The organism is Streptomyces sp. NPDC007346, from assembly GCF_040703535.1.
In the GTDB taxonomy this organism is placed as follows: Bacteria; Actinomycetota; Actinomycetes; order Streptomycetales; family Streptomycetaceae; genus Streptomyces.
Genome location: NZ_JBEYKR010000001.1, coordinates 173014 through 217567, shown reverse-complemented (window position 1 = coordinate 217567; position 44554 = coordinate 173014). Strand labels below are relative to the sequence as shown.

Below are 44554 nucleotides of genomic sequence, written 5' to 3'. Positions count from 1 at the left end.
TAGGGGTCCAACCTTCGCGGGGTCCCCCGCTTCCTCACTGTGGAGCTAAGGAGAATTGAACTCCTGACCTCCTGCATGCCATGCAGGCGCTCTACCAACTGAGCTATAGCCCCTTGCTGTCCGCCGCCCGGTTTCCCTTGGCGACATCGAGAACATTACACGGTCCCCCCGGTGCTTCACCAAATCGTTTCCGGTGCGTGCGCATATGCCCGAATCATCCCGCAGGTTGAACCGTCAGGCGCAGGTCAGAGGGTCAGGCCGTGGCGAAGGAGTAGAACCGCTTGAGGGTGCAGTGCTCCTCCAGGAGCCGCCCGTAGATCGGCTCCCCCTCCAGCTCCCGGTAGGTCTCGATGGGGTCGCCTTTTATGATCAGCGCCCGCGCGCATTCCTCGCACCAGTACTGGTATTCCGGGTTGATCGGGTCCATGTCCCTGACAATGGGCGTACCGCTGCCGCACCAGTCGCACTTACGCCTGTGTGCACCCATCAGTCAGCTCCAGCTGTGGCCGCAGGCCGTGCACACGTAGGAGACCCCTCCGTTGTCGCCCAGGACTTGGGCCACGTGGGACGAACCGCAGGACGGACAGCCGAGCCGGGATCGATCTTCGGACGTTACGGGGCCGGGGGACGAGGTGGCGACAAGGGGCAGGTCGGGGACGCGTTCGCGACTCGCAGGCATCGCGCTCCCTCCCGATCGGTCCGTCGCCCCCTCCGGCGCTCCGATTCTGCCATGACCCCGCAAGGGGGTCAGCCCGCTTCACGCCCCTATGCAGAGGATCCCGCCCCCAGACGGGGACGGGATCCTGATTGTGGAGCTAAGGAGAATTGAACTCCTGACCTCCTGCATGCCATGCAGGCGCTCTACCAACTGAGCTATAGCCCCGCTGTTCGCTCTGTTTCCCTGCGTTTCCGCGCTGCGAACAAGAAGAACTTTAGCCTGTGACCTGCCGGAAAGTGAAATCCGGCCGCGGCCGCCCGGGGAGGGCCCGCGGGAGGGCCCGCGAACAGCGCCCCGGAGGCTCCGATCCGCAGGCGTACCGGACCCGCGCGAGGCCCTAGACGTCGTCGCCGAGCACCGGCTCCGGCAGCGTGCCGGCGTTGTGCTCCAGCAGGCGCCAGCCGCGCGCGCCCTCGCCCAGGACGGACCAGCAGCAGTTGGTCAGCCCACCGAGCCCTTCCCAGTGGTGCGCCTCCAGGCCGAGGAGACGGCCGATCGTCGTCCTGATCGTGCCGCCGTGGCTGACCACGACGAGCGTGCCGTCGGCCGGCAGCTTCTCGGCATGCTCCAGGACGACCGGGGCGGCCCGGTCGGCGACCTCGGTCTCCAGCTCGCCGCCGCCCCTGCGCACCGGCTCGCCGCGCTTCCACGCCGTGTACTGCTCGCCGTACCGCTCGACGATCTCCTCGTGCGTCAGGCCCTGCCAGGCGCCCGCGTACGTCTCACGGAGTGCGGCGTCATGGGCCACGGTGAGGCCGGTGACGGCCGCGAGCTCGGCGGCCGTGGCCACCGCCCGCCGGAGGTCGGAGGCTACGACGGCGTCGGGCTTCAGCGAGGCGAGCAGCCGGGCGGCCCTGCGGGCCTGCCCGACGCCCTCCTCGGTCAGCTCGATGTCCGTGGAGCCCTGGAAGCGCCGCTCCAGGTTCCACGCGGTCTGGCCGTGACGCCAGAGGACGATCCTGCGGCCCCTGCCGCTGCGGCTGCCGTTCAGCTCTGGTCACCTTCCGTGCCGCCGTTGAGCTGTGCGTGCTCCTCGGCCTTGCCGCGGGTCTTGATCGCGTCCTCGGGGAGGGCGATCTCCGGGCAGTCCTTCCACAGGCGCTCCAGCGCGTAGAAGACGCGCTCCTCGCTGTGCTGGACGTGGATGACGATGTCGACGTAGTCGAGGAGGATCCAGCGGGCGTCGCGGTCGCCCTCACGGCGCACCGGCTTGGCGCCGAGCTCCTTCTGGAGCCGCTCCTCGATCTCGTCGACGATCGACTTGACCTGGCGGTCGTTGGGGGCCGAGGCCAGCAGGAAGGCATCGGTGATCGACAGCACATCGCTGACGTCGTAGGCGATGATGTCGTGCGCGAGCCGGTCGGCGGCCGCCTGGGCGGCGGCGTTGATGAGCTCGATGGAGCGGTCCGTGGCGGTCACATGCAGGCTTTCGTCGGCGGTCGGATGCAACCTCTAGGGTCTCACGGACCGCCGACAACCCCTCCCGCCGACGATTACTTGACCTCGTAGTCCTGGCCGAGCACGGCGGACACGTCCGCGTTGGCGGCCGGCTCGCCCTTCTTCACAGCGCCCTCGGGCAGCCCCAGGGTCTTGGCGACCTCCGTGGCCTTCTCCTTGTCCTCGGCACTCCGGTAGATCACGACGGACTCGGCCTCGCCCTCGGCCTTGCCGCTGTCCACGAAGGCGTAGCCGCCGTTGACCAGCGTGATCCGGGCGGACTCCCCGGCCTTGGTGTTCCCGGTGGCGTTGCGGACGGCAACCCGGAGGGGCGCGCCCTCCTCGGGAGCCTTCACCGTGCCGCCGAGGATGTCCTTGACGACGCTGCGGGTGGCCGCGTCGGTGAGGGTGCCGTCGTCCTGGACCGGCAGCATCGTCGTCTTGTAGTCACCGATCTTGGCCCGCGAGGCCAGCTTGGCCAGCGAGGCCCCCAGGTCCTTCTCCGGCAGCGACGGGTCCAGGACCTGCGCCAGCGTCTCCACGGTGACGGTCGCGGCCTTGGGGTCCTCCGAGATCTTGCGCAGCACCGCGCGCATGACCTCCCCGAACCGCGTCAGCTGCTTGGCCTCGGCCTCCCCGGGCGCGAGATAGGTGGCGTACGCGACGGCCATCGGGCCGCTGAGCGTCTGCGCCTCCCCCTTCTTCACCAGGGGCTCGGCGCCCTTCTTGGCGTCGGGCACATCGATGTCGGTGTCCATCTCGATGTTGCCGACCTGCTCGACGAGGATCTCCAGGTACGGGGTGTCCAGCCGCCAGGTGCCGCTGATCCTGGTGCCCAGGAGCGTTTCGATCGACTCCCGGGTGCCGGTCCTGCCGTCGTCGTCGACGGACTTGCCGAGCGTGGTGGTGGCTCCGTCGTCACCGGCGACGGCGAGGGTGTTCGGCAGCAGGACGGTGGTGCCCTGCTTGGTGGTGGCGTTGTCGACGAGCAGGGCCGTCGACGTGCCGCCCTTCTTGGTGTTGTGCAGGTGCACGACGATCACGTCACGCTGCTGCGCACCGGCCGCGACGGCCTTCTTCTCCTCCGAGCCGGAGAGGCCGGGGATCATGTCGGCGGACCAGAGGTAGCCGGCCCCGCCGACGACCACGAGCACGGCGACGACGATCAGGGCGATCATCCGGTTGCGGCCCTTGCGCCGCGCCTCCTCGCGCCGCTCGCTGCGGCTCTCGGTGAACTTCAGCCAGTCGATGACGTCCTCGGAGTCCTCGTCGGGCTCCTCGATGAACGAGAACTGCTCGGTGCGGTAGTCCGGGGCCGGACCGCGCTGCCCGGGGACGGCTCGGTCCGCGTCGGCCTCCGGCTCGGGGGCCTGCTCGCGCGTGGGCTGTGAGGCCGGCGGCGGGGCCTGCTCGGGTGCGGGGGCGGCGGACTGCTGCGGGATGTTCCACTGCTGGCCGGTGTCGACGGCGGCGGACTGCTGCCCGGTGGCGTAGCCGTAGTCGGTGTAGCCCCCGTAGCCGTACTGCCCGCCCTGGCCGTACCCCTGGTCTCCCTGGCCGTACCCCTGGTCGGTGCCCCGGCCGCCCTGGTCCGGCTGGGGGGACTGCCCCGCGTAGGGGTCGTAGGGCTGGGCCTGGGGCTGCTGGGACTGGCCGTACGGGTCGTATCCGTATCCCGCGTCCGGGGCCTGGCTCTGCCCCTGGCCCTGGTCCTGGCCCTGCTGGGCGTACGGGTCGTACTGCTGCTGCCCCTGCTGCTGGTACACCGGCTGCCCGTACTCGTCGTAGCCGATGACCTGCGGCTGCTGGTAGTACGGGTCGTGGTCGTACGGGTTCTGTCGGTCGTTCACCGGTGCCCCTCTCCGTGGCTCAGTCGCCGCGGTACAGCTGGCGCTTGTCGATGTAGCGGACCACACCGTCCGGTACCAGGTACCAGACCGGCTCCCCCTGCGCGACCCTCTCACGGCAGTCCGTGGACGAGATCGCCAGCGCGGGCACCTCCACGAGGGAGACGCCGCCCTCGGGAAGTCCGTCGTCCGTGAGCACGTGACCCGGCCGGGTCACACCGATGAAGTGGGAGAGCGAGAACAGCTCCTCCGCGTCACGCCAGGTGAGGATCTGGGAGAGCGCGTCGGCGCCGGTGATGAAGAAGAGGTCCGCGTCGCCGTGGACCTCGCGCAGGTCCCGCAGCGTATCGATGGTGTACGTCGGTCCGCCACGGTCGATGTCACTGCGGCTGACCGAGAACTGCGGGTTGGACGCGGTGGCGATGACCGTCATCAGATAGCGGTCCTCGGCCGGGGAGACCTTCTTGTGGCTCTTCTGCCACGGCTGCCCGGTCGGGACGAACACGACCTCGTCGAGGTGGAACTGGGCGGCCACTTCACTGGCCGCCACCAGGTGTCCATGGTGAATCGGGTCAAACGTCCCGCCCATGACGCCGATTCGGCGCTTGCCGGGGCCGGTAGGCACTTCCTGCTCTCCCATGCGTGCAGAGCCTACTGGCACAGCTGTACGCCTCCGCCTCAGCGGTCGCGGTTGAAGCGCGTGGTGACCCAGAGCAGGAACATCAGCGCGAGGAAGGCTCCGGCGCCGACGACGTAGGGGTTGAGGCTTTCGTGGTTGCCGCCGTGGCCACCCTCGGAGGCGAGAGTGACCAGCTCGTGTGCGGTGCTCGTGAGGCTCATCTTCAGCAGGACCTATCGATCGTGAATCGGAAGGAAGACGTCGGGCACATCGTATGCGGGGCCTTCGGGCACGCTCACGCCGACTCAGTCGTTGTCATCTTTGTTGCGGTAACCACGCAGCAGGAACCAGGCCAGCAGCACCGCTCCGACGATCGAGGCCAGCAGCACGATCCGGAGGGTGGCCCCCGGTCCCTGTTCCTCGGCGACGGCGGCGAGCAGTACGGCGGTGTGCGGCATTTCGGGCGCTCCTCACAGTTGTCCACAGCCCCCGCACACCGTAGCGCCAGCGCATACGCTGGCATTTGTCCGGGGGACGAGCAACGTCTCGTACGAACAGGGGGCCATCCATGACCGACATCAGTCACGAGAACGTGCCGAGCAGGGCGCGCAGGCGGTTCCCCGGGATCTCCTCCCGGGCCTACGAGCACCCGGCGGACCGCTCGGCCCTGGTGGCCCTGCGCAGGCTCACCGGTTTCGACACCGTGTTCAAGGCGCTCAGCGGGCTGCTCCCGGAGCGGAGCCTGCGGCTGCTCTTCCTCTCCGACTCCGTCCGGGTGAGCGAGGCGCAGTTCGCCCATCTCAACGACATGCTGCGCGACGCGTGTTACATCCTGGACCTGGAGAAGGTCCCGCCGATGTACGTCAAGCAGGACCCGCAGCCCAACGCCATGTGTATCGGGCTGGACGAGCCGATCGTCGTGGTCACCACCGGCCTGGTCGAGCTGCTCGACGAGGAGGAGATGCGGGCGGTGGTGGGCCACGAGGTGGGCCACGCGCTCTCCGGCCACTCGGTGTACCGGACGATACTGCTCTTCCTGACCAACCTGGCCGTGAAGGTCGCCTGGATCCCGCTGGGCAACGTGGCGATCATGGCGATAGTGACGGCGCTGCGCGAGTGGTTCCGCAAGTCGGAGCTCTCCGCCGACCGGGCCGGGCTGCTCGTGGGCCAGGACATCCAGGCCTCGATGCGCGGTCTGATGAAGATCGCCGGTGGCAACCACCTCCACGAGATGAACGTGGACGCCTTCCTCGCCCAGGCCGACGAGTACGAGAAGGCCGGGGACCTGCGGGACTCGGTCCTCAAGATCCTCAATGTGCTGCCCCGGACGCACCCCTTCACCACGGTGAGGGCCGCCGAGCTGAAGAAGTGGTCGGAGACCCGCGACTACCAGCGGATCATGGACGGCCACTACCCCCGGCGCGACGAGGACAAGGACACCTCGGTGACGGACTCGTTCCGGGAGTCGGCCTCGCACTACGCCGACACGGTGCGCACGAGCAAGGACCCGCTGATGAAGCTGGTCGGTGACATCGCCGGAGGCGCCGGGGACCTGGGCGGCAAACTGCGCGACAAGTTCACCGGAGGCGCCGGCGCCGCCAAGGGCGGTGCGGGCGGTTCCGCTACGGGTGAGGGCGGAACTCCCGGAGGGAGTGAGGGGCCTGAGGAGGGGCCCCGGAAGGGGTAGCGGCGGCCGGCGGCGCCAGGGTCCCGCAGAGCGCCGCCGCGGGCCGGCCCGGGGCGTACGGGTCGGTGGCGGCGGGGCCCCGGTCGTCGGCCCGCTCCCCCGCCAGGAGCGGGCGCAGCGTCCCCGCCGCACCGGCCGAGCAGGACTGCGGCCCGGCCTGTACGTGGGCGGTGCGCAGCTCCAGCCGGTGCAGCCGCAGGTCCTCCCGGTCGAAGCGGAAGTTCAGCTCGCGCCGGACGGTGAAGAGGGACGCGCCGTCCTCCTTCCGGGGGTCTTCCGCCGGGCGCAGGGCGTAGGTGAAGGTGTGGTCCGAGACGACCTCCAGGGTGCCCGCGCCGTCCTCCGCGTACGAGAGGGTGCCCTGGACCCGGACCCGCGGGTCCGCCAGCTCCACCTGCGCCGGGTCGAAGCGCACCAGCCAGCCGGTGGCGGCGTGGAGCCCGTCGTCGGCGGGGTTGCTCATGGACCGTTCGAACTGGCCCCGCTGGTCCGGGTCGAGAAGCTGTTCGACGGGCCGGCGGACCTGGCCGATGAGGACGTCCGGGTTGAGCGAGGACTCCACCAGGTAGTCCTTGACGATGGCGAGTGCGGTGGTGATCTGGCTGTCCGAGAAGTTCTGCGTGCGTCGGACGGAGGGGAAGTTGATGCCCTCCGCGCCGGTCCGGAAGCCGGAGAGCGGGGCGGCGCCGTAGAGCCGCTCGGGTGATCCGGCGGGTACGGCTCCGCGCGGGGCGAGGGGCACCACGGTGGTCCGCAGCGGTTCGGCCCGTCGGGTGACGGGCTGCGGATAGGGAGTGCGGAAGCCGACGTAGACGGCCGTGGTGAAGGCCAGGGCGATGAGCACGACCAGCACGATGGCGGCCCTGGAGCCGTGGCCGGCCGGGGCCGCAGGCTCCGGCAGCGCCCGCACGGCGCGGGCGTGCTCGCCCATCCGCTCCTGGGCCGAGAACTCCTGCATGCGGGCACTGCGGATGAACGATTCGTCGAAGACAAGTGAGCGGTACTCGTCCTCGCCGCCCTCGGGGTTCTCGGGCGGGCCGTTCGGCGGCTCTGAGCGGCCTGTCATGTCTTCTCTCCCGATCTCCGCACCACGGGTCCGCTCGGTGCGCGACGGTCTGCTTCGGCCGTCGGGCGTCCGGCAGTGAGAAGCCCCCCGGGGAGCGAGGGGTCACATCTTCAGAGTAGATCGATCGGCGCGTACGTAAACGCGGGGAGCGGCGGGAAGTGGTGGCCGCGGCCGCCGCCGTACGGGTGACGTGCGGGCCGGTCCGGCCGTGCGAGGCGGGGCGCCGGGCGGCTCAGGGAACGTGGGGCGCGGCGGAGACGGCCGGGCGGGGGTCCTCCACGGCGGCCGGCGGAAGCGCCCCGGGCTGGTCCACGCCGCTGGTCGCGGGGGGCGGGGCCGGGTCCTGGCGGTTGGCCGAGGTCCCCCGGTAGACGGCGGAGAAGGCGAGGGCGACCATCCCGACGCCCATCACCAGGGCCAGCAGCCAGGCGACCGGGCGGTGCCAGCGGGCGGCGCCCCGGTAGCCGCCCTGCCCGTAGGCGCCCGGTCGGGCGTCGTCGCCATCGGGGTCGTAGTCAAGGTCCTGAGGGTCCTGGCGGGCCCTGGAGCGCCCGTAGGAGCCGTACTCTCCGTCCGTGGGTCGGCGGTTGCGGCGGGTCCGGGCGGCGTCCGCCTGCGCGCGGGCCTCCGCGGCGGCGAGCAGACGCTCCACGGCGGTGGGTTCATGGACGACGGCGGCCCGGACGAAGTCCTCGTCGAACACCACGGAGGCGAAGTCCTTGTCCGCGCCCCCGCGGTCGTCGTCGGGCTCCCAGCCGTCCGGGAACGGCTTGCCCCCCACGTCGTCCGGCACGGATTCAGCGTAGCCGTGCCGGGACCTTTTGCGCAGGTGTTCCGGAAAGTCGCCCGGCGGGCGGCCAGGGGACCATGCGGCCGGTCCTCAACCGCGCGCGTCCACCGGGGCATACCGTCCCGTACGCCGGGCCGGTGATCCGGCCCGGCCTGCGCTCCGACCGGGCCGGTGATCCGCCGGGGCTGCTCGCCCGTACGCCGCCCCGGCCCGGCCCGGCGTACGGGCGAGGCGCGGCTACCGGGTGTGGCCGTCGCCGGTGACGATGTACTTCGTCGAGGTCAGCTCCGGCAGTCCCATCGGTCCGCGGGCGTGCAGCTTCTGGGTGGAGATGCCGATCTCGGCGCCGAAGCCGAACTGTCCGCCGTCCGTGAAGCGGGTGGAGGCGTTCACGGCGACCGTGGTCGAGTCCACCAGCTGGGTGAAGCGGCGGGCGGCCGCCTGCGAGGTGGTCACGATCGCCTCGGTGTGGCCGGAGGACCAGAGGCGGATGTGGGCCACCGCCGCGTCCAGGGAGTCCACGACCGCGGCGGCGATGTCGTACGACAGGTACTCGGTCTCCCAGTCCTCCGTCGTCGCCGCGACCACGGTGGCCTTGGTGGACTCGGCGTGGGCGAGGACCTGCTCGTCGCCGTGCACGGTCACCCCGGCCTCGGCCAGCGCGTCCAGGGCGAGCGGCAGGAAGGCGTCGGCGACGTCCTTGTGGACGAGCAGGGTCTCGGCGGCGTTGCAGACGCTGGGGCGCTGGGCCTTGGAGTTGATCAGGATGTCGACGGCCATGGACAGGTCCGTCTGCGCGTCGACGTACACATGGCAGTTGCCGGTGCCGGTCTCGATGACCGGGACCGTGGACTCCTCGACGACCGTGCGGATCAGGGAGGCCCCGCCGCGCGGGATGAGGACGTCGACCAGGCCGCGGGCCCGCATCAGCTCCCGTACGGAGTCACGGCTCTCGCCCGGGACGAGCTGCACCGCGTCGGCGGGGAGGCCCGAGCCGCCGACCGCGTCGCGCAGGACCCGGACCAGGGCGGTGTTGGAGGCGTAGGCTGAGGAGGAGCCGCGCAGCAGGACCGCGTTGCCGGACTTCAGGCAGAGGGCGGCGGCGTCCACGGTGACGTTGGGGCGGGCCTCGTAGATGATGCCGACCACGCCGAGGGGGACGCGGACCTGGCGCAGGTCGATGCCGTTGGGCAGCGTGGAGCCGCGCACCACCTCGCCGACCGGGTCGGGCAGGGCGGCCACGTCCCGTACGTCGGCGGCGATGGCGCGGATGCGCTCCGGGGTGAGGGTGAGGCGGTCGATGATGCCCTCGCTCGTGCCGGCCTCGCGGGCTCGCTCGACGTCCTGCGCGTTGGCCTCGACGATCTCGGCGGTCCGCACTTCGAGGGCGTCCGCGATGGCCAGCAGCGCGTCGTCCTTGGCGGCGCGGGGAAGTGGCGCGAGGTCTGCGGCGGCGGCACGGGCCCGGTAGGCGGTCTGCGTGACCGGGGACATGTTGTCGTAGGGCGAGAGCGTGGTCATGCCCGCAGGGTAATGCGCGCTCCGCGGGCCCACGGCACGTATCCCGTGATGCGAGACGGCCGACCCGAGGGGCGGACGCCCCCTGGATCGGCCGTGGAACAGCCCTGGCCCCGACGTCAGTAGGGGTGCACACCGACGGGGGCGGCGGGCGGCGGCCCGTAGCCCTCGGCGATGCGCTGGTGGTACGTCTCGCGGTCGATGACCTCGAGGCCGACGATCTTCCACGGCGGCAGCTGGGCGCTGGAGCGGTGCTCGCCCCACAGCCGCAGCGCGACCGCGGCCGCGTCGTGCAGGTCGCGGGCCTCTTCCCAGTAGCGGATCTCCGCGTGGTCGTCGGCGTAGCGGCTGGTCAGCAGGAAGGGATGGTCGTGGGCGAGCTGTTCCAGGCCGCGTCTGACCTCCTCCAGCGGGGTCTCGGTCCCCGAGACGCTGAGGGTGATGTGCCAGAGCTTCGACTGCGGGTGGTCCTCCCGCCGCTCCGTCACCGGCTCCTGGTCGGCGGCGCCTCCCTGTGGCGGGTTCCGGTCGAAATCAGCCCCCGCTCCGACACTCGTCAGGGCGCGGCTGCCCGTGCCTCGGGGCGACGCCCCCGGGCGCGCTCGTCTCACCGGCGGCCTCCTGTGATGTGTTGCTGTGCGAACCCCTGATTCCCCGCTACAAAGTGGACCAGCCCACGGCCTGGTGTGGGGCGGTTTTGGTAAAGGTCCCTGCCCGATGGCCGGACTTTCCGCCGTTTCAGGGGGTGAGACGGGGCGCGAGAATGACCAGATCGTCCCTGTGTACGACCTCGCGCTCGTACGCGGGGCCCAGTTCACGGGCGAGATCGCGGGTGGACCGGCCGAGCAACTGGGGGATCTCCTTCGCGTCGAAGTTGACCAGTCCACGGGCGACCGGGGTGCCGCGCAGGTCGCGCAGCTCGACCGGGTCGCCGGCGCTGAACTCGCCCTCGACGGCGGAGATCCCGGCGGGCAGCAGCGAGGTGCGGCGCTCCACCACGGCCCGTACGGCGCCGTCGTCCAGGGTGAGCGCGCCCCGCGGGGTGGAGGCGTGGGCGAGCCACAGGAGCCGGTCGGCGGAGCGGCGGCCGGTGCGGTGGAAGTACGTACCGGTGTCGCGGCCGGCCAGGGCGTCGGCGGCCCGGCTGGCGGAGGTGAGGACGACGGGGACGCCGGCGGCGGTGGCGATGCGGGCGGCCTCGACCTTGGTGACCATGCCGCCGGTGCCCACGCCCGCCTTCCCGGCGCTGCCGATGGTGACGCCCGCCAGGTCGCCCTCGCCGGTGACCTCGGCGATCCGCACGGCGCCGGGGGTGCCGGGCGGGCCGTCGTAGAGGCCGTCCACGTCGGAGAGGAGGACCAGCAGGTCGGCGTGGACGAGGTGGGCGACCAGGGCGGCGAGCCGGTCGTTGTCGCCGAAGCGGATCTCGTCGGTGGCGACGGTGTCGTTCTCGTTGACGACGGGGACGGCGCCCATCTCCAGGAGCTGGTCCAGGGTGCTGTAGGCGTTGCGGTAGTGGGCGCGGCGGCTGGTGTCGTCGGCGGTGAGGAGCACCTGGCCGACGCGGACGCCGTAGCGGGCGAACGAGGCGGTGTAGCGGGCCACCAGGAGGCCCTGGCCGACGCTGGCGGCGGCCTGCTGGCGGGCGAGGTCCTTGGGCCTGCGGACCAGGCCGAGCGGGGCGAGCCCGGCGGCGATGGCACCGCTGGAGACGAGGACGACCTCGCGGTGGCCGCCGTCCCTGACCTTGGCCAGGACGTCGACGAGGGCGTCGACCCGGTCGGCGTCGAGGCCTCCGGAAGCCGTGGTGAGCGAGGAGGAGCCGACCTTGACGACGATCCTGCGGGCGTCGGTCACGTCCGGCCTCCGCCCGGCGCCACCCTCGTCAACAGGTGTGCGGCGTACGCCTTCGAATTCGTTTGCCCCTGACACGTACGCCGTCCCCATCATGTCGTCCTCATCGGCGCCCACAATGTACGCGAGGTGGCCCGATCGGCTCCTCCGAGGACCGAGGAACGGACTGTTGACGCAATCTTCGCCAGGCGTTCACCAGGCTACGCTTTACGCGTGACTGACGCATTGGCCAGGAAAAGGCGCATTCTTCTCCGATCGGGCAAAAGTCCTTTCGATGCGGACTCCCTCGAACGGTCGCTCCACAGAGACGTCTTCGCGACGAACGCGGGAAACCTGATCTTCAGCGACGCCGCGCACAAGATCCTGACGACCCCGCAGACGGAAGTGGTCTCCAACGGGATCCGGGCGGTCGCGTCCGAGGCGGAGCGCATCAACGAGGAGTACGACGTCTTCGTCGTGCCCCTGGCCAACGCCTTCCGCCCGACGTTCGAGCGGGCGTTGACGCGGATGACGCAGCTGATCAAGAGGTTACGGATCCCCGTGGTCGTCCTGGGCGTCGGGGCCCAGGCCGATCTCAGGTACGACGCGACGCGGCTGAAGCCGATGGAGCCGACGGTCAGGCAGTTCGTCACGGCGGTCCTCGACCGCAGCGTATCCATCGGTGTGCGGGGCGAGTTCACGGAGCAGTACCTCAAGGACATGGGGTTCCGGGACGTCGAGGTCATCGGCTGCCCCTCCATGTTCATGAACGGCGAGACGTTCACCCTCGACAAGCGGGTGGAGTCGCTCACCCCCGACTCCCGCGTCTCGGTGAACGGCTCGCACAGCGCCGTCCGCGCGCACGGGCTCGACGCCGTCATCCGCCGGGCCCACCGGCGCTATCCGCACCTCAGGTTCGTCGGACAGAACCTCCTCGAGGCCGAGCTGCTGCACTGGCGCGAGACCGCGCACCCCACGGGCGCCCAGACCTCGATGCCGACGCACCCGTCGCACCCGATGTACCGCGAGGACAAGGTCCGGCTCTATGTCGACCCGGCCACCTGGATCGGCGAGCTGCGGGAGTTCGACTTCTCCTTCGGCTCCCGCATCCACGGCAACATCGCGGCGCTGCTGGCCGGTGTCCCGAGCACCGTCCTGTGCAGCGACTCCCGGACCCTGGAGCTGTGCCGGTACTTCGGCATCCCGCACCGCAAGATCTCCGAGGTCCCCAGGACCGTCGACCCCGCCGAGCTGTACGAGGCGGCCGACTTCGGGGAGCTCGTCAACGGGCACAAGGAACGCTTCCTGCGCTTCACCGGGTTCATGGAGAAGAACGGCCTGGAGAACACGTTCACGCACGGCGACGGGGGTGCCGCGTTCGACGCGCGGCTGGCCGGCCTCACGCTCCCGCCCGCCGTGCGCCCGTGGATCGACAGCGACCCCGAGACCCTGAGCGGCCGCTTCAACTGGCTGCGAGGCCGTATGGAGGAGCTGTCCTCGGAGAACGACCAGCTGCGCGGGCAGCTCGCCAGGAAGACGCCCCCGGTCAGCATCAAGGTGCAGACGAGCCGGCGAGGAGCGACCTTGCCGTCGGCCTACCGGCGGGCCCGCCGCGTGGTGGCGCGCCCGGTCAGGAAACTGCTGCGCCCCGAGGAGTGAGACCCCGGGGGGTGACCAGGGGCCGAGGGCCCCGCCGGACACCCTCTAGGCCCGCCGTGGGACATGCAGGGCTTGCAGGGTGGACCGCGCCGTCCTGCGCGCCTTGTGCACCAGGCGTCGTACGAAGACCGCGGCGGTCTGGCGCTCCGGCACCGCGGTCCTCCCGCCGCCGATCCGTTCGGTCACGGTCAGCTCGTACACCGGGTCCGGCAGCCCCGCCCGGTCGCCGAGGTGCGGGTAGGCGAGGTGGAGCCGGCCCCTCAGCCCCTTGCGGACCACCTTGGGTCTCTTCCCGTCCTCCATGAACTCCAGGACGCTCAGGAGGATGTCGATCCGGCCCTGGGCCACGCAGGTCAGCCGGAGCCTCTCCTGGACCTTGAGGCGGCGGGCCAGCCCCGGCGTCCAGTGGGCCCGCATCAGCGGGGCCGCCAGTTCCATCTTCTTCTTCCGCACGGCCTCGCTCTGCCGCAGCAGGGAGGGGCCGAACTGCGGCAGCAGGGTGATGACGAAGGGCCGGACCATCAGGGCGTCGCGCCGCTCCCCCGGCGGGACGTGGGCGGCGATGAGCTCCATGAGCGCCCTGGCCGAGTCGAAGCGCGGCACGTAACCGCCGCTCTTGGTGACGTGTTTGCCGTCCTCCCGGCCCACCAGGTAGTAGCAGATGTGGTCGGCGACGACGGAGACGCCGTTGCCGCGCAGATACGCCTCCATCGTGAACAGGGCGTCCTCGCCCGTCCTCAGCTTCTCGTCGAAGCGCATGCCGAGCCGTACGAGGAGGTCGCGCCGGAACAGTTTCTGCGCGCTCAGCGTGAATTTGATGTTGGAGTCGTAGAGGTCGGCGCGCTCGACGGTCTCCTTCCACATCGACTTGGCGGCGGCGCGATCGACGCCGACGATCTTTCCGAGCACCACGTCCGTGCCCGCCCGGTCCCCCATGGCGACCATGCGCTCCAGAGCTTCCTCACCGAAATAGTCGTCGGCGTCGAGAAAGAAGACGTACCGGCCGCGGGCGAGTCCCAGGCCCACATTCCGCGGACCGCTGGGGCCGCCGGAATTGGCCTGCCGGAGCACACGCATGGGGATCGCCGTCCGGGCGGCGAATTCCTCCAGGTATTCGCCCGTGCCGTCGGTGGAACCGTCGTCGACCGCGACGATCTCCAGGCGTTCGGCGCCGATCGTCTGCGCGTCGACGGACTCCAGGCACCGGATCAGGTAGGGCATCGCTTCATACGCCCCGATGATCACACTGACGTCGGGCTCGTGGTTCGTCCTGGGCATGTCGGCCATGTGCACCTGTCGATTTGATCACGAAAGAAGATGAATTGCCCGACTCTGCACATTTTTGCATCGACATGCCGAACGACCCGTACATTTCCTTCCCCGGTGGGGAGATGTACGGGTCGCTGTGGGGGTTGCGTCTTTTTCGGACAGTCCGATCAGCGGTGCGCCTCAGTGCGCCGTCGTGGTCCCTTCCGCGACCGCGCTCTCCACCGCTGCCGCCGCCTCGCCCTCCAGGGCGGCCACCGCGTCCGGGTCCGCCGTCGCACCGGCCTCGGCCAGCGCCTCCGCCTCGCCCGTACCGACGCCGCTGGTGCCCGCCTCGCGGTCCGGGACGGCCACCGCCTGGTCCCCGATCCGCTGGGCGACACCGGCGTTGCGGGCCTCGGCCTTGGCCGCGAGCGCCCGTACGGCGGCGTTGAACTGCTCCATCGAGGTCGGCTCGTCCGGGCCCAGGAGGTACGTCTTCAGCTCCCGGCGCGCCCCGGCCAGCGCGTCGGCCGCCGGGTCCGCGACGGCGGCCAGCAGCTCGTCGAGCTCCTCGGCGCTGTTGGACAGGATGACCGCGGCCCGTACGGCGGTGTTCTGCCGCTTGAACTCCTCGGCGCCGAGCGCGGCGGAGTCGGTGACCGCGTACGGCTTGCCGCTCGCGATGAAGTCGGAGACCACGCTGGAGATGTCCGAGACCATGGCGTCGGACTCGTTGAAGCAGTCGTACAGCTTGGGCTGCGTGCCCGTCACCGTACGGTGCTCCCACCAGCCGAAGGAGCGCCAGTAGGCGTCGTTCCACGCGGCCCTCAGCTGCTCCGCCTCCGCCTCGCGGGCGGGGTCGGCCAGCGAGACCCGCGACTCCTCCGCCTCGTCCCCGCCCGAGCGGCCCACGACCGCGAGCTCCGTGAGGCGGGCGTTGATCCGTACCACCTCGGCCTTGGCGGCGCTCCGGTCGGCGGCCGTCCGCTCGGCCTCCTCCACCCAGCGGGGCTCGGCCGCGCGCTCCGCGGCCGCCTTCCCCAGCATGGCCCGGATGCGGCCGTCGACGGCCTTGGCCCTGCCGCTGCGGATGCCGGTGAAGGGGTGCGGCTTGTAGATGATCCGGACGGGGTCGGCGGCGGCGAGCAGCCGGCGCACGATGTTCTCGCCCGCCAGGAGCAGGGACGTGTTGCCGGGGTTGTCGTCCCAGCCCTCCCAGGTGGGGGCGTACAGCACGGTCGGGATGGGGTTCCTGACCGAGCCCGTCCAGCTCTCGACGGGCTCCAGCTGCGGGCGGCCGACCTCGACGATGTCCTCGTCGCGGACGCCCACGTCGGCCAGCGCGTAACGGTCGCGGCCCGCCCGGCCGGCCGTCCAGACCTCGTCGTAGACCTTGGAGTACGGGTTGACGCTGGCGAGCTTGTCGCTGTCGCCGTGGCCGATGAAGACGTGCTTCATGGTCGGTACGCGCAGGATGTGGATGTTCTTGCCGACGTTGGCCGGATACAGGCAGACCCGGACGGTGGAGAGGTCCAGGTTCATCAGGTGTGTGCCCGCCGGGACGCAGAGCACCGGGACGGAGGTCTCGGCCAGCTGCGGGACCAGGCCGCGCTCCCGCATGATGATCAGTGGCCGGCCCTCGACGCGGGCCATCGTGTCCAGCCACATGTTGCCCTGGTAGGCGGACTCGTTGGAGCCGGAGAAGTAGAGCACCACGGTCGGCTGGTACTCGCGCAGCCAGGTGTCGACGGCCTTGAGCACGGCGGGGGCCGGGGGCACCAGACGGCCGGGGCGCACGTACGGGACGAGCGCCGCGAGGTAGGCCAGGGCGAGCAGCAGGGTGAGCGCGGCGCCGGCGTAGCCGATGCCGTCCTGACCGGTCCGGGCGGCGATGAGGAGGCCGGCCATCGCCGGGATGTCGCAGTGCAGCATCTTCTCGGCCGAGCGGTCCAGCAGCGCGTCCGGCGGGGCGTCGGGGATGCGTACGGCGTTCAGGTCGACGTTGCGGGTGACGACCGGCATGGTGCGGCGCAGCCGGATCAGGGTCGTCAGGGCGCCGTGCGGGGCCTGTAGGCCGTACAGGAGCAGGAAGCAGGCGACCGCCGTGTAGAACGGCGGCTCCTCGGCGAGGTTCATCCGGGCCAGCAGCAGGACGAGCATCAGCTGGCGCAGCAGGAAGCGGATGGACAGTCCGGCCCGCACCTTGCCCAGCCGGTTGATCAGATAGCTCCCCCGCTGGTGCAGATACCCGTCCGCGGCATACGTGACAGCCGCGGCCGCCGCGAAGAGCCAGACGTGCGGAAGGAGCGCGGCGAGCATGACGCAGGGATACCCCAGCACCATCAACAGCGCTGCCGCCAGTTCTGACCTGCTGCCCACACGGGCCAGTCGAATGGCTTTCGAGATCACGAGGAACCTGCTCCAGGGGGTGCCGGTTTGATTCACGTACTGAGAGAAGGAGGAAAACCCGGTTTCACGCACACGGGCCTCTGATATCGCGTCACGCGATAACCGCTAAGCGGTAACAGAGGCCCGTCCACACACAATTGGCGAGGATTATTACACATCTCCCTGGCGGTCCAGCACGGAGGCGAGCGCCTGTTCGAATCCGGAGGACGCGGAGGCTTCGGCCGTCGGGTCCTGCTGCCGTACGTCGATGACGTGACCGGTCAGAGCGGAGAGCAGCACGTCCAGCGAGGTGCTCGCCACGGCCTCCGAGGAGAGCAGCGAGCCCTCCGGCTCCTGGCCGAACGCCTTGGTGCGCATGGGCGTCGCGGTCCGCTCCGGGTTGACGCAGTTGACCCGGATCCCCTCGGGCGCCCACTCGTCGGCGAGCGCCTGGGTCAGGTTGACCATCGCGGCCTTGGTGGAGGAATAGAGGCTGTACTCCGCGCGGCCTCGCGTGTAGCTGCTGGAGGTGTAGAGCAGCAGTTGGCCCCTGGTCTCGGCAAGGTACTTGTAGGAGGCGCGTGCGATCTGGACGGGGGCCAGGTAGTTGACGTTCAGGGCTTCCTGGATCGTCGCGTTGTCCGTCTCGGCCAGCTTGCCGATACGCAGGACGCCCGCGGTGTTGATGACGTAGTCGACGCGCCCGGTCTCCGCGTACGCCTTGGAGAGCGCTTCGTCGACGTGGGCCGGGTTCTCCACGTGCGTACCGGTGGTGGAACGGCCCAGCGCGTAGACGCTCGCACCGTAGCTCCCGGCCAGCGCCGCGATGTCGGCGCCGATCCCGTACGAGCCGCCGAAGACGACGAGGGTCCTGCCGGAGAGCAGCTCGCGGTAGGCGGCCTCGTCGGCCTGGCGCGGGGCGGCGGTGGAGGCGAGCTGGAAGAGCTTGTCGGTGATGAAGACGTCGACCGGCTGGGTGACCTTCATGTTGTACTCGTCGCCCGCGACCACATAGATCGGCACGTCGGGGAGGTACTTGAGGACCACCGAACAGTCGTCGGTCGCCTGGAAGTTGGGGTCCGTCGCCGCGATCCGGTACGCCTTGCGGATCGTGGAGAGCTTGAACGCCTGCGGGGTCTGGCCGCGGCGCAGCCGGGAGCGGTCGGGGACCTCGGTGATGAACTCCCCGTCCCCGCCGTGGGTGCGGGTCACGATGATCGTGTCCGCGGAGGGGATCGCGACGTCGACGGCCTGGTAGCGGTCGAGGGCGTCGACACAGTCCTTGATCACTCGCTGTGACAACAGCGGGCGCACCGCGTCGTGGAAGAGGACGTTGAGATCCTCGCCCTCGGCCAGGCCCTCGCCGAGGGCCGCGATGGCACGCTCGGTGGTCTCGTTGCGGGTGGTGCCGCCCTCGATGATCCGGGTGACCTTGGCCAGCCGGGCCCTGGCGACGATCTTCTCGACGTCGGGCACGAAGCCGGGTGCCATCAGCACGATGACGTCGTCGATGTCCTCGGCGTTCTCGAAGATGGTCAGCGTGTGCTCGATGACCGCCTTGCCGGCGACCTTCAGCAGTTGCTTGGGGATCGAGAGCCCCACGCGCTGCCCGGTGCCACCGGCGAGCACGACGGCTGTGGTCCGGGGCTTGGCTTCGTGCGGCACAGACACAGACGACCTACCTTGCTATGGCGGGGGAACAGTGCGATGTTCGCACTCTCCGTGACCGTCTCGCAAGGTGGACGTCGTCCACCGCTCGCCCTGCGGAAACGCGCGATTCACCCTTCGGCCGGGGCGGCCGGAGGGCGCGGGCCGGTGCGTGGGGTGGTGCGCGGGGCGAGCCCATCCGCGGAGGTGTTGCGTCATTCCGCGCCTTTGCGCCCCGGGCGCCGTGGGGCCGCCGGAACTGCCGGACGGCCCGGTTCCGCCCCCCGGGACCGCCGGACGACCCCGGCTCCGCCCCCGAGACCACCGGATGGCCCGGCTCCGCCCTCCGAGGCCGCCGGACGGCCCGGCCCCATCCGGAGCCGAGCCGTCCGGTCCCGTGACCGGTCCTGGTTCCGTAACCGGTCCTTGTTCCGTAACCGTCCTGGTCCGGATGTTCACCCGAAGGAGTCGCAACGCGCACCGCGGACCCGGTCAGGACCCGCCGGACACGCCTAGAACGGGTCGAACTCGTCGTACTCCTTCTCCGCGTCGTCACGCTCGGCGTCGCGGTCCCGGCGGCGCTGCGCAGCCGGGCGCGGCTCCTCCAGGCGGTGGTCCTCGCCACGGCGGCCCAGCATCTCGGCGCCGGCCGTCACGGTCGGCTCCCAGTCGAAGACGACCGCGTTCTCCTCGGGTCCGATCGCCACGCCGTCGCCGGCCCGTGCGCCCGCCTTCATCAGGGCGTCCTCGACGCCGAGGCGGTTGAGCCGGTCCGCGAGGTAGCCGACGGCCTCGTCGTTGTTGAAGTCGGTCTGGCGCACCCAGCGCTCGGGCTTCTCGCCGCGCACCCGGTAGATGCCCTCGTCGTCCAGGGTAACGGTGAAGCCCGCGTCGTCGACGGCCTTGGGGCGGATGACGATGCGGGTCGCCTCCTCCTTCGGCTTGGCGGCACGTGCCTCCGCGATGATCCCGCCGAGCGCGTAACTCAGCTCGTTGAGGCCCTTGTGCGCGATCGCGGAGACCTCGAAGACGCGGTAGCCGCGGGCCTCCAGGTCGGGGCGGATCATGTCGGCGAGGTCCTGGCCGTCGGGGATGTCGATCTTGTTCAGGGCGACGATGCGCGGCCGGTCGTCCAGGCCGCCGTAGAGCCGCAGCTCCTCCTCGATCATGTCGAGGTCGGAGACGGGGTCGCGGTCGGACTCCAGCGTCGCGGTGTCCAGCACGTGCACGAGCACCGAGCAGCGCTCGACGTGGCGCAGAAACTCCAGGCCGAGGCCCTTGCCCTGGCTGGCGCCGGGGATGAGGCCCGGGACGTCGGCGACGGTGTAGACGGTCGAGCCGGCGGTGACGACGCCGAGGTTGGGGACGAGCGTGGTGAAGGGGTAGTCCGCGATCTTCGGCTTGGCCGCGGAGAGCACCGAGATCAGCGAGGACTTGCCCGCGCTCGGGTACCCCACGAGGGCCACGTCGGCGACGGTCTTGAGCTCCAGGACGATGTCCCGGCTCTCCCCCGGCTCGCCGAGCAGCGCGAAACCGGGCGCCTTGCGGCGGGCGGAGGCCAGCGCCGCGTTGCCGAGGCCGCCGCGGCCGCCCTGGCCGGCGACGAAGGTGGTGCCCTGGCCGACGAGGTCGGCGAGCACGTTCCCCGCCTTGTCCAGGACCACGGTGCCGTCGGGCACGGGCAGGACCATGTCCTGGCCGTCCTTGCCGGAGCGGTTGTCGCCGGCGCCGGGCTGACCGTTGGTGGCCTTGCGGTGGGGGCTGTGGTGGTAGTCCAGCAGCGTGGTCACGGACTGCTCGACGACGAGGATGACATCGCCGCCCCGTCCGCCGTTGCCCCCGTCGGGGCCTCCCAGCGGCTTGAACTTCTCACGGTGTACGGAGGCGCAGCCGTGGCCTCCGTTACCCGCGGCGGCATGCAGCTCGACGCGGTCCACGAAGGTGGTCATGGTTGGTGCCTCCAGGTACTGCGGTCAATGCGGAATTGTCTCTGTCGTAACACGCCGAGGGCGGACCCGCTTCCCCGGTTGCCGGGAAAGCTGAGATCCGCCCTCGGAAGGTGCTGTGTGTCGTTCTGCGCGCGTCGAGGAGATCAGACGGCGAGCGGAACGATGTTCACGACCTTGCGGCCGCGGTGCGTGCCGAACTCCACCGCACCGGCGGTCAGCGCGAACAGCGTGTCGTCGCCGCCACGGCCGACGCCCGAGCCCGGGTGGAAGTGGGTGCCACGCTGGCGGACCAGGATCTCACCGGCGTTGACGGCCTGACCGCCGAAGCGCTTCACGCCGAGCCGCTGAGCATTGGAATCGCGCCCGTTCCGAGTGGACGATGCGCCCTTCTTGTGTGCCATGTGTTCTCAGTCCCTTACTTCGCAGCCGCGGGGATGCCGGTGACCTTGATCGCCGTGTACTGCTGGCGGTGACCCTGGCGACGGCGGTAGCCGGTCTTGTTCTTGTAGCGAAGGATGTCGATCTTCGCGCCCTTGTGGTGGTCCACGATCTCGGCCTGGACCTTGATCCCGGCCAGCACCCACGGGTCGCTGGTCACGGCGTCGCCGTCGACAACGAGCAGGGTCGAGAGCTCGACCGTGTCGCCAACCTTGGCAGTGGAAATCTTGTCAACCTCAACGATGTCGCCGACAGCTACCTTGTGCTGGCGACCACCGCTGCGCACGATGGCGTACACGCGGATCTCTCTCTCGCTCGGAACGGATCCCCTGATGCCAGCCGTTCGCACGGGCCGAGGCCCGCGCCGATCCGGAAGGATGAGCGGCCTCTCCTGGCGGACGGCGCGAACACCGACCGTTACCGGGAGGGATGTGCTCAGGGGTAGGTGTGTACGGAAAACACACCGAGGGTCAAGATTACGGGGCGGGGGTGTAGGGGTCAAACCGGGGTGGGCCCCTCCCGGCCGCGCCGGCTCCCCGGCTCCACCGCCCGTCCTATGCTTTCCTTCCGGGCCAGTCAAGCTCTCCGGAAGGCGCACGCCGTGAACCACAGGGTCCAGCCCACCGCGCAGGTCGACGAGAGCGCCGAGATCGGAGCGGGCTCCAGCGTCTGGGAGCTGGCGCAGATCCGTGAGGGCGCGAAGCTCGGCGAAGGCTGCGTCGTCGGCCGCGGCGCGTACGTCGGCGCCGGCGTACGCATCGGTGACAACGTCAAGATCCAGAACTACGCCCTCGTCTACGAGCCCGCCGAACTCGGCGACGGGGTCTTCGTCGGCCCGGCCGTGGTCCTCACCAACGACCGCAACCCGCGCTCGGTGGACCCCGACGGCAGGCAGAAGCGCGGCGGCGACTGGGAGGCCGTGGGCGTCCAGGTCGCCGAGGGCGCCTCGCTCGGTGCGCGGTCGGTCTGTGTCGCGCCGGTGCGGATCGGCCGGTGGGCCATGGTCGCGGCGGGTGCCGTGGTGACCGAGGACGTCCCGGACTTCGCCCTGGTCGTCGGCGTACCGGCCCGGCGGATCGGCTGGGTGGGCCACGGCGGCGTGCGCCTGGTGGCGCGCGAGGGCGAGCCGGGTGCGTGGGAGTGCCCGCGGAGCGGGACCGTGTACGAGGAGAAGGACGGGGCGCTCGGGGAGCGGGTCACGCCGACGCCCTGAAACCTCCGCGTACGGGACGGCCGCGGAGCGGGTCGCACCCACGTTCCGAGGGTTCCGCGTACGGGACGGCCGCGTCGGCCTCCGTCCCGTACGCCTTCCGTGGGCCTACAGGGTCAGTCCCCCAGCAGCAGCCGGTCGAACTCGGGGCTGATCACCGACCAGTCCCAGGTCGTCAGCGCGTGCTCCGCCGCGTCGGCCGTCGCCTCGCGCCACTTCTCCTCCGTCGCCGTCAGCGCGAGGACGCGGTCCGCGGCCTCCCTCGGGGAGCCGACCACCCAGTCGGCGGGGAAGAGCGTCCGGGCGCCGTGCTCCTTGCCCGCGAAGAACGGCCAGTCGCGGACCACCGGGAGAGCACCGCTGGCGGCGCCCTCGACCAGGCCGCAGTGGAAGCTCTCCCGCACCGAACTGCTGAGGATCACCCCGACCCCGGTGAGCGCGGCCGGTACGTCCTCCGTACGGCCCAGCAGCCGGACCGCCCCGGTGGGCTCCAGGCCGGCCAGGTCCCGCTGGAGCAGGTCGTCGTAGGCGCGGGCCGCCGCGCTCGCCTTGCGGTCCAGTCCGCCGCCGATCACGACCAGGCGGTAACGCTCGTCGTGCTCCCGCAGCAACCGCAGGACCTCAAGGGCCCAGCGCGGGTCCTTGGCCACGACGCCCGCCCCGATCAGCCCGAGGGTGAAGCGTGCGTCGCCGCCGCTCTTCTCCCGGCGGAACCGCCCCAGGTCCATGGCGTTGGCGATGACGTGCGGCGCCGGTGCGCCCGGCTCCCGCAGCCGCGGAAGGCAGTCGGCGACCAGATCGCGCAGGTGGTCCCCGACGAAGACCAGGTCGTCGACCCGGTCCAGGTCCACCAGGTGCGGCCAGAGCGTGAACGCCTCGTAGCTGTGCAGCCGTACGACGATCCGGGTGGTGCCCGGGTCCACCAGCGTGAACAGCGCGGCGGCGTTGGTGCACCAGTCGACGAAGACCGTGTCCGCCCAGTCCAGGTGCGGCCGGAGCACCTCCTCGGCCTGGTCGCCGAAGGCGGGCCGGCCGCCGAGCCTGTACTCCATCATCCGCTGGGCGCCCCGGGCCAGCGGTCGCAGCGTCTCGTCGTCCTTCATGTCCAGGAAGCGGATCTCGACGCCCGGGTGGTCGGCGTACCGCTCACGGATGGGGTGGAGGAAGTTGGTGTTGGAGTACGTCGTGACCAGCAGCCGCAACGGTCGTCCGGCCGGCACGGGTGCGGCGGGCGAGGTGCGGCCGCGCGGCGCGGTCATGGCCCGGAAGGCCGTGCTCGCGCGGAAGGGTGCCAGATAGCCCGCGGGGTCCGTGGCCAGCGGCGAGGTCAGCGCATCGAAGTGGACGGCCCGGGGGAAGGCGAGGGTGAGTGCCGAGGAGAGCGAGGCGGCCGCGCCCGTCGCGTCCCCCCGCGCATACCGGTGGTCGGCGACCGTGAGCGCCTCCTCGTACGCGGACCGGCGCAGCGCCGCGTCGTCGTGGCCGCGCGCCAGGTCCGCCCGAGCGGCCTCGGCGAGCAGCTCCGCGCGCAGCACCCGGCCGGCGGTGCGCCGGGCGGCGTCGTGCAGCACCATGGTGGCGCCCGCCCTGCGGCCCCCCTCGGCCATGCTCAGGCTGACGCGACGGGCCAGCTCGGCCCGCAAACGGTCCGGCACTCCGGGCGCGGCCACCACGCCGCGCCATGACCTGGCGCCGAGCGCGGTGCGCATGACGGCCGGGGAGGAGGCGCGGCGCAGCGCCCCGCCGGCCACGCGCCTGGCGGCCTGCCGGGTGGAACGGGCGGCGGCGACCGGGGACGGCACGGCCCGTGAGACGTCCCGCAGTGCGTGGCGCACCGGCCGCTCGCGGCGCTCCTCGACCGCCCTGAGCGCGGGCGCGACGCCGAAGACCGCGTGTGCCCTGCGGTTCCACCGGGCCAGCCGCCACACCGTGTAGACGGCTGTGGCGTCCAGCGCGACCAGGACGTGGGCCCGGCGCCCCCAGCCGCGCACCTGCCGGTCGCGTTCGGCCCAGGCCCAGGTCCGGCGCGGAGCGGAGAGCTGGGCCGCGCGCTTGACGAACGGCCGGCCGCGTTCGGCGGCCGCCTCCGTCAGGGAGCGCACTCCTGCCAGGCCGAGATCCGGGGCGATGTCGTCCGGGGCGAAGAGTCCCGCCAGTTCGACGGTGGCGCCCGCCGCCCGGAACTTCTCCAGCGACGCTTGGAGGACCGCGGGCTGCGGCGGTGTTCCGGCGATCAGAAGTACACGCGTCATACGGAGAGATCCTCCACCTCGTGGGTGCCCTGGGCCTTTGGTGTCGTCCCGGAGCCCTCATGTCCCTCAGGTGCCGGGGCGACCTGGTGGATGAGGCGGCGGACGGCGGGGCCCAGCTGGGCCGCTCGCGCGTATTGGGCCGCGTGGCGCCGGGCCGCCGCCCGGTCCTCCTCGCTCGCCTCGACGGCGAGCTTCGCGGCGGCGGAGCAGGCCGTGGCGAGCGCCTCCTCGTCGAAGCCGGGGGCTCCCGTCCACAGGGGGTGCCCGGTCATCACGGTGGTCGCGTCGTGTTCCACCGCGTGCGCGGACATGACCGGCAGGCCGGTCGCGGCGTATTCGTAGACCTTGCCGGACGTCATGTACTTCCCCCCCATGATCATGAGGAGCAGTACGTCCCAGCTCGCGAAGATCTCCGGCACCTCGGCCTTGGGTGCGGGCCCCCCGAAGCTCACCGCCTCACCGCGGGCCTGCGCCTGCCGGATCATCTCCATGTGGGCGTTGGCCTCGCGGACCGCTCCGGAGCCGATCTGGCCGCGGATCTCCAGCCGTGAGCGGGCGACGAGCGGGTCGCGCTCGCGGGCGATGCGCCAGCCGTCGAGGACGGACTTGAGGATGTGCGGCGGTGAGGTCACCACGCCGAGGTGGCCGAAGGTCAGGCCCGCGGCCGGGTCGGGGGTGCGCGTGCGGGCCGGCACGCTGTCCTCGTCGTAGCCGTTGCGCACGACGTGGACGCGGTCGGCCAGGTCGGGGTGGCGCTCCCGGTACCACTCGGCGATCGGGTCGTTCACCAGCCACAGGGACAGCGCCCGGCTGAGCGCCTTGCGCTCCCACCGGCCGGAGAGCGAGTCGGTGGTGAAGGCCTCGCCGCCGCCGATGACGTCGACGGACCAGCCGTCGCGGAAGTCGATCGCGTACGGGACCTCGTGCGTCTCCCACAGGTGCAGGGCCGCGGCCATGTTCACGTACGGCACGCAGGTCGCCAGGGTGAGGTCGGCGGGCCGCTGACGGTGGATGCGCTCGACGGCCTTCTCCAGAGCGGCCTTCCAGCCGCCGTAGATCGGCTCGGGGAATTCCTTCATCCCCTTCTCGCGGTACGCGGCCGCCCACCGCGTCGGCCGCAGTGCGCGCTCCTCGGAGAATTTCCGGATGTCGGTTTCCAGGTCCTCGCGCACCAGCGGGAGTTTCACGATGCGTACGCGCGGATCGACCCGCTCGGAGAGGGTGTGGTCGAGGCCGAAGTCCCGTTCCCAGGACTGGTCGGCAATCGTCACGACCGTGACGTCCCAGCCTTCCGAGACGAACTGGTTGGCGGTTTCACGCATCCGGTAGGCGCAGCTTTTCGCGGCGGGGGGAAATCCGATGGCCAGGTAGATCACGTGTTTTCTGGACACCTCAAAACGCTAGCATGGCGGCCCTCTCCACCGTCTCCGCCCTTTTCGCACGCGAGTTCGCCTGTGAGTTCATCTGCGAGTCCATCTGCAAATGCGTCTGTGGGTTCGTCTGTGGGTTCGTCTGTGGGTTCGTCTGTGGGTTCGTCTGTGGGTTCGTCTGTGGGTTCGTCTGCGGGGGCGGTGATCCCGGTGGACCACCGCCCCCCTCCCCCGTACCGAGGTCAGCCGCCGATGACGACGCGCCGCACGCCGGCCCACTTCGCCGGGTCCGTCGTGCGGCGGCCGTCGACCAGGACCCGGACGTCCGGCAGGTCGGCGGCGGAGAGTTCGCGGTACTCGGCGTGGTCGGCCTGGAGGATCGCCGCGGTGACGGCCTGGTTCTCGTGCGGGACCAGGCCGTGGGCTCTCAGCTCCTCGGGGGTGTACATCGGGTCCGAGACGAACGGCACAGCGCCGCGTGCCCTGAGCGCCTCGACGACGCCGAACACCCCGGAGAACGCGGTCTCCTTGACGGCCCCGCGGTAGGCGGCGCCCAGCACCAGGACCCCGACGCCGTCCAGGTCGCCGTAGGCGGCGGCCAGCAGGTCGACGGCGTACGCGGGCATCGCGGCGTTCGCCTCGCGGGCCGCGCGTACGACGGTCGCCTCGGGGTCGTTCCACAGGTACATCCGCGGGTAGATTGGGATGCAGTGGCCGCCGACGGCGATGCCGGGCTGGTGGATGTGGCTGTAGGGCTGGCTGTTGCAGGCGTCGATGACCTTCTTGACGTCGATGCCGTGTCGGTCGGCGAACCGGGCGAACTGGTTGGCCAGGCCGATGTTGACGTCCCGGTAGGTGGTCTCGGCGAGCTTCGCCAGCTCGGAGGCCTCCGCCGTGCCGAGGTCCCAGACGCCGTTGGGGCGGGGCAGGTCCTCGCGCTCGTCGAAGTCGAGCACGGCCTCGTAGAACGCGACGCCGGCCGCGCAGGACGCCTCGTCGATGCCGCCGACGAGCTTGGGATAGCGGCGCAGGTCGGCGAAGACCCGGCCGGTCAGCACCCGCTCCGGGGAGAAGACCAGGGGGAAGTCCTCGCCCGGGGTGAGGCCGGAGCCCTCGGCCAGCATCGGTGCCCAGCGGGTACGGGTGGTGCCGACGGGCAGGGTGGTCTCGTAGCTGACCAGGGTGCCGGGCCCGAGGCCCGCCGCGACGGCCTTGGTGGCGGCGTCCATCCAGCCGAAGTCGGGGGTGCCCTCGGCGTCCACGAAGAGCGGGACGACGACCACGACGGCGTCGGACGCGGCGACCGCGGCGGTGGTGTCCGTCGTCGCGGAGAGCAGACCGGCGCCTACCGTCTCCTTGAGCTTGACGTCCAGGTCGTGCTCGCCGGGGAACGGCTCGGTGGCCGCGTTGACCAGCTCGACGACCTTCTCGTCGACGTCCGCTCCGATGACCGTGTGGCCCTTGGCGGCGAACTGCACGGCGAGCGGGAGCCCGATCTTGCCGAGCGCGACTACACAGATGTTCATCGGGACACTTTCCTCTTCAGCCTGGACAGCGTTCGGCGCAGCCGGGTGCCCACGCCGGGCTTCGGTTCCCACAGCGGGGCCGTCGTGACGACGAGCCGCCCCTTCGGGTTGGAGTTCGCCGCGACGCGGTGGGGCGTGGCCCTCCCCCACCGGCGGGCCAGCGGTATCGGCAGGCCGTCGGTGCGGACCGGGATCTCGTACGTGGTGCCCGCGACGTCGACGTAGAGGCGCACCCCGCGCTTGGCCCGGCCGGGCTCGACCGGGATGCGGGCGCCCAGCAGGGTGCCGGTGGAGTCCTCGGCGGGCTCCCTGGTGAACGCGCCGGCCACCTTCGGGCGCGGGGCGTGCTCGGGCAGCTTGCGGCCTGCGGCCTTGTCGGCGCTCTTGGGCAGGGCGCCCTGGGCGAGGGCGACGACGGCCGAGGACGTGTCGCCGGTGATGCCGACGCGCAGCCTCAGGGCGAGGGCGACCTCGTCCCCCTCCTGCTCCCAGCCGACCGACTCCAGCTTCGTACCGGCCGCGAGCCTGCCCGTGACCGACTCGCGTGCCTCGTACCACCGGTCGTCGAGGCCGATACCGGCGTCCCGGAACCCCGGGTAGGGGGCGAAGGCGCGGTCCCCCTCCAGCAGGAAGGGCGGCGCCCCGTGCTCCGCCTCGTCCGCGATGGCGCGGGTCAGCTCCTCGACGGCGCCCTGCCGCGCGAGGCCGAAGCGGACGCGTCTCTTCACGCCGGTCGCGTCGCGCAGGCCGTCGGTGAAGTAGGTGTCCAGCAGCGCGGCCAGCCCCTCGCAGATCTCCCGCCGGGTTGCGAGAGGGAGCGCGGGGAAGTCGTCGAGCAGGAGCTTGGACAGCTCCCACTGGAAGTGCCGCTTGAGAACGGCGTCGCGCCGGGGCCCGGCCGGGATGAGTCCGGCGGTGTGCTCCATGATGCGCGCCGTGCACCGGAGCCGGGAGAGGTGGTCCGCCCGGTAGGTGATGTTGCTCGCGTCACCGCGCTTGACGGCGTAGTAGTACGTGTAGTCCGAGAGCACGGAGATCCTGCGGGCCCGGACGCACGCCTCGATGGTGAACGGCTGGTCGCTGCCGACGGGCAGGTCCTCGGGGAACCGCAGCCCGTACTTCTCCACCAGTTCGCGGCGGAAGAGCTTGGTGTTGGCGAGCGTGAAGGGCAGCGCCGAGTCGTAGAGGCTGATGTCGGGCCGGTTGCCCGAGTACAGCTTCTGGTGGACGTAGCGCCCGTTGGTGCCGACCATCTTGCCGATCACCACGTCGGACTCGTGGGCGTCGGCGCAGGCGACCATGCGCTCCAGCGCCTCCTCACCGAGGTGGTCGTCCGCACCGACGAAGTAGACGAACCGGCCGGTGGCCAGCTCCAGGGCGCGGTTGCTCGGAGCCGCGGGCCCGCCCGCGTTGGGCTGGTGGACCACGGTGAGGACGTCCGGGTACCGCTCCGCGAAACGGTCGAGTTCGTCGCCGCTGTCGTCGGTCGATCCGTCGTCCACCGCGATGACCTCCAGCCGTTGCGGGCCGATGCTCTGCCCCACGAGGGAGTTCAGGCACGCGGTGAGGTACGGCATGGTGTTGTGGACGGCGACGACGACCGTGACGTCAGGGGTTCTGGCCATCCCCGGCTCCTTGCGTCAGTCGGGTGTAGACCCCGTCGAGAACCTCGGCCTGGGCCTCCCAGACCCACTCGTCCAGTCGTCCCTCCACCTCGTAGGCGGCCGTGTAGCGCTTGGGCCGGTCGAGCACGGCCCGGACGGCTCGTACGTAGTCGGTGACGTTCTCCGCCTCGAAGACCTCGCCCTGACCGGTCCGCCGGGTCATCTCCGCCATCGTCCTCACATCGCTGACCACCAGCGGTAGCCGGGCATGCGCGTACTCGAAGAACTTGGTGATCAGGGCGATCTCGTGGTTCGGCCAGTGGTGGATCGGGATGACGCCGACATCGGCGGTGGACAGGAACGAGACGACCTGCCAGTGCGGCACGTACGGCACGGCGTGCACCCGGTCCTGGACACCGAGCTTCTCGGCCCGGTCCATCAGCTCCCGGATGTACGGGAGTTCGGGGTGGCTCGCCACGAACGCGACATGCGCCTCCGGCAGCTCGACAAGCCCCTCCACCATGATGTCCAGGCCGCGCTGGCGCGCGGCGAGACCGCTGTAGACGAGCAGGGGGACATCCGGGCCGATGCCGCACAGCGCGCGCAGGTCCGGCACCGGCAGGCCGGTGAAGCGTGAGGCCTCGGCCGCCTCCGGCGCGTTGAGCACCACCGCCGGGCGCTCGGGCAGCCGGTGGGTCTCCTGGAGGAGGTCGGCCAGGCCACCGGAGACGGTCACCACCGCGTCGGCGTACCTGGCGTGTTCCCGCTCGTACGCCACCATCGCCGGCAGCTTCCGCTGGTTGGCCCAGGAGCGCACGCCGGGCAGGTACTCGTGGGCGTCCCAGACCAGGGAGACCTTCCGGCCGGCCGCGCGGGCGCGGAGCTTGGCGCGGGAGCCGACGCCCAGCATCCGGAAGTCGTTGGCGTGGATGATGTCCGGCCGCAGCTCGTCGATGACGGGCCCGTAGGCCAGTTCGAAGTCCCAGACGCTGGGGTCGAGCCGCCGCCACGCGCGCTCCCCCATGGTCGTGAGCCAGAAGGCCGTGGTCGCCCTGTCGAGGGCGGTGGCGCGGCTCTTGCGGATGTTGCTCAGCTTCCTGGTGTGCCGCATGCGGATCTTCACCCAGCGGCCGGTGGCCCTGGCCGCCCCCCTGCGTGCCGCGAGCCACGCCCGGCCGCCCGCGGAGCCGAGCGCCGAGCGGTCGTCGCCCGTCTTCAGCGCGGCACCGCGTACCCGGAGGTCGGCGCGCCACGCCTTGACCTGCTGCATACGGAACTCGGCCACCCGTTCGGACGGATAGGCCAGGGGGCGGCGCATCGGAGCACCGCGCAGGTCCTTGGGGCGGGTCGCCATCTTGGCCTTGACCCCCAGGAGGCGGACCTCGGCGTCGCCGAGCCGCCAGGTCGTCTCCTCCTCCTTGCCGGAGAACTTGCCCAGCAGGATGACGTCCCAGCCGGCCGCGGCCGCCGAGCTCGCCTGCTTCTGCACGCGGGAGTCGCCGTGCACGCTGTTGTCGACGAGCATGACGATACGGCCGCGCGCACCCTTGCCGGTCGGCGCGGTGGTGTCCGTGGGATCAGCGGTGGTGTCCGTGGGATCAGGGATGTCAGGTGCCATGTTCCGTCCGGTCCGGAGCCGTGAGAGTGACAGTGGTGCGGCTGGAGGCGGACTCCAGCACCGCTTCGGCCACCTCGACGGTGAGGAGCCCCTGCCGCAGGGTGCAGACATCGGCGGGCTTGCCCCGCACGGCGTCGCGGAAGAGCTCGTGCTCGACGAGCAGCGGCTCGCGCTTGGGGATGGCGTAGCGGATCATGTCGCCCTCGGCGACACCGCGGAAGGCGCGCAGCGCCTCCCATTCGGTGGCGACCGCGGCGTTGGAGTGGAAGGTCAGGTCGGCGGTGAGGGTGTCGGCGATGAAGCAGCCGCGCTCCCCGGTGGCCGAGGTGAACCGCTCCTTGAGCGGGCTCAGCCAGTTGACCAGGTGGTTGGCCATCGTGCCGTCGGAGAGCTGGCCCACGGCGGAGACCATGTCCTCGTGCGAGCGGCCCGACTTGGAGACGGTGTGGGCGGCGATCGACGTGTACGTCTGGCCGGTGACCCAGCCCGTGAGGTCGATGTCGTGCGTGGCGAGGTCCTTGACCACGCCGACGTCGGCGATCCGGTGCGGGAAGGGGCCCTGGCGGCGGGTGACGACCTGGTAGACGTCGCCCAGCTCGCCGGCCTCCAGGCGGCTGCGCAGGGAGAGCAGGGCCGAGTTGCAGCGCTCGATGTGGCCGACGCCCGCGACCAGGTCGCGGGACTCGAACGCCTCGACCAGGCGGCGGGCGCCCTCGACGGTGTCCGCGAGCGGCTTCTCGATCAGGGCGCAGACACCGGCCTCGGCGAGCTGGAGGCCGACCTCCTCGTGCAGGCCGGTGGGGCAGGCGATGACGGCGTAGTCGATGCCGAGGGCGATGAGCTCCTGGACGGTGGACAGGACGGGCGTGCCCTGCGCCCAGCCGTTCTTGTCGCCCATCGGGTCGACGGCGCCGACCAGCTCGACGCCTTCCAGGCCCGCGAGGATCCGGGCGTGGTGGCGGCCCATGGAGCCGAGGCCGATGAGCCCGGCCTTCAGTACGGCGCTCACAGGCTCTCTCCCAGGGAGTTCACAGCGGTCACGATGCGCTCCAGGTCGTTCCGGCTGAGCGAGGGGTGCACGGGCAGTGAGACGACCTCGGCGGCCGCCTTCTCGGTCTCGGGCAGCTCCCAGGTGCGGCCCGCCTTCCGGTCCGGCTCCCCGTAGGGCTTGAGGCGGTGGATGGGTGTCGGGTAGTAGACCGCATTGCCGACGCCCGCATCGGTAAACGTGGCCGTCGCGGCGTCCCGGTCACCCCGGATCCGCACGGTGTACTGGTGGTAGACGTGCCGGGCGCCCTCGGCGACCGGTGGCGTGATGACGCCCGGGGCGGTGATGTTCGCGTCGAGGTAGGCGGCGTTGGCGCGGCGCCGGTCGGTCCAGCCCTCGACCTTGGCGAGCTGGACCCGGCCGATGGCGGCGGAGACGTCGGTCATCCGCATGTTGGCGCCGACGATCTCGTTGGCGTACCGCTGCTCCATGCCCTGGTTGCGCAGCAGGCGCAGCGTACGGGCCAGTTCGGCGTCGCCCGTGGTGACCATGCCGCCCTCGAGGGAGTGCATGTTCTTGGTCGGGTAGAAGCTGAAGGTGCCGCCCGCGCCGAACGCGCCCACCGGGGTGCCGTTCAGCGCCGCCGCGTGGGCCTGGCAGGCGTCCTCGACCACGGCGATCCCGTGCTTCTCGGCGATCGGCACGAGCCTGTCCATCGCCGCCGGGTGGCCGTAGAGGTGGACCGGCATGACCGCGGCGGTGCGCGGGGTGACGGCGGCTTCGACGGCCGCCGGGTCGAGGCCGAAGCTGCCCGGCTCGATGTCGGCGAAGACCACGTCGGCGCCGGTCAGACGGACCGCGTTGGCGGAGGCGGCGAAGGAGAAGGAGGGGACGATCACCTCGTCGCCGGGGCCGATGCCCAGCGCGAGGAGCAGCAGCTGGAGGGCCGAGGTGCCCGAGTTGACGGCGATGCAGTGGCGCCCGTCGACCAGGCGGGAGAAGCCCTCCTCGAACGCCTCGACCTCGGGCCCCTGCACGACCCGGCCGCTGCGCAGTACGCGTACGGCGGCCTCGATCTCCTCTTCCCCGATGACCGGACGGGCAGCGGGAATGGGCTGCTCGTTGATGCTCGTCATGGCCGTTCCTCCTTGAACACCGCAAGAGCTCGTTACCGGGCAGAATTCTGAGGTGCGGGACGCCTTATGAGGCCGCGCGAAACCCCACCGGCGCGATGCCGACGCCCTGCCGGGGAATAGGGTCCGGCCTGTGATCCACCGGACCGTCACCAATTGTAGTTTCTCCGGAGGCCTTTGACAGACCAGCAGCCTTCATCACATTATCAGGAATTACTTAAACCATTTCGAACTGTTCATCAATTCGCGCATCAGTTCTGAAAAAGGCCCGTGGCCCGCCCCGAGAATATCGGGACGGGCCACGGGCGAGGAACAACCGATCGCGCCGGCGTCAGCCGGCTGACGCCTCACCGTCGGTGGACGCCGAAGCGGTCACGGAAGGCGACGACTGCTCGGCGGCGACGGTCTTCTTCGTCGCCTTCTTCGCGGCCGTCTTCGCCGTCGTCTTCTTCGCGGCGGTCTTCTTGGCGACGGTCTTCTTCGCGGCCGTCTTCTTGGCCACCGCCTTCTTCGCCGGTGCCTTCTTGGCGGCCGTCTTACGGGCCGTCTTCTTCGCCACGGGCGCCTCCTCCGGCTCACCGGACGCGGGGGCCTCGGCGGCCTCGGCTTCCGGGGCCTTCGGCTCGGGCGCCGACTCGACGACGACGACCGCGGCCTCCTGCGAGCCCGTGGGCGAACCCGCCGGAGCGGTGGCCTTACGGGTCGCCCGGCGGCGGGCCCGCGGCGGTGCGGCCTCCTGGGGGGCCTCGGCCTCGGGGGCCGGCTCCTGGGCCTGTGCGGGCGCCTCGACGACCGGGTCCTCCGCGGCGACCGGGTCCGTGGCGGGCTCGGCCGGCTGCACCGGCTCCGCCGCCTCGGCCGGCTTCGGCGCACCCGCCGGGGCGGACGCCTTACGGGTGGCACGACGGCGCGTACGGCCCTGGGGCGCGGCCTCGGCCACCTCGGCGGCCGGGGCTTCCGGCGCCTTGGGCTCGGGCGTGTCGGCGGTCGGCTCCGCGGCAGGCTCCGCCTCGGTGGCGGGAGCGGGCGCCTCGCTGACCGGAGCAGGGGCCTCCGTCGCGGGGGCAGGGGCCTCGGTGACGGGGGCGGGTGCCTCGGCCACCGGGGCGGGAGCCTCGGTCCTCGGGGCGCCGGCCGGGGCCGACACCTTGCGGGAGGCCCGGCGGCGGCCACGGCCGCGCGAGGCGGCGGCCTCGGCCTCGGCCGGGCTGCTGTAGAACTCCTCGTCGGCGGCCGGCTCCAGGTCCGCCAGGGAGACCGGAGCGGCGACCTCGGCGGCCAGCTCGGCCTCGGACTCGGTCTCCACGGGCTCGGCCGTGTGGTCGTCGTGGCCGTGGTCCTGCTCGTGACCGTGCTCGTGGTCCTGGCCCGCGCCGCCACGGCCGCGCTTCTTGGACTTCTTGGAACCGCCGCCGCCACCGACGGACGTCGGCTGCTCCATGTGGACGATCACACCGCGCCCGTTGCAGTGGACGCAGGTCTCGGAGAAGGACTCCAGCAGACCCTGGCCCACCCGCTTGCGGGTCATCTGGACCAGGCCGAGCGAGGTGACCTCGGCGACCTGGTGCTTGGTGCGGTCGCGGCCCAGGCACTCCAGCAGGCGCCGCAGGACGAGGTCCCGGTTGGACTCCAGCACCATGTCGATGAAGTCGACGACGACGATGCCGCCGAGGTCGCGCAGCCGCAGCTGGCGCACGATCTCCTCGGCCGCCTCCAGGTTGTTCCTGGTGACGGTCTCCTCCAGGTTGCCGCCCTGGCCGGTGAACTTGCCGGTGTTGACGTCGACGACGACCATCGCCTCGGTCTTGTCGATCACCAGCGAACCGCCGCTGGGCAGGTAGACCTTGCGGTCCAGCGCCTTCATCAGCTGCTCGTCGATGCGGTACGTCGCGAAGACGTCGACCTCGGAGGTCCAGCGCGAGAGCCGCTCGGTGAGGTCGGGCGCCACGTGCGAGACGTAGCCGTGGATGGTCTCCCAGGCGTCGTCACCGCTGACGATGACCTTGGAGAAGTCCTCGTTGAAGATGTCGCGGACGACCCGGACGGTCATGTCCGGCTCGCCGTAGAGCAGCGTCGGCGCGTTGGAGCCGCTGGTGCCCTTCGCCTTCTTCTGGATCTCCTCCCACTGCCCCTGGAGCCGCTCGACGTCACGGCGCAGCTCGTCCTCGCTGGCGCCCTCGGCGGCGGTGCGCACGATGACGCCCGCGTCCTCGGGGACGATCTTCTTGAGGATCGACTTGAGGCGGGAGCGCTCGGTGTCGGGCAGCTTGCGGCTGATCCCGGTCATCGAGCCCTCGGGCACGTAGACCAGGTAGCGGCCGGGCAGCGAGACCTGGCTGGTCAGGCGGGCGCCCTTGTGGCCGATCGGGTCCTTGGTCACCTGGACCAGGACCGACTGGCCGGACTTGAGCGCGGTCTCGATACGGCGCGGCCCGTGGGCCATGCCGAGCGCCTCGAAGTTGACCTCACCGGCGTACAGGACGGCGTTGCGGCCCTTGCCGATGTCGACGAACGCGGCCTCCATGGAGGGCAGGACGTTCTGCACCTTGCCCAGGTAGACGTTGCCGACGTAGCTGGTGGCCTGCTCCTTGTTGACGTAGTGCTCGACGAGCACGTTGTCCTCGAGGACGCCGATCTGGGTGCGCTCGCCGCTCTGGCGGACGACCATCACGCGCTCGACGGCCTCGCGGCGCGCCAGGAACTCCGCCTCGGTGATGATCGGGACGCGGCGGCGGCCCTGCTCGCGGCCCTCGCGGCGGCGCTGCTTCTTCGCCTCCATACGGGTCGAGCCCTTGATGGACTGGACCTCGTCGAAGCCGGTGCCCGGCTCGCGCTCCGCCTCCTTCTTGCGGGGCTCGCGGACCTTGACGACCGTACGCTCCGGGTCGTCCGTGCCGTTGTCGGCCTCGGCCCCGCCCTCACCGCTGCGGCGACGGCGACGGCGACGACGGCGGCTGCTGCTCGACCCGGAGGCCGAGGAGTCGTTGTCGGTGTCGTTGTCCTCGTCGGCCTCGTCGGTGTCCTGGCCCTCGGCCTGCTCGTCCTCGGCGCGGGTCTCCTCGGCGCGGGACGGTGCGGGCGCCTCGTCGGCGTGCTGCTGCTCGGCCTCGTCCGTGTCGTTGGCCTCGCCACGGCGGCGCCGGCGGCCACCGCGACGGCGGCGGCGCGAGGGGCGGTCGCCGTACTCGTCGGTGTCCTCGCCCTCGTGCTCGTCCGCCTCGGCCTCGGGGGCCTCCTCGACGGGCTGCTCGACGGGCGCCTCCACCGGGGCGGCGGGCGCTGCGGCCTGCTCGGCCTCGGCGGCCTCACCACGGCGGCGGCGACGGCGGCGCGAGCCGCTCTGCGGCGCGGCCTCGGCGGGGGCGGGGGCCTGCTCGACCTCGGCGGTCTGCTGCTCCTCGGCCTCGTCCACCTCGTCGTACGCGGAGGAGGAGCCGGCCGCGGCAGCGGCGGCGGCCGCCGTCTCGGGGGTCTGGAACATCGGCTCGGCGAAGACCGGGGCCTGGAACACGGCGACGGCGGGGCGCGTGGCGCGGCGGCCCTTGCGGGTCGGCTCCTCGGTCTTGGCGGTGAACTCGGGGCGGCCCGCGGCGGCGGTGGCCCGGCGGCGCTGGCGTCCGCGCGGGGCGGCCTCCTCGACCTCCTCCACCTCGGCGGCGAGCTCCTCGGCGACGGCGGCGGGCAGGCTCTCGCCGGCCTCGGCGCTCTCCACGGGCTCCTCGGCCACGGCGGCCGGCTCGGCCGCCTCGGTGACCTGCGGGGCTCCGGCGGGCGCGGTGGCCTTACGGGAGGCGCGGCGGCGGCTGCGCGGGGCCGGGGCCTCCTCGGCGGGGGCCGGGGCCTCCTCGGCGACCTCGGCGGCGGGCTCGTTCACCGCTTCCGGGGTGGCGGCCTGGGGGGTGCCGGCCGGGGCGGAGGCACGGCGGCGGGTGCGGCCACGCGGGGCCTCGGCGGCGGGCGCGGCGGCCTCGGCGGCCGGCGCGGCCACGGGCTCGGCGGGCGCGGCCGGCTCGACCACGACAGCGGCCTCTGCGGCCGGCGGGGCACCGGCGGGCGCGGTCGCCTTACGGGAGGCACGGCGGCGGCGCGGGGCCGGCGGCTCCGGGGCGGCCTCGGGCTCGACGGCCTCGGCTTCGGCCTCCTCGTCCACGAGAGGCTCCTCCGCGAGGCGCTCGACCGGCTCGGCCGGCGTCTCGACGACCTCCACGGCCTCGGCGGCCTGCGGGGCACCGGCCGGGGCGGTGGCCTTGCGGACGGCACGGCGGCGGGTGCGCGGGGCCGGGGCCTCCTCGGCGGCCGCCGGGGCGGCGGTCTCGGCGGCCTGGGTCTCGGCGGCGGCCGGGGCGGCGGTCCCGACGGCCTCGACGGCCACCTCGGCGGCCTGCGGGGCGCCCGCGGGAGCGGTCACCTTGCGCACGGCACGGCGGCGCGTACGGGCGGGCGGTGCGGTCTCGGGAGCGGTCCCGGGGGCCGTCTCCTCGGGCGCGCTGTCCGGGGCCGGCACGGCGGCGGCCTCGGCGGCCGGTGCGCTCTCCTCGGTGGCGGGCGTCACGGCCGCGCCGGGCGGGCCGGCCGGCCGGGAAGCGGCGCGGCGCCTGCGGCGCGGCGGCAGCTTGTCCCCGGGGGTGTTCTCTTCGTTGTTCCCGTTGGTGGCGGGTTCGTTCGGCTGAGGCATGCGGGCGGTTCTCCCGTCGCGCTCCCGGGCGCCGCGTCTGATTCCGGTCCGGCACGGTCCGCAGTGGTGCGGCAGGGCCGTCCGGGGCGCGGGCGCCGCACGGGAGCTGATGTCTGGCTCGCCGGTTCCGTTCGCGGTGTTGCGGACGGCCTGGCGAAAGTCTTATGGGTCAGTGCGCGGCCCGACCCAGGTGGCTCCCGAGTCGGAGGGCTGCGCTACAACGACCGCCTTACGCGGAACCTGCACCTTCCGGCGCCGTCGCGACGGCTGCTGCGACCGCGGAATGTGCGGTCGGGGCGGCCTCGCGGTCGGGCGCGAGCGGGTCGGTCACCGTGCCGGACTCCTCGTCGAAGAGCCCCTGCGCCAGCCGTGTCACCGCAGCGGGGACGGGCGGCGCCAGGTCGGCCACAGCGCGGAGACCGGACAGGACGTCGTCGGGTCGCACGGCAGGTGTCACGTGCCGAACAACCAGCCGCAGTATCGCACAGGGCTTGTCCCCGGGCCTATCAGCCGGTGGATCAAGAGCCTGTAGATCGGCGACGGCGGCGCGGGCGTCGAAGGTGCGGATGCCGTTCTTCGCCTTGCGCTGGACCTCGACGGCCTCGGCGGCGTTGAACGCGTCGACGGCCGCGCGGGCCTCGTCGGGATCGACGCCCTCCAGGCGCATCTCCCAGACGGAGGCGGTCAGCCGCTCGGCGAGGCCCGGGGTGCGGGCCTCCACCGCGTCGGTGATGTCGAGACCGTCCGGCAGCGAACCGTCGAGCAGCTCGCGCAGGAGGTCGGGGTCGCGCGCCTCGGTGAGGGCGATCTCCAGGAACTCGGCCTCGCTGCCCGTGCCGGTGGGTGCGGCATTGGCGTAGGAGACCTTGGGGTGCGGGGTGAATCCCGCCGAGTACGCCATCGGCACCTCCGAGCGGCGCAGTGCCCGCTCGAAGGCCCGCTGGAAGTCGCGGTGGCTGGTGAACCGGAGGCGGCCGCGCTTGGTGTAGCGCAAACGGATGCGCTGCACTGCCGGTGCGGGCGGCGGGCCTTCGGGCTGTCGCTTGCCCAGTGGTTCTTCTCCTCGGTGCGGGGCGGGCGCGGTGGAGCGCCGCCCACGAAGTACGGGGTGGTCCCCGGGGTGCCGCTCCGGCTCACCCCTGCTTGACGAGTTTCTCGCCCAGCAGGGAGGTCTCGGACGCCTGCGCCGCGCTGGGGACAGTCGTTGTACTACCCAGAGTACGCGCAGGCACCCCCAGCGGTTCCCGGGACCGCGCCCGTCCCGTCCCGCCGACCAGTGCGCGCCAGGCGTCGCGGCGGGCCTGCCGCACGGTCTCCCGGGCGGTGGCGAGGGCCGCGCGGGCCGCTCGGCCCGCCTCCACCGCGGCGTGCCGGGCCGGGGCCCACAGGCCGTCCCGTACGAAGTGGCCGACCGGGGTGCACACCGTGCGGTAGGCCCACGCCACCGGAACACCGATCAGGTGCCGGGCCAGCCAGGCGATCCCCCGGCCCACCGCGCGGGAGAGGTATCCGGCGATCCGCCAGGCGACCTCGGCGGCCTCCGCGATCTCCCGGCCGACCGGGGCGAGGACGCGGCGGTACAGCCAGGAGGCGGGGGCGACGAGCGACGTCATGACCAGCCAGGTGACCGCGGTCCCCAGCCCGCGCCCGAGGGCCGCGAGGCCCTGCCAGAGATGACCGGAGAGCCGGGCGAGCCCCCGCCAGGCCCCGCCCAGGACCCAGGCCGTGCCCTGCCACAGCAGCCCCAGAGCCCAGGCCGTGCCCTGCCACACCTTGTCCAGCAGCCAGGCGGTCCCCCGGCCGACGGGGGCGAGGACGGACCCGTACAGCCACATCAGCGGCACGGCCACCCCGTACCGCGCCGCCGGGACGAGCACGTACCGCCACAGGCCGGCCGCGGGCGCGACGACCAGCGTGGCGAACAGCCAGGCCAGCCCGGTCCCGAGGCCGCGGGCCGCCGGGGCCAGCACGGCGGTACCGATCCACCGCAGGCCGTGGCCGAGCGGGGTGAGAACCCGCTCGTACAGCCACACCGCCGGGAGCGCGATCCCGTACCTCGCCACCGGGACGGCCACGTACCGCCACAGGCCGATCCAGGGCCGGATGAGAAGGGCGGTGGCGAGCCAGGTGGCGGCCAGGGCCAGCGGGGTGAGGACGTGGGCGTACAGCCAGGCCGACGGGGTCAGTACGAGGGTGTCGACGAGCCAGGCCAGCCCCCGGCCCAGCGGGCGGAGCAGGGTCCGGTCGGCGGCGTGCCAGGCGGCGGCCAGGAGGTCCCAGACCATGCGGACGGGCAGGACGACGACCAGCACCACGAGGCGCACCGGAATCCTGATCAGCCGGATCAGGGCGGTGTCGGGCTCGTACCGGTCCAGCTCCTGGTGCCTGCTCTCGTCGTCCATGCCGGGAATGACGCGGAGGCCCGGTCCGGGGTTGCCGGGCCGGGCCTCGCGGTCACCGTGCTGTTACAGAGGGACGTGTGGGGAGCGACGGGCTACTTGTTGACCACGCTCAGCGGGAGCAGCTTCTTGCCGGTGGGGCCGATCTGGATGTCCAGGTCGAGCTGCGGGCAGACGCCGCAGTCGAAGCAGGGGGTCCAGCGGCAGTCCTCGACCTCGGTCTCGTCCAGCGCGTCCTGCCAGTCCTCCCAGAGCCAGTCCTTGTCCAGACCGGAGTCGAGGTGGTCCCAGGGCAGGACCTCCTCGTAGGTGCGCTCGCGGGTGGTGTACCAGTCGACGTCCACGCCGAACTCGGGCAGCGTCTTGTCGGCGCAGTTCATCCAGAGGTCGTAGCTGAAGTGCTCGCGCCAGCCGTCGAAGCGGCCGCCCGACTCGTAGACCGCGCGGATGACGGAGCCGACGCGCCGGTCGCCGCGCGAGAGCAGGCCCTCGACGATGCCGGGCTTGCCGTCGTGGTAGCGGAAGCCGATGGAGCGGCCGTACTTCTTGTCGCCGCGGATCTTGTCCCGGAGCTTCTTCAGCCGGGCGTCGGTGTCGGCGGCGCTCAGCTGCGGGGCCCACTGGAAGGGGGTGTGCGGCTTGGGCACGAAGCCGCCGATGGAGACCGTGCAGCGGATGTCGTTCTGGCCGGAGACCTCGCGGCCCTTGGCGATGACGTTGACCGCCATGTCGCCGATCTGGAGGACGTCCTCGTCGGTCTCGGTGGGCAGGCCGCACATGAAGTACAGCTTCACCTGGCGCCAGCCGTTGCCGTAGGCGGTGGCCACCGTCCGGATCAGGTCCTCCTCCGAGACCATCTTGTTGATGACCTTGCGCATCCGCTCGGAGCCGCCCTCGGGGGCGAAGGTGAGACCGGAGCGGCGGCCGTTGCGGGTCAGCTCGTTGGCCAGGTCCACGTTGAACGCGTCGACGCGGGTGGAGGGCAGCGAGAGGCCGACCTTGTCGTCGGTGTAGCGGTCGGCGAGCCCCTTGGCGATGTCACCGATCTCGCTGTGGTCCGCGGAGGAGAGGGAGAGCAGGCCGACCTCCTCGAAGCCGGTCGCCTTGAGCCCCTTGTCGACCATCTCGCCGATGCCGGTGATGCTTCGCTCCCGCACGGGGCGCGTGATCATGCCGGCCTGGCAGAAACGGCAGCCGCGGGTGCAGCCGCGGAAGATCTCCACGGACATCCGCTCGTGCACGGTCTCCGCGAGCGGGACCAGCGGCTGCTTGGGGTAGGGCCACTCGTCCAGGTCCATGACGGTGTGCTTGGAGACGCGCCACGGCACGCCGGACCGGTTGGGCACGACGCGGCCGATGCGGCCGTCGGGGAGGTACTCGACGTCGTAGAAGCGCGGGACGTAGACGCCGCCGGTCTTCGAGAGCCGGAAGAGGACCTCGTCGCGGCCGCCGGGGCGGCCCTCGGCCTTCCAGGCGCGGATGATCTCGGTGATCTCCAGGACGGCCTGTTCGCCGTCGCCGATGACCGCGCAGTCGATGAACTCCGCGATCGGCTCGGGGTTGAACGCGGCGTGGCCGCCCGCGAGGACGATCGGGTGGTCCACCGTGCGGTCCGCGGCCTCCAGCGGAATGCCCGCCAGGTCCAGGGCGGTGAGCATGTTGGTGTAGCCCAGCTCGGTGGAGAAGCTCAGCCCGAAGACGTCGAAGGCGCCGACGGGGCGGTGGCTGTCCACGGTGAACTGGGGCACGCCGTGCTCGCGCATCAGCTCCTCGAGGTCGGGCCAGACGCTGTACGTGCGCTCGGCGAGGACGCCCTCGCGCTCGTTCAGTACCTCGTAGAGGATCATGACGCCCTGGTTGGGCAGCCCGACCTCGTAGGCGTCGGGGTACATCAGGGTCCAGCGGACGTCGCAGCTGTCCCAGTCCTTGACGGTGGAGTTCAGCTCACCGCCGACGTACTGGATGGGCTTCTGCACATGCGGGAGCAGGGCTTCGAGCTGTGGGAAGACCGATGCGGCAGACATCTCGCGAACCTTCGTGAGCCGGCTGGGGTGACCATTCAGCGTACCGCGCGGCTCAGTGCTTCAGATCCGCCCGGAGTGCGGGACCGGAGGCCCGTTCCCACACCTCGGGCAGCTCGCGCTCCCGTGCCTCGGCGCTCGCCTCCTCCCGTCCGTACAGAAGTCCCCAGGTGAAGGCGGTCTCCCCGGCGGCGTGGGACTGGATCGCGAGGGTGCGCAGGGCGTCGCGGGCCACCACGCTGTCCTGGTGGTCGCCCAGGACGGATTGCACGGCCTTCATCCGCTTGGCGAACCGTTTGGCGGGCTTTCCGAGAGCGGGCCGGGCCGCGTCGCCCGCGTACCGGGCGCGTTTGGCGGCCTTGCGGGCCTCGTGCATCGCCGCGTCCCGCTCCGGGCCCGGCGGCTGCTCCAGGGCGCGGTCCATGCGGCGCGCGAGCTTCTTGTAGTCCTTGAGCACCGCGCGGGGCAGGGCCTCGGCGGGTGCGCGGGTGGCGGCGGGGCGCAGGGGCGGGTCGGCGCTGAGCGCGTCCAGGGTGTCCAGGAGGGCCAGATACCGGTCCCCGTCCAGTACGGCGACGACCTTGCGGCGCGATCCGGTGCGGCGGGCGGCCGACCAGATCTTCAGCCGGCCGCGGACCGGGCCGAGGACCAGGGTGCCGGGCAGCTCCTCGATCCGGGTGGTCAGCCGGTCGTCCAGGACCTCCTGGTCGCGGTCGACGCCCAGTTCGCCGGCGAGCCACTTGAGCTCGGCGCCGACGGGGTCGGTGACCTCGCGGTCCAGGATCGTGCGGTAGGTCTTGAAGGCGCTGCGCAGGCGCCGGGTCGCCACGCGCATCTTGTGCACGGAGTCGGGCAGGTCGCGGCGGACGGCGGGGTCCCGGTCGACGATCGCCTGGATCTGTTCGCGTACGTAGGCGAGGACGTGGTCGCCCGCGGTGTGCGGCGCGTCCTTCTTCCGGCCCTTCCCCTCACGTACGGGTGTCGTCTCCGCCAGCGCCCTGGCCAGCTTCGACGGGGAGTCCGAGGGGCGCACCCCGGCCTTGCGCAGCCGCTTCTCGACCGCGTCCAGGAAGGCGGGGTCGCCGTCGTCGGCCAGCTCGACCTCGATCTCGGTCCAGGTGGCGGTGGCGCCGGTCCCCTCCCCCGCGAGCCGTTCGGCGCACACCGTGTCGACGGCGACCTCGGCGAGGAGGGTGCCGTCGGCGGCCGTCAGGTGCCGGACGTCACGGGAGGTGAGCAGGCGGACGACGGGGGCCGGTTCGTCGTGGCGGAGGCGGGAGCGGAGCAGGGCGGCGAAGGAGCGCGGCAGGGTGTCGGCGAGCGGTTCGTGGAGCTCGTCGCGGATGCCGGTGGCGACGGGGAACTTGAGGTGCCAGCCCTCGTCGGCCCCGCCGGTCCTGCGGCGCAGGGTGAGGGAGCCGGCGGCGAGGCGGAGGTCGGCGGTGTCGTGGTAGACGGCGTCCAGCTCCGTCACGCCCCGCTGCACGACCCGGCCGACCCCGGCCACCCGGCTCAGGTCGGGCAGCCGGGTGGCGTCGGTGGCCTCGTACTTCCGCTCGATCTCGCGCTTGGTGTCCGCCATATACGGACACCTACCCCCGTGGGCCGGGTTCAGGCGGACATCGGCCGCTGCACCCTGATCGACTGAAGGAGCCCGATCGCGACCCAGACGGCGAACATCGAGGACCCTCCGTAGGAGACGAAGGGCAGCGGCAGACCGGCCACCGGCATGATGCCGAGCGTCATGCCGATGTTCTCGAAGGACTGGAAGGCGAACCAGGCGATGATGCCGGCGGCGACGATCGTGCCGTACAGCTCGGTCGTCTCGCGGGCGATCCGGCAGGCGCGCCACAGGACGACGCCGAGCAGGAGGATGATCAGCCCGGCGCCGAGGAAGCCCAGCTCCTCACCGGCGACGGTGAAGACGAAGTCGGTCTGCTGTTCGGGGACGAACTGGCCGGTGGTCTGGGTGCCCTGGAAGAGCCCGGTGCCGGTGAGCCCGCCGGAGCCGATCGCGATGCGGGCCTGGTTGGTGTTGTAGCCGACGCCGGCCGGGTCGAGCGCCGGGTTGGCGAAGGCGGCGAAGCGGGCGATCTGGTAGTCGTCGAGCAGCCCCAGCTGCCAGACGGCGACGCCTCCGGCGGCTCCCGTGCCGAGCAGGCCGAAGACCCAGCGGTTGGAGGCGCCGGAGGCGAGCAGGACGCCGAGGACGATGACGGCCATCACCATCACCGAGCCGAGGTCCGGCATGAGCATGACGACGGCCATGGGGACGGCCGCGATGCCCAGCGCCTTGGCGACGGTGCGGTGGTCGGGATGGGCCTGGTCGCCCGCGTCGACACGGGCGGCCAGCAGCATCGCCATCCCGAGGATGATGGTGATCTTGGTGAACTCGGAGGGCTGGATCGAGAAGCCGGCGGGGAGCTTGATCCACGCGTGGGCGCCGTTGACCGTGGTGCCGAGCGGGGTGAGCACGGCGAGGACCAGCAGCACCGAGATGCCGTAGAGGACCGGGACGGCCCCGCGCAGGGTGCGGTGGCCGAGCCAGATCGTGCCGACCATCAGGGCGAGGCCGATGCCGGTGTTCAGGGTGTGCCGGAACAGGAAGAAGTACGGGTCGCCCTGGGTCAGGTGGTCGCGGTTGCGGGTGGCCGACCAGACGAGCAGCGAGCCGAGGAGGGAGAGCGCGAGCGCGGCTGCCATCAGCGGCCAGTCCAGCCGCCGCACGAGGGAGTCGCGGGCGGTCAGCTTGGCCCAGGAGCCGGGCTCGGGGGCGTACCGGGGGACGGAGAAGCCGCCTGCCATCAGGGTTGCCTCCCCGCCGCGGGCGACCCGGTGAGACCCGGCTGGCCCTGGGGCTGCGGCAACAGGATCTCGGGGTCCGCCTCCTGGCCTTCCGGCTGCGTCGGCTCGG

37 protein-coding genes and 2 tRNA genes (1 of these 39 cut by a window edge) are annotated in these 44554 nt (G+C 71.8%); 3 read left to right on the top strand and 36 right to left on the bottom strand.

The annotated features are described in order from the left end of the window. Positions 1-40: 40 nt before the first annotated feature. The 10 genes from AB0917_RS00850 to AB0917_RS00805 all read right to left on the bottom strand — a co-directional run bounded on the left by AB0917_RS00850 (position 41) and on the right by AB0917_RS00805 (position 5079). Positions 41-113 (bottom strand) — tRNA-Ala (locus tag AB0917_RS00850). Positions 114-253: 140 nt separating this feature from the next. Next, on the bottom strand, positions 254-487 hold the full coding sequence (locus tag AB0917_RS00845; protein WP_015608461.1) for a hypothetical protein: 234 nt from the start codon (positions 485-487) through the stop codon (positions 254-256). Positions 488-490: 3 nt separating this feature from the next. After that, positions 491-679, bottom strand: coding sequence for a hypothetical protein (locus AB0917_RS00840; RefSeq protein ID WP_093693263.1), 189 nt, complete (start codon positions 677-679; stop codon positions 491-493). A gap of 131 nt (positions 680-810) precedes the next feature. After that, positions 811-883, bottom strand: a tRNA-Ala gene (locus AB0917_RS00835). A gap of 172 nt (positions 884-1055) precedes the next feature. Beyond that, positions 1056-1709 carry a histidine phosphatase family protein gene (locus tag AB0917_RS00830; RefSeq protein WP_366817277.1) on the bottom strand — a complete coding sequence of 218 codons (654 nt, stop codon included), beginning with the start codon at positions 1707-1709 and terminating at the stop codon, positions 1056-1058. Further along, positions 1706-2137 (bottom strand): ribosome silencing factor, encoded by a 432-nt coding sequence (gene rsfS / locus AB0917_RS00825; protein WP_010062919.1) that lies wholly within the window; start codon positions 2135-2137, stop codon positions 1706-1708. The genes AB0917_RS00830 and rsfS overlap by 4 nt, the downstream gene beginning before the upstream one ends. Before the next feature lie 74 nt (positions 2138-2211). Next, entirely contained in the window at positions 2212-4005 is a 1794-nt protein-coding gene (locus AB0917_RS00820) for an LCP family protein (RefSeq protein WP_366817264.1), read from the bottom strand. A 19-nt stretch (positions 4006-4024) separates the two neighbouring features. Next, entirely contained in the window at positions 4025-4642 is a 618-nt protein-coding gene (nadD, locus tag AB0917_RS00815) for a nicotinate-nucleotide adenylyltransferase (RefSeq protein WP_093693259.1), read from the bottom strand. 38 nt (positions 4643-4680) lie between these two features. Beyond that, positions 4681-4842, bottom strand: a complete 162-nt coding sequence (locus tag AB0917_RS00810; protein WP_366817263.1) for a hypothetical protein — start codon at positions 4840-4842, stop codon at positions 4681-4683. Positions 4843-4926: 84 nt separating this feature from the next. Beyond that, positions 4927-5079, bottom strand: coding sequence for a hypothetical protein (locus AB0917_RS00805; protein ID WP_366817262.1), 153 nt, complete (start codon positions 5077-5079; stop codon positions 4927-4929). 110 nt (positions 5080-5189) lie between these two features. Here AB0917_RS00805 and AB0917_RS00800 point away from each other — a divergent pair, with 110 nt between their 5' ends. Then, positions 5190-6308: a M48 family metallopeptidase gene (locus AB0917_RS00800; protein ID WP_366817261.1), complete on the top strand. Its 1119-nt coding sequence runs from the start codon at positions 5190-5192 to the stop codon at positions 6306-6308. Here the strand turns inward: AB0917_RS00800 and AB0917_RS00795 are convergent. From AB0917_RS00795 to proB, 5 genes are all read right to left on the bottom strand, one after another. Further along, on the bottom strand, positions 6244-7374 hold the full coding sequence (locus tag AB0917_RS00795) for a hypothetical protein (protein WP_366817260.1): 1131 nt from the start codon (positions 7372-7374) through the stop codon (positions 6244-6246). The two genes, AB0917_RS00800 and AB0917_RS00795, sit on opposite strands and share 65 nt — an antisense overlap. A 232-nt stretch (positions 7375-7606) precedes the next feature. After that, a complete protein-coding gene (locus tag AB0917_RS00790; RefSeq protein WP_366817259.1) occupies positions 7607-8167 on the bottom strand; it encodes a hypothetical protein in 561 nt (186 codons plus the stop codon). Between the two features lie 234 nt (positions 8168-8401). Then, complete coding sequence (locus AB0917_RS00785; protein ID WP_366817258.1) at positions 8402-9685, bottom strand: glutamate-5-semialdehyde dehydrogenase; 1284 nt, start codon at positions 9683-9685, stop codon at positions 8402-8404. A 116-nt stretch (positions 9686-9801) separates the two neighbouring features. Then, positions 9802-10293, bottom strand: a complete 492-nt coding sequence (locus AB0917_RS00780; protein WP_366817257.1) for a hypothetical protein — start codon at positions 10291-10293, stop codon at positions 9802-9804. A 127-nt stretch (positions 10294-10420) separates the two neighbouring features. Next, a complete protein-coding gene (gene proB, locus AB0917_RS00775; RefSeq protein WP_366817256.1) occupies positions 10421-11539 on the bottom strand; it encodes a glutamate 5-kinase in 1119 nt (372 codons plus the stop codon). Positions 11540-11749: 210 nt separating this feature from the next. On the opposite strand from proB, the gene AB0917_RS00770 reads away from it, so the two are divergent. After that, positions 11750-13174, top strand: coding sequence for a polysaccharide pyruvyl transferase family protein (locus AB0917_RS00770; protein WP_366817255.1), 1425 nt, complete (start codon positions 11750-11752; stop codon positions 13172-13174). A gap of 45 nt (positions 13175-13219) precedes the next feature. Here the strand turns inward: AB0917_RS00770 and AB0917_RS00765 are convergent, their stop codons facing one another. From AB0917_RS00765 to rplU, 6 genes are all read right to left on the bottom strand, one after another. Continuing rightward, the gene (locus AB0917_RS00765; protein ID WP_366817254.1) at positions 13220-14461 is read right to left on the bottom strand and encodes a glycosyltransferase family A protein; all 1242 of its coding nucleotides are present in this window, start codon (positions 14459-14461) and stop codon (positions 13220-13222) included. 162 nt (positions 14462-14623) lie between these two features. Continuing rightward, complete coding sequence (locus tag AB0917_RS00760; protein ID WP_366817276.1) at positions 14624-16741, bottom strand: hypothetical protein; 2118 nt, start codon at positions 16739-16741, stop codon at positions 14624-14626. A gap of 240 nt (positions 16742-16981) precedes the next feature. Then, positions 16982-18481 carry a bifunctional cytidylyltransferase/SDR family oxidoreductase gene (locus AB0917_RS00755; RefSeq protein WP_366817253.1) on the bottom strand — a complete coding sequence of 500 codons (1500 nt, stop codon included), beginning with the start codon at positions 18479-18481 and terminating at the stop codon, positions 16982-16984. A 488-nt stretch (positions 18482-18969) separates the two neighbouring features. Beyond that, complete coding sequence (gene obgE / locus AB0917_RS00750) at positions 18970-20406, bottom strand: GTPase ObgE (protein ID WP_366817252.1); 1437 nt, start codon at positions 20404-20406, stop codon at positions 18970-18972. Positions 20407-20549: 143 nt separating this feature from the next. Next, on the bottom strand, positions 20550-20807 hold the full coding sequence (gene rpmA / locus AB0917_RS00745) for a 50S ribosomal protein L27 (protein WP_164612097.1): 258 nt from the start codon (positions 20805-20807) through the stop codon (positions 20550-20552). A gap of 14 nt (positions 20808-20821) precedes the next feature. Then, positions 20822-21142, bottom strand: coding sequence for a 50S ribosomal protein L21 (gene rplU, locus AB0917_RS00740; RefSeq protein WP_008738952.1), 321 nt, complete (start codon positions 21140-21142; stop codon positions 20822-20824). Between the two features lie 303 nt (positions 21143-21445). On the opposite strand from rplU, the gene AB0917_RS00735 reads away from it, so the two are divergent. After that, positions 21446-22057, top strand: a complete 612-nt coding sequence (locus AB0917_RS00735; RefSeq protein ID WP_366817251.1) for an acyltransferase — start codon at positions 21446-21448, stop codon at positions 22055-22057. 113 nt (positions 22058-22170) lie between these two features. Here AB0917_RS00735 and AB0917_RS00730 read toward each other — a convergent pair whose 3' ends face one another. From AB0917_RS00730 to mrdA, 15 genes are all read right to left on the bottom strand, one after another. Continuing rightward, complete coding sequence (locus AB0917_RS00730; RefSeq protein WP_366817250.1) at positions 22171-24306, bottom strand: glycosyltransferase; 2136 nt, start codon at positions 24304-24306, stop codon at positions 22171-22173. Beyond that, complete coding sequence (locus AB0917_RS00725) at positions 24303-25628, bottom strand: glycosyl transferase (RefSeq protein WP_366817274.1); 1326 nt, start codon at positions 25626-25628, stop codon at positions 24303-24305. Before AB0917_RS00725 ends, AB0917_RS00730 begins: the two co-directional genes overlap by 4 nt. A 50-nt stretch (positions 25629-25678) precedes the next feature. Continuing rightward, the gene (locus tag AB0917_RS00720) at positions 25679-25882 is read right to left on the bottom strand and encodes a PT domain-containing protein (protein WP_366817273.1); all 204 of its coding nucleotides are present in this window, start codon (positions 25880-25882) and stop codon (positions 25679-25681) included. Between the two features lie 36 nt (positions 25883-25918). Beyond that, positions 25919-27202, bottom strand: a complete 1284-nt coding sequence (locus AB0917_RS00715) for a nucleotide sugar dehydrogenase (protein ID WP_366817248.1) — start codon at positions 27200-27202, stop codon at positions 25919-25921. Next, positions 27199-28827, bottom strand: a complete 1629-nt coding sequence (locus tag AB0917_RS00710) for a glycosyltransferase (RefSeq protein ID WP_366817247.1) — start codon at positions 28825-28827, stop codon at positions 27199-27201. The genes AB0917_RS00715 and AB0917_RS00710 overlap by 4 nt, the downstream gene beginning before the upstream one ends. Beyond that, the gene (locus tag AB0917_RS00705; protein WP_366817246.1) at positions 28811-30424 is read right to left on the bottom strand and encodes a glycosyltransferase; all 1614 of its coding nucleotides are present in this window, start codon (positions 30422-30424) and stop codon (positions 28811-28813) included. The genes AB0917_RS00710 and AB0917_RS00705 overlap by 17 nt, the downstream gene beginning before the upstream one ends. Then, positions 30414-31433: a Gfo/Idh/MocA family oxidoreductase gene (locus AB0917_RS00700; RefSeq protein WP_366817244.1), complete on the bottom strand. Its 1020-nt coding sequence runs from the start codon at positions 31431-31433 to the stop codon at positions 30414-30416. Before AB0917_RS00700 ends, AB0917_RS00705 begins: the two co-directional genes overlap by 11 nt. Continuing rightward, positions 31430-32548: a DegT/DnrJ/EryC1/StrS family aminotransferase gene (locus AB0917_RS00695; protein ID WP_366817243.1), complete on the bottom strand. Its 1119-nt coding sequence runs from the start codon at positions 32546-32548 to the stop codon at positions 31430-31432. The genes AB0917_RS00700 and AB0917_RS00695 overlap by 4 nt, the downstream gene beginning before the upstream one ends. Before the next feature lie 328 nt (positions 32549-32876). Next, the gene (locus tag AB0917_RS00690) at positions 32877-37220 is read right to left on the bottom strand and encodes an Rne/Rng family ribonuclease (protein ID WP_366817242.1); all 4344 of its coding nucleotides are present in this window, start codon (positions 37218-37220) and stop codon (positions 32877-32879) included. A 229-nt stretch (positions 37221-37449) separates the two neighbouring features. Continuing rightward, entirely contained in the window at positions 37450-38229 is a 780-nt protein-coding gene (locus AB0917_RS00685; protein ID WP_366817241.1) for a TIGR03936 family radical SAM-associated protein, read from the bottom strand. A gap of 124 nt (positions 38230-38353) precedes the next feature. After that, positions 38354-39622 (bottom strand): hypothetical protein, encoded by a 1269-nt coding sequence (locus tag AB0917_RS00680; protein WP_366817240.1) that lies wholly within the window; start codon positions 39620-39622, stop codon positions 38354-38356. A gap of 92 nt (positions 39623-39714) precedes the next feature. Next, a complete protein-coding gene (locus AB0917_RS00675) occupies positions 39715-41643 on the bottom strand; it encodes a TIGR03960 family B12-binding radical SAM protein (RefSeq protein WP_366817239.1) in 1929 nt (642 codons plus the stop codon). Between the two features lie 52 nt (positions 41644-41695). Then, on the bottom strand, positions 41696-43222 hold the full coding sequence (locus AB0917_RS00670; protein WP_366817238.1) for a CYTH and CHAD domain-containing protein: 1527 nt from the start codon (positions 43220-43222) through the stop codon (positions 41696-41698). A gap of 29 nt (positions 43223-43251) precedes the next feature. Further along, entirely contained in the window at positions 43252-44445 is a 1194-nt protein-coding gene (gene rodA / locus AB0917_RS00665) for a rod shape-determining protein RodA (protein ID WP_366817237.1), read from the bottom strand. Beyond that, on the bottom strand, positions 44445-44554 hold the 3' end of the coding sequence (mrdA, locus tag AB0917_RS00660; RefSeq protein WP_366817236.1) for a penicillin-binding protein 2. Its footprint extends 2107 nt past the window's final position; the window shows 110 of its 2217 coding nt (coding positions 2108-2217); the start codon falls outside the window, past its right edge; the stop codon is at positions 44445-44447. Before mrdA ends, rodA begins: the two co-directional genes overlap by 1 nt.

What these genes read in the sequence shown, in the direction of transcription:
- AB0917_RS00845 (WP_015608461.1), bottom strand. Translation starts at nt 487, where the DNA reads ATGGGTGCACACAGGCGTAAGTGCGACTGGTGCGGCAGCGGTACGCCC.
- AB0917_RS00840 (WP_093693263.1), bottom strand. Translation starts at nt 679, where the DNA reads ATGCCTGCGAGTCGCGAACGCGTCCCCGACCTGCCCCTTGTCGCCACC.
- nadD (WP_093693259.1), bottom strand. Translation starts at nt 4,642, where the DNA reads ATGGGAGAGCAGGAAGTGCCTACCGGCCCCGGCAAGCGCCGAATCGGC.
- AB0917_RS00810 (WP_366817263.1), bottom strand. Translation starts at nt 4,842, where the DNA reads ATGAGCCTCACGAGCACCGCACACGAGCTGGTCACTCTCGCCTCCGAG.
- AB0917_RS00805 (WP_366817262.1), bottom strand. Translation starts at nt 5,079, where the DNA reads ATGCCGCACACCGCCGTACTGCTCGCCGCCGTCGCCGAGGAACAGGGA.
- AB0917_RS00800 (WP_366817261.1), top strand. Translation starts at nt 5,190, where the DNA reads ATGACCGACATCAGTCACGAGAACGTGCCGAGCAGGGCGCGCAGGCGG.
- AB0917_RS00795 (WP_366817260.1), bottom strand. Translation starts at nt 7,374, where the DNA reads ATGACAGGCCGCTCAGAGCCGCCGAACGGCCCGCCCGAGAACCCCGAG.
- AB0917_RS00785 (WP_366817258.1), bottom strand. Translation starts at nt 9,685, where the DNA reads ATGACCACGCTCTCGCCCTACGACAACATGTCCCCGGTCACGCAGACC.
- AB0917_RS00765 (WP_366817254.1), bottom strand. Translation starts at nt 14,461, where the DNA reads ATGGCCGACATGCCCAGGACGAACCACGAGCCCGACGTCAGTGTGATC.
- AB0917_RS00760 (WP_366817276.1), bottom strand. Translation starts at nt 16,741, where the DNA reads ATGCTCGCCGCGCTCCTTCCGCACGTCTGGCTCTTCGCGGCGGCCGCG.
- obgE (WP_366817252.1), bottom strand. Translation starts at nt 20,406, where the DNA reads ATGACCACCTTCGTGGACCGCGTCGAGCTGCATGCCGCCGCGGGTAAC.
- rpmA (WP_164612097.1), bottom strand. Translation starts at nt 20,807, where the DNA reads ATGGCACACAAGAAGGGCGCATCGTCCACTCGGAACGGGCGCGATTCC.
- AB0917_RS00730 (WP_366817250.1), bottom strand. Translation starts at nt 24,306, where the DNA reads ATGACGCGTGTACTTCTGATCGCCGGAACACCGCCGCAGCCCGCGGTC.
- AB0917_RS00725 (WP_366817274.1), bottom strand. Translation starts at nt 25,628, where the DNA reads ATGCGTGAAACCGCCAACCAGTTCGTCTCGGAAGGCTGGGACGTCACG.
- AB0917_RS00715 (WP_366817248.1), bottom strand. Translation starts at nt 27,202, where the DNA reads ATGAACATCTGTGTAGTCGCGCTCGGCAAGATCGGGCTCCCGCTCGCC.
- AB0917_RS00710 (WP_366817247.1), bottom strand. Translation starts at nt 28,827, where the DNA reads ATGGCCAGAACCCCTGACGTCACGGTCGTCGTCGCCGTCCACAACACC.
- AB0917_RS00705 (WP_366817246.1), bottom strand. Translation starts at nt 30,424, where the DNA reads ATGGCACCTGACATCCCTGATCCCACGGACACCACCGCTGATCCCACG.
- AB0917_RS00695 (WP_366817243.1), bottom strand. Translation starts at nt 32,548, where the DNA reads ATGACGAGCATCAACGAGCAGCCCATTCCCGCTGCCCGTCCGGTCATC.
- AB0917_RS00690 (WP_366817242.1), bottom strand. Translation starts at nt 37,220, where the DNA reads ATGCCTCAGCCGAACGAACCCGCCACCAACGGGAACAACGAAGAGAAC.
- AB0917_RS00680 (WP_366817240.1), bottom strand. Translation starts at nt 39,622, where the DNA reads ATGGACGACGAGAGCAGGCACCAGGAGCTGGACCGGTACGAGCCCGAC.
- AB0917_RS00675 (WP_366817239.1), bottom strand. Translation starts at nt 41,643, where the DNA reads ATGTCTGCCGCATCGGTCTTCCCACAGCTCGAAGCCCTGCTCCCGCAT.
- AB0917_RS00670 (WP_366817238.1), bottom strand. Translation starts at nt 43,222, where the DNA reads ATGGCGGACACCAAGCGCGAGATCGAGCGGAAGTACGAGGCCACCGAC.
- rodA (WP_366817237.1), bottom strand. Translation starts at nt 44,445, where the DNA reads ATGGCAGGCGGCTTCTCCGTCCCCCGGTACGCCCCCGAGCCCGGCTCC.